The sequence below is a fragment of the Halovivax cerinus genome (genome assembly GCF_024498195.1).
GTDB classification, from domain to species: Archaea; Halobacteriota; Halobacteria; order Halobacteriales; family Natrialbaceae; genus Halovivax; species Halovivax cerinus.
On the sequence record NZ_CP101824.1, the window covers coordinates 1 to 56270 of the forward strand.

Annotated in this window: 58 protein-coding genes (1 of these 58 running past the window's edge); 20 read left to right on the forward strand and 38 right to left on the reverse strand. The window is 67.0% G+C overall.

Annotation, left to right across the window (positions count from 1 at the left end):
• Positions 1-197: 197 nt before the first annotated feature.
• The 3 genes from NO366_RS00005 (at position 198) to NO366_RS00015 (ending at position 4003) form a co-directional block, all read left to right on the forward strand.
• On the forward strand, positions 198-1223 hold the full coding sequence (locus NO366_RS00005) for a Cdc6/Cdc18 family protein (protein WP_256532267.1): 1026 nt from the start codon (positions 198-200) through the stop codon (positions 1221-1223).
• A gap of 303 nt (positions 1224-1526) precedes the next feature.
• Entirely contained in the window at positions 1527-1961 is a 435-nt protein-coding gene (locus tag NO366_RS00010; RefSeq protein ID WP_256532268.1) for a DUF7344 domain-containing protein, read from the forward strand.
• Between the two features lie 485 nt (positions 1962-2446).
• Positions 2447-4003, forward strand: a complete 1557-nt coding sequence (locus NO366_RS00015; protein ID WP_256532269.1) for a S8 family peptidase — start codon at positions 2447-2449, stop codon at positions 4001-4003.
• A gap of 164 nt (positions 4004-4167) precedes the next feature.
• Here the strand turns inward: NO366_RS00015 and arsB are convergent, their stop codons facing one another.
• The 16 genes from arsB to NO366_RS00095 all read right to left on the reverse strand — a co-directional run bounded on the left by arsB (position 4168) and on the right by NO366_RS00095 (position 19636).
• Positions 4168-5319 (reverse strand): ACR3 family arsenite efflux transporter, encoded by a 1152-nt coding sequence (gene arsB / locus NO366_RS00020; protein WP_305880593.1) that lies wholly within the window; start codon positions 5317-5319, stop codon positions 4168-4170.
• Positions 5312-5833 carry an arsenate-mycothiol transferase ArsC gene (locus NO366_RS00025; RefSeq protein WP_256532270.1) on the reverse strand — a complete coding sequence of 174 codons (522 nt, stop codon included), beginning with the start codon at positions 5831-5833 and terminating at the stop codon, positions 5312-5314. Before NO366_RS00025 ends, arsB begins: the two co-directional genes overlap by 8 nt.
• Positions 5830-6225 carry an ArsR/SmtB family transcription factor gene (locus NO366_RS00030; protein WP_256532271.1) on the reverse strand — a complete coding sequence of 132 codons (396 nt, stop codon included), beginning with the start codon at positions 6223-6225 and terminating at the stop codon, positions 5830-5832. The genes NO366_RS00025 and NO366_RS00030 overlap by 4 nt, the downstream gene beginning before the upstream one ends.
• A gap of 84 nt (positions 6226-6309) precedes the next feature.
• Positions 6310-6528, reverse strand: a complete 219-nt coding sequence (locus tag NO366_RS00035) for a DUF7511 domain-containing protein (RefSeq protein WP_256532272.1) — start codon at positions 6526-6528, stop codon at positions 6310-6312.
• Between the two features lie 286 nt (positions 6529-6814).
• On the reverse strand, positions 6815-7597 hold the full coding sequence (locus tag NO366_RS00040; protein ID WP_256532273.1) for a DUF7260 family protein: 783 nt from the start codon (positions 7595-7597) through the stop codon (positions 6815-6817).
• Positions 7598-7799: 202 nt separating this feature from the next.
• Positions 7800-8783, reverse strand: coding sequence for an AbrB/MazE/SpoVT family DNA-binding domain-containing protein (locus tag NO366_RS00045; RefSeq protein ID WP_256532274.1), 984 nt, complete (start codon positions 8781-8783; stop codon positions 7800-7802).
• Positions 8784-8795: 12 nt separating this feature from the next.
• On the reverse strand, positions 8796-9473 hold the full coding sequence (phoU, locus tag NO366_RS00050; RefSeq protein WP_256532275.1) for a phosphate signaling complex protein PhoU: 678 nt from the start codon (positions 9471-9473) through the stop codon (positions 8796-8798).
• 5 nt (positions 9474-9478) lie between these two features.
• Positions 9479-10384, reverse strand: coding sequence for a phosphate ABC transporter ATP-binding protein PstB (gene pstB, locus NO366_RS00055; RefSeq protein ID WP_256532276.1), 906 nt, complete (start codon positions 10382-10384; stop codon positions 9479-9481).
• On the reverse strand, positions 10381-12009 hold the full coding sequence (gene pstA, locus NO366_RS00060) for a phosphate ABC transporter permease PstA (RefSeq protein WP_256532277.1): 1629 nt from the start codon (positions 12007-12009) through the stop codon (positions 10381-10383). The genes pstB and pstA overlap by 4 nt, the downstream gene beginning before the upstream one ends.
• Positions 12009-12992 (reverse strand): phosphate ABC transporter permease subunit PstC, encoded by a 984-nt coding sequence (gene pstC, locus NO366_RS00065; RefSeq protein WP_256532278.1) that lies wholly within the window; start codon positions 12990-12992, stop codon positions 12009-12011. Before pstC ends, pstA begins: the two co-directional genes overlap by 1 nt.
• Positions 12993-13054: 62 nt before the next feature.
• Positions 13055-14047: a PstS family phosphate ABC transporter substrate-binding protein gene (locus NO366_RS00070; RefSeq protein ID WP_256532279.1), complete on the reverse strand. Its 993-nt coding sequence runs from the start codon at positions 14045-14047 to the stop codon at positions 13055-13057.
• Positions 14048-14342: 295 nt separating this feature from the next.
• Positions 14343-16112, reverse strand: coding sequence for an archaeosine synthase subunit alpha (gene arcS, locus NO366_RS00075; RefSeq protein ID WP_256532280.1), 1770 nt, complete (start codon positions 16110-16112; stop codon positions 14343-14345).
• A gap of 99 nt (positions 16113-16211) precedes the next feature.
• Positions 16212-16670: a universal stress protein gene (locus NO366_RS00080; RefSeq protein WP_256532281.1), complete on the reverse strand. Its 459-nt coding sequence runs from the start codon at positions 16668-16670 to the stop codon at positions 16212-16214.
• 177 nt (positions 16671-16847) lie between these two features.
• Positions 16848-17288 carry an RNA-binding protein gene (locus NO366_RS00085; protein ID WP_256532282.1) on the reverse strand — a complete coding sequence of 147 codons (441 nt, stop codon included), beginning with the start codon at positions 17286-17288 and terminating at the stop codon, positions 16848-16850.
• A gap of 213 nt (positions 17289-17501) precedes the next feature.
• On the reverse strand, positions 17502-18989 hold the full coding sequence (gene tgtA / locus NO366_RS00090; RefSeq protein WP_256532283.1) for a tRNA guanosine(15) transglycosylase TgtA: 1488 nt from the start codon (positions 18987-18989) through the stop codon (positions 17502-17504).
• Positions 18990-19081: 92 nt separating this feature from the next.
• A complete protein-coding gene (locus NO366_RS00095) occupies positions 19082-19636 on the reverse strand; it encodes an NUDIX hydrolase (RefSeq protein WP_256532284.1) in 555 nt (184 codons plus the stop codon).
• Positions 19637-19841: 205 nt separating this feature from the next.
• Here NO366_RS00095 and NO366_RS00100 point away from each other — a divergent pair, with 205 nt between their 5' ends.
• Positions 19842-20117 carry a PadR family transcriptional regulator gene (locus NO366_RS00100; protein ID WP_256532285.1) on the forward strand — a complete coding sequence of 92 codons (276 nt, stop codon included), beginning with the start codon at positions 19842-19844 and terminating at the stop codon, positions 20115-20117.
• Between the two features lie 66 nt (positions 20118-20183).
• Here the strand turns inward: NO366_RS00100 and NO366_RS00105 are convergent, their stop codons facing one another.
• Complete coding sequence (locus NO366_RS00105) at positions 20184-20369, reverse strand: hypothetical protein (RefSeq protein ID WP_256532286.1); 186 nt, start codon at positions 20367-20369, stop codon at positions 20184-20186.
• A 60-nt stretch (positions 20370-20429) separates the two neighbouring features.
• Between NO366_RS00105 and pyrG the strand changes: the two genes are divergently transcribed.
• Both pyrG and guaA read left to right on the forward strand, forming a co-directional pair.
• A complete protein-coding gene (gene pyrG / locus NO366_RS00110) occupies positions 20430-22133 on the forward strand; it encodes a glutamine hydrolyzing CTP synthase (RefSeq protein WP_256532287.1) in 1704 nt (567 codons plus the stop codon).
• Positions 22133-23050 (forward strand): glutamine-hydrolyzing GMP synthase, encoded by a 918-nt coding sequence (gene guaA / locus NO366_RS00115; protein WP_256532288.1) that lies wholly within the window; start codon positions 22133-22135, stop codon positions 23048-23050. The genes pyrG and guaA overlap by 1 nt, the downstream gene beginning before the upstream one ends.
• Positions 23051-23099: 49 nt before the next feature.
• Here guaA and NO366_RS00120 read toward each other — a convergent pair whose 3' ends face one another.
• Positions 23100-23696, reverse strand: a complete 597-nt coding sequence (locus NO366_RS00120) for a hypothetical protein (RefSeq protein ID WP_256532289.1) — start codon at positions 23694-23696, stop codon at positions 23100-23102.
• A 116-nt stretch (positions 23697-23812) separates the two neighbouring features.
• Between NO366_RS00120 and NO366_RS00125 the strand changes: the two genes are divergently transcribed.
• Positions 23813-24142 (forward strand): DUF7126 family protein, encoded by a 330-nt coding sequence (locus NO366_RS00125; protein ID WP_256532290.1) that lies wholly within the window; start codon positions 23813-23815, stop codon positions 24140-24142.
• A 410-nt stretch (positions 24143-24552) separates the two neighbouring features.
• On the opposite strand, the gene NO366_RS00130 is transcribed toward NO366_RS00125, so the two are convergent.
• From NO366_RS00130 to NO366_RS00155, 6 genes are all read right to left on the reverse strand, one after another.
• Positions 24553-25296 carry a 5-formyltetrahydrofolate cyclo-ligase gene (locus tag NO366_RS00130; RefSeq protein ID WP_256532291.1) on the reverse strand — a complete coding sequence of 248 codons (744 nt, stop codon included), beginning with the start codon at positions 25294-25296 and terminating at the stop codon, positions 24553-24555.
• A 26-nt stretch (positions 25297-25322) separates the two neighbouring features.
• Positions 25323-25946, reverse strand: coding sequence for a MogA/MoaB family molybdenum cofactor biosynthesis protein (locus NO366_RS00135; RefSeq protein ID WP_256532292.1), 624 nt, complete (start codon positions 25944-25946; stop codon positions 25323-25325).
• A gap of 240 nt (positions 25947-26186) precedes the next feature.
• Positions 26187-26516 (reverse strand): transcriptional regulator, encoded by a 330-nt coding sequence (locus tag NO366_RS00140; RefSeq protein ID WP_256532293.1) that lies wholly within the window; start codon positions 26514-26516, stop codon positions 26187-26189.
• Between the two features lie 2 nt (positions 26517-26518).
• Complete coding sequence (locus tag NO366_RS00145; protein WP_256532294.1) at positions 26519-27196, reverse strand: hypothetical protein; 678 nt, start codon at positions 27194-27196, stop codon at positions 26519-26521.
• Positions 27193-28071, reverse strand: a complete 879-nt coding sequence (locus NO366_RS00150) for an ABC transporter ATP-binding protein (RefSeq protein ID WP_256532295.1) — start codon at positions 28069-28071, stop codon at positions 27193-27195. The genes NO366_RS00145 and NO366_RS00150 overlap by 4 nt, the downstream gene beginning before the upstream one ends.
• Positions 28068-29024 carry an ABC transporter permease gene (locus NO366_RS00155; RefSeq protein WP_256532296.1) on the reverse strand — a complete coding sequence of 319 codons (957 nt, stop codon included), beginning with the start codon at positions 29022-29024 and terminating at the stop codon, positions 28068-28070. The genes NO366_RS00150 and NO366_RS00155 overlap by 4 nt, the downstream gene beginning before the upstream one ends.
• 232 nt (positions 29025-29256) lie before the next feature.
• Here NO366_RS00155 and NO366_RS00160 point away from each other — a divergent pair, with 232 nt between their 5' ends.
• Entirely contained in the window at positions 29257-30297 is a 1041-nt protein-coding gene (locus NO366_RS00160) for a zinc-binding dehydrogenase (protein WP_256532297.1), read from the forward strand.
• A gap of 72 nt (positions 30298-30369) precedes the next feature.
• Positions 30370-30708: a DUF7977 family protein gene (locus NO366_RS00165; RefSeq protein WP_256532298.1), complete on the forward strand. Its 339-nt coding sequence runs from the start codon at positions 30370-30372 to the stop codon at positions 30706-30708.
• A gap of 49 nt (positions 30709-30757) precedes the next feature.
• Here the strand turns inward: NO366_RS00165 and NO366_RS00170 are convergent, their stop codons facing one another.
• The 3 genes from NO366_RS00170 to NO366_RS00180 form a co-directional block, all read right to left on the reverse strand.
• Positions 30758-31060: a DUF7853 family protein gene (locus NO366_RS00170; protein ID WP_256532299.1), complete on the reverse strand. Its 303-nt coding sequence runs from the start codon at positions 31058-31060 to the stop codon at positions 30758-30760.
• A gap of 445 nt (positions 31061-31505) precedes the next feature.
• Positions 31506-32069 carry an NUDIX hydrolase gene (locus NO366_RS00175; RefSeq protein ID WP_256532300.1) on the reverse strand — a complete coding sequence of 188 codons (564 nt, stop codon included), beginning with the start codon at positions 32067-32069 and terminating at the stop codon, positions 31506-31508.
• Between the two features lie 132 nt (positions 32070-32201).
• On the reverse strand, positions 32202-33125 hold the full coding sequence (locus NO366_RS00180) for a diacylglycerol/lipid kinase family protein (protein ID WP_256532301.1): 924 nt from the start codon (positions 33123-33125) through the stop codon (positions 32202-32204).
• Between the two features lie 55 nt (positions 33126-33180).
• On the opposite strand from NO366_RS00180, the gene NO366_RS00185 reads away from it, so the two are divergent.
• Entirely contained in the window at positions 33181-33933 is a 753-nt protein-coding gene (locus NO366_RS00185) for a PHP-associated domain-containing protein (RefSeq protein ID WP_256534052.1), read from the forward strand.
• A 181-nt stretch (positions 33934-34114) separates the two neighbouring features.
• On the opposite strand, the gene NO366_RS00190 is transcribed toward NO366_RS00185, so the two are convergent.
• Positions 34115-34528, reverse strand: a complete 414-nt coding sequence (locus tag NO366_RS00190; protein WP_256532302.1) for an Lrp/AsnC family transcriptional regulator — start codon at positions 34526-34528, stop codon at positions 34115-34117.
• A 102-nt stretch (positions 34529-34630) separates the two neighbouring features.
• On the opposite strand from NO366_RS00190, the gene carA reads away from it, so the two are divergent.
• Complete coding sequence (gene carA / locus NO366_RS00195; protein ID WP_256532303.1) at positions 34631-35707, forward strand: glutamine-hydrolyzing carbamoyl-phosphate synthase small subunit; 1077 nt, start codon at positions 34631-34633, stop codon at positions 35705-35707.
• 95 nt (positions 35708-35802) lie between these two features.
• Here the strand turns inward: carA and NO366_RS00200 are convergent, their stop codons facing one another.
• Positions 35803-36375: a hypothetical protein gene (locus NO366_RS00200; RefSeq protein ID WP_256532305.1), complete on the reverse strand. Its 573-nt coding sequence runs from the start codon at positions 36373-36375 to the stop codon at positions 35803-35805.
• A gap of 143 nt (positions 36376-36518) precedes the next feature.
• Between NO366_RS00200 and NO366_RS00205 the strand changes: the two genes are divergently transcribed.
• The gene (locus NO366_RS00205) at positions 36519-37385 is read left to right on the forward strand and encodes a universal stress protein (RefSeq protein ID WP_256532306.1); all 867 of its coding nucleotides are present in this window, start codon (positions 36519-36521) and stop codon (positions 37383-37385) included.
• 515 nt (positions 37386-37900) lie between these two features.
• Here the strand turns inward: NO366_RS00205 and purH are convergent.
• Positions 37901-39571, reverse strand: a complete 1671-nt coding sequence (gene purH, locus NO366_RS00210; RefSeq protein WP_256532307.1) for a bifunctional phosphoribosylaminoimidazolecarboxamide formyltransferase/IMP cyclohydrolase — start codon at positions 39569-39571, stop codon at positions 37901-37903.
• A 176-nt stretch (positions 39572-39747) separates the two neighbouring features.
• Here purH and purB point away from each other — a divergent pair, with 176 nt between their 5' ends.
• Both purB and NO366_RS00220 read left to right on the forward strand, forming a co-directional pair.
• Positions 39748-41136, forward strand: a complete 1389-nt coding sequence (gene purB, locus NO366_RS00215) for an adenylosuccinate lyase (protein WP_256532308.1) — start codon at positions 39748-39750, stop codon at positions 41134-41136.
• A 68-nt stretch (positions 41137-41204) separates the two neighbouring features.
• On the forward strand, positions 41205-41348 hold the full coding sequence (locus NO366_RS00220; protein ID WP_256532309.1) for a hypothetical protein: 144 nt from the start codon (positions 41205-41207) through the stop codon (positions 41346-41348).
• Between the two features lie 42 nt (positions 41349-41390).
• On the opposite strand, the gene NO366_RS00225 is transcribed toward NO366_RS00220, so the two are convergent.
• Positions 41391-41858 carry a hypothetical protein gene (locus NO366_RS00225; RefSeq protein WP_256532310.1) on the reverse strand — a complete coding sequence of 156 codons (468 nt, stop codon included), beginning with the start codon at positions 41856-41858 and terminating at the stop codon, positions 41391-41393.
• 117 nt (positions 41859-41975) lie between these two features.
• Positions 41976-43304, reverse strand: coding sequence for a M28 family peptidase (locus tag NO366_RS00230; RefSeq protein ID WP_256532311.1), 1329 nt, complete (start codon positions 43302-43304; stop codon positions 41976-41978).
• A 99-nt stretch (positions 43305-43403) separates the two neighbouring features.
• On the opposite strand from NO366_RS00230, the gene NO366_RS00235 reads away from it, so the two are divergent.
• Positions 43404-44192: a class I SAM-dependent methyltransferase gene (locus NO366_RS00235; protein WP_256532312.1), complete on the forward strand. Its 789-nt coding sequence runs from the start codon at positions 43404-43406 to the stop codon at positions 44190-44192.
• 65 nt (positions 44193-44257) lie between these two features.
• Positions 44258-45586, forward strand: a complete 1329-nt coding sequence (locus tag NO366_RS00240; protein ID WP_256532313.1) for a 5'-nucleotidase C-terminal domain-containing protein — start codon at positions 44258-44260, stop codon at positions 45584-45586.
• Positions 45587-45651: 65 nt separating this feature from the next.
• Here NO366_RS00240 and NO366_RS00245 read toward each other — a convergent pair whose 3' ends face one another.
• From NO366_RS00245 to dapA, 6 genes are all read right to left on the reverse strand, one after another.
• Complete coding sequence (locus NO366_RS00245) at positions 45652-46821, reverse strand: M20/M25/M40 family metallo-hydrolase (protein ID WP_256532314.1); 1170 nt, start codon at positions 46819-46821, stop codon at positions 45652-45654.
• Positions 46818-47825: a diaminopimelate epimerase gene (locus NO366_RS00250; RefSeq protein ID WP_256532315.1), complete on the reverse strand. Its 1008-nt coding sequence runs from the start codon at positions 47823-47825 to the stop codon at positions 46818-46820. Before NO366_RS00250 ends, NO366_RS00245 begins: the two co-directional genes overlap by 4 nt.
• Positions 47822-49216 (reverse strand): diaminopimelate decarboxylase, encoded by a 1395-nt coding sequence (gene lysA, locus NO366_RS00255; RefSeq protein WP_256532316.1) that lies wholly within the window; start codon positions 49214-49216, stop codon positions 47822-47824. Before lysA ends, NO366_RS00250 begins: the two co-directional genes overlap by 4 nt.
• On the reverse strand, positions 49213-50052 hold the full coding sequence (locus NO366_RS00260; RefSeq protein WP_256532317.1) for a 2,3,4,5-tetrahydropyridine-2,6-dicarboxylate N-succinyltransferase: 840 nt from the start codon (positions 50050-50052) through the stop codon (positions 49213-49215). Before NO366_RS00260 ends, lysA begins: the two co-directional genes overlap by 4 nt.
• Positions 50049-50858, reverse strand: coding sequence for a 4-hydroxy-tetrahydrodipicolinate reductase (gene dapB / locus NO366_RS00265; protein ID WP_256532318.1), 810 nt, complete (start codon positions 50856-50858; stop codon positions 50049-50051). The genes NO366_RS00260 and dapB overlap by 4 nt, the downstream gene beginning before the upstream one ends.
• A 73-nt stretch (positions 50859-50931) precedes the next feature.
• Positions 50932-51852, reverse strand: coding sequence for a 4-hydroxy-tetrahydrodipicolinate synthase (dapA, locus tag NO366_RS00270; protein ID WP_256532319.1), 921 nt, complete (start codon positions 51850-51852; stop codon positions 50932-50934).
• A 648-nt stretch (positions 51853-52500) separates the two neighbouring features.
• On the opposite strand from dapA, the gene NO366_RS00275 reads away from it, so the two are divergent.
• The 4 genes from NO366_RS00275 to NO366_RS00290 all read left to right on the forward strand — a co-directional run.
• Positions 52501-53325: a M48 family metallopeptidase gene (locus tag NO366_RS00275; RefSeq protein WP_256532320.1), complete on the forward strand. Its 825-nt coding sequence runs from the start codon at positions 52501-52503 to the stop codon at positions 53323-53325.
• A 154-nt stretch (positions 53326-53479) separates the two neighbouring features.
• The gene (locus NO366_RS00280) at positions 53480-54838 is read left to right on the forward strand and encodes an outer membrane protein assembly factor BamB family protein (RefSeq protein WP_256532321.1); all 1359 of its coding nucleotides are present in this window, start codon (positions 53480-53482) and stop codon (positions 54836-54838) included.
• A 141-nt stretch (positions 54839-54979) separates the two neighbouring features.
• Positions 54980-55765, forward strand: a complete 786-nt coding sequence (locus tag NO366_RS00285; RefSeq protein WP_256532322.1) for a hypothetical protein — start codon at positions 54980-54982, stop codon at positions 55763-55765.
• Positions 55766-55839: 74 nt separating this feature from the next.
• Positions 55840-56270, forward strand: partial view of a LabA-like NYN domain-containing protein gene (locus NO366_RS00290; RefSeq protein WP_256532323.1) — the 5' portion only. Its footprint extends 67 nt past the window's final position; the window shows 431 of its 498 coding nt (coding positions 1-431); the start codon lies at positions 55840-55842; its stop codon lies off the right edge, out of view.

Consider the following 56270-nt stretch of genomic DNA (forward strand, 5'->3'; position numbering starts at 1 on the left):
ACGCTCTATGCGTCCGTCTCGGTCGTTTCGGGGGACCGTCGAAGTGAGCTGTGGCGAGAAAATTTGTATCGTCGTATCTGATATACCATATAAATAGACCACGAGCACGCGGCCGTCGAAGGCAGGGACACCCCCGGAATCGGAAAATCGGAACACGGTCACCGAGGCTTAAGATTCCGGCTCACCTATCGGAATCCGTGATCGTCGACGAACGGGTCCTGTCCGAGGCGTTCGTCCCGAGCGAAGTGGTTCACCGTCACGAGGAGATCTCGCTCCTCTCGGAGGCCGTGGAGCCGCTGGTCTCCGGCGGACGAGCCGATCCGGCCTTCTGCTTCGGGCCGACCGGCGTCGGCAAGACCTGCATCGCCCGCTACACCATGGATCGGCTCACGGAGAAGCGCCCGGCGATCAGAGTGGCCTACGTCAACTGCTGGCAAGCGTACACCCGCTATCGCGTCCTCTACAGCCTCCTCGAAACGGTCGATCGGGCGTACGACGTCCACCGTTCGACCGCGAAGGACGAGCTGTTCGGGCGACTCCGGTCGGCGGACGACGCACCGATCGTGGCCATCCTCGACGAGGTCGATCAACTCGAAGAGAGCGCCGTACTGTACGACATTCACCGCCTTCCCCACGTGTCGGTCGTCCTCGTGGCCAACCGCGAGGAAGAGCTCTTCGCCCGCTTCGACGACCGGGTCCGATCGCGATTTCGCGCGGGCACGCGCGTCTCGTTCGACCGGTACGGCGCCGACGAGCTCGTCGCCATCCTCGCCGAACGGGCACGCCAGGGACTCGAACCCGATTCCGTGAGCGACCGCCAGCTCCGACGGATCGCCGACGCTGCAGCGGGCGACGCCCGTGTCGCGATCGGTATCCTCCGATCGGCCGCCACTCGCGCGTCGGGCCGCGGAGCCGACCACCTCACCGACGAACTCCTAGACGCCGCGATTCCCGACGCACGGCGAGCGATCCGACGGAAGACGCTGGAGAACCTGCCCGATCACCAGCGGATACTCTACGACGTCATCGACGAACACGGTGAGATCGATCCCGGCGGGCTCTACGAAGCCTACGAAAACCGGGTCGAGACACCGAAGACGCGCCGAACGGTTCGTAACTACCTGACGAAGATGGCTCACTACGACCTCGTCGAAGCCGTCGGGGAAAACCGCGGGCGAACGTACCAGGTGATCGAGCCGAACGCCCGCGAGAGAACGCATTGATGGCACCGTACGGGAACTCTGGAACACGAACACGACACAGCGCCCGGACGCTGCGCGAGGTGCCCCCGACCGCACCGGACGAACGATCGTCGTCCGGCCGACGATTCACGGCATCGAACGACACAACGGACGAACCGTCCGATGTCATCCACTGATCGAACCGATAGGTCCGAACGGATTCGTCCCGAAGTGTGGCGGTCGTTCGATAGTGGCCGGCACGCGGGATCGGCGCCGACCGTACGCACATAAGACGGTGGAACCTGCATCCCCGAGGGTTTTCGTGGCAGAGAGTGACAGACCAGTATGGGCGCACCTGGCGGGGGCGACGAGTCGGTAGCGAGAAGCGTCGCGCACGACTCGCCGGCGCGCGTGTGCGAATTGCTCGCGAACGAGGGAAGTCGGCAGTTGTTGACGACGCTGTACGAACGGGGCGGAACGGTCCCGGTCGACGAGCTCGGGGAGACCGTCGCCGCGCGCGAGCGGGTCGAGACGGACGCCGACGTGCCAGCATCCAGACACGCTCGCAAGCGCCTGCGCCACGCCATCCTGCCGAGACTCGCCGATACCGACCTCGTTACGTACGACGCCGAGACGGACGCGGTGACGCTCGCCGATCGCGGCGAGCGACTCGAACCGTATCTCGCGTGCGCGTCTGCGGCCGATGTCGACAGTCGGGCCTGGTTCCACGACCGGACCGCGATCGACCGCGAGGAGACGGAATCCGACGCGCGTCGATGACGCGGCGGTCGGCTTACCAGGCCGGTATCGGAACCGACCGGCAACGGTATTCTGACCCCCGTCGCCCTGAGCAGTGACGTTCCGGTACGTACCTCGTCGAGGGAGACACCGATCCGACGCGCTCCAGGGTGGCGTCCCGGTCGACAGTGGTCCCAGAGCCGATCTCGAGGCGGTACGACGGTGTCGGACGTCCGGTTCGTGAATCGATACACTACATTACGCGATACGAAACGGGAGTCGGCGACTGAGCCGGTGCTATCGGTCGATTCTCGAGTTTCGGGCGTCCGCGAGGGCGATCCCACCGCCCCGAAGGGTCGAAAGGTGATCGACAGGTTCGACGCGCTCAGCGGCTTACCCCGGAAACACTGGCCGTTCGAGACTGATACCCCAGTAGCAACGAAGGTGTACAGTGCGTAGACTATTATAATTTAATAGTCCTTCAATCGTAATCTATATCTCTGGGCGTGAGATAAATAGGGGTGACCATGCGAGAAAATAGCGACCACCGGTTCGACCGACGAACGATCCTGAAAGCAGCGGGTGCCGCAGGCGCGACGCTCGGGCTCGGCAGCGTCGTTTCGGCGACGCCGGGACGTGAACCAGGTCCGAAAGAAGACGAAGTACTCGTCGGGACCGAAGACGACGTCTCGATTGCGACCGTACGATCGACCGTCGAGTCGACGATTCCGGACGACGCGGCGATCGTCCACGAGAACGACGTCCTCGAATACGTGGCGGTGAAGCTGTCCGACGACAGCCCGAGTACGATGGAGCCGGTCATCGAGCGACTGGAGCGCCAGCCCGGCGTCGCCTACGCCGAGCGCAACGAGACCTGGTACGCGTTCTCCCAGCCGAACGATCCGCGTTTCGGCGACCAGTACGCGCCACAGCTCGTCAACGCGCCGGACGCCTGGGAAACGACGATGGGCTCTATGGACGTCACCATCGCCGTCGTCGACACGGGCGCCCAGTACGACCACGAGGACCTGGCCGCCCGATATCGTGACGATCCCGGATACGATTTCGCCGACGACGATAGCGACCCGTACCCACCGAATCCGAGCAACGAACAGCACGGCACCCACGTCTCCGGGTGCGCGGCGGCGACGATCGACAACGGCACCGGGACGGCCGGTATCAACAACTGTACGCTCATCAACGCCCGCGTCCTAAGCGGCAATAGCGGTTCCTTGTCCGACATCGCAGACGGCATCCAGTGGGCGGCGGACGAGGGCGCTGACATCATCAACCTCTCACTGGGTGGCGGTGGCGCCAACGAGACGGGTCGTCAGGCGATCAACTACGCGTACGACAGCGACACGCTGCCGATCGCGGCGGCGGGTAACGATGGTGGTCCGGTCTCGTATCCGGCGGCCTACGAAAACTGTATGGCGGTCTCGGCGATCGACGAGAACGAGAACCTCGCGAGCTTCTCGAACCGCGGCCCGGAGATCAACGTCGCCTCGCCGGGGGTGGACGTGCTCGCGCCGGTTCCGACCGACGACTACGCCGAATTCTCCGGTACGTCGATGGCGTCGCCGGTCGCCGCCGGCGTGGCCGCCCTCGGCAAAGCGGCACACCCCGACCTCTCGACCCAGGAACTCTGGGACAAACTAGAGGAGACGGCCGTCGACATCGGCCTGCCGGGGGACCACCAGGGATCCGGACGCGTCGACGCCGCCACCATCGTCGAGGGCGGGAGCGGCGGCTGCAGTGGCGAGACCCAGACGACCACCGAGTCGGGTTACCTCGCCTGGTGGAACGACCGTGAGGACTACACCTACGCCACGACCACCGCCAGCCCCTGTGGCATCGACCTCGAACTCGAGGGGCCCGGCGACTTCGCCAACTACGACCTCTACGTGACCTACGACGGGCGCACGCCGACGCCCGACGATTACGACGATCGCTCGGCCGGTTCCGGTCCAAACGAGGCACTCTCAGGAAGCCTCTCCGGCGCCACCGACGTCGGCGTCCTCGTCCACGCCGAAAGCGGCTGGGGCAGCTACGACCTCACCATCACCGAACAGGGTCAGAACTGAGACGCTCGGGCTGCCGGCTGACTGCTCGCAGCCGCCTCGATCGTGCCGATGAATCCACACCGGCGGGATCGAGTACCGGCTGAGCGCTCGTATCCACCGTTTCAGTACCGTCGTATCGAGGGCCGACGGACGAGCGCTCGCTCGCGACGTCCTACCGAACGACCCTAGTCACCGACGTCCGCGTCCAGCCGCCCGGTCTCGTGGCCGGTCCAGTCGAACCAGCGCTGAAAGCGGATGGCGACGTGGACCAGCGCGAGCAGGACGGGGACCTCGATCAGCGGACCGACGACGGTCGCGAAGGCGACGCCGGAGCTGACGGTGAAGATGGCGACCGCGACGGCGATCGCGAGTTCGAAGTTGTTCGACGCCGCGGTGAAGCCGATCGCGGTCGTCGTCGAGTAGTCCGCGCCGATCGCGTGACCCATCCCGAAGCTGACGAGGAACATGACGACGAAGTAGATCGTCAGCGGGACGGCGATCCACAGGACGTCTGTCGGCTGGGCGACGATCCGATCGCCCTGCGTGGCGAACATCACGACGATGGTGAACAGGAGCGCGACGAGCGTGAGGGGGCTGATCGACGGCGCGAACGTCTCGTCGTACCAGTGCTCGCCCTTCGTGCGAGTCCCGACGTACCGCGAGCCGATTCCCGCAGCGAAGGGCACCCCGAGGAAGACGGCGATCGCCTCGAAGACGTCCCGCGGACCGATGTCGAACGTCTCGATGCCGGCGGCCATCGCGTCGAGGCCGAGCTGGCCCGGCAGGACGAGCGCGAAGAACCAGACGTAGACGCCGTAGGTGAGGATCTGGAAGACGCTGTTGAACGCGACGAGGCCGGCGGCGTACTCGCTCGAGCCGTCGGCGAGGTCGTTCCAGACGAGCACCATCGCGATACACCGCGCCATCCCGATGAAGAGCAAGCCGAGGAAGTACTCGGGACGGGCGGGGAACCAGGGGACGACGCCGCTGAAGAAGACCACGGCGAGGGCGAACATCAGCGTTGGCCCGATGAGCCAGTTCTGCACGAGGGAAAGCGAGAGGATTCGCCACTGGCTGAACACGCGCGGAAGGCGCGCGTAGTCGACCTTCGCGAGCGGCGGGTACATCATCGCGATCAACCCGATCTCGACGAGGTGGAGGTCCTGGATGGGGTCGACGACGCCTGGGGCGATGGAGCCGAGTCCCACGCCGATCACCATCGCGGCGACGATCCAGACGGAGAGGTACTTATCGAGAAAATCCATGGTCCGGGGGTCGCCGCAGTCCGGACAGGAACAGTCGGGCCCGTGCTCGTGCGCCGTCGCCGGCTCAGTCATCCGTCTCACCTTCCGGTTCGGCCGTCGGCTGCTGATCGCGCGGGTCGTCGCGACGCATCCGCTCGATATCGTCGAACAGGTCACGGACTCGCCGCTCGATGTCGCCGCGGATCTCGCGGACACGATCGACGGGTTGGTCGTGCGGATCGGCGAGATCCCAGTCCCGAGCGTCGCCGCGCCAGATGGCCGGACAGATGCCGTCGGCCGAACAGCCCATGGTGCAGACGACGTCGCAAGCGGCGAGTTCGTCGGAGGAGATCGGTCGAGGATCGCGGTCGGCGGGGTCGAATCCCGCTTCGACCATCACCTCGCGAACGACCGGATGGATCTCGTCGGCCGGATCGGTGCCGCCGGTCACGATCGACAACACGTCCGCCAGTCCGCGCCGGTCGCGTTCGCGTTCGGCGAAGGCGGTCGCCAGCTGGCTCCGGCCGGCGTTTTGCACGCAGACGAACGCGATCGTCAGGGGTGTATCGGCGCCCGCAGCGGGTGCGTCGTCCTGCGCCTCGGTCACGCCTGGTCACCTCGCGTCTCCGCCAGGGCCGCGAGAAGCCGTTCGGTGCGTTCGGTCGGCCGGTAGTACCGCCACGTGCCGTCCTTTCGTCGAGAGACGAGCCCGGCGTCGGCCAGATCCGAAAGTGCGTGGCTGATCGCACTGTCGCTCACGTCGACCAGCGGCGACAGTTCACAGACGCACAGTTCCTCGTCGGCTTCGACGAGCAGCGAGGCGATTCTGTACCGGGTCTCGTTTCCGAGCGTCGAGAGCGCCGCGAGATCGGCCGACGGGTCGGTCGGAACCGCCTCGTCGAGCGACTCGAGTTCGCGCACGCGGTCGTCGACGTCAGCGTCACAGCACTCGTCGAGTTGGGTTTCGAGCAATCGACGGAGCGAAGATGACTGGGGCATCAGTATCTGAATATCTGAACAGGTACTCATATAGATGTTCGGATCGCAGTGAAGCGGTGACGTGCAGATCCAGTTGGGAATCGCTCACCGGCACTCGTCGAGGGGCAGAAACACCTCGTCGTCCGCGGAGAGCCACGCCGTCAGGCGCGCCCACTCGTGGCACTGACGCGGGTACACGGTGCGTCGATCCGGGGCGGCGTCGTTCCGGACGACCGTCGAGACGAGGTCGACCGGGGCGTGGGTTGGGCCATCGTCCACCATCTGGTCGGTCGGGTTTCCCCGCGTGTGGCTGTCGGCTGTCATGGAACTCCGGAGCGTGCGATCGCTCCGGTTTCGGGTATCGGGAGCGGGGTAAAAGCTACTGCTAAGAGGACTATTGAGTGATCCGGACCGATCAGAGCACGCAGCCGAACCGACTCGAGTGACACCGACGCGAATGCGGGATCGACGGTAACGTATCAGGCTGGCGGGCGTCGTCGAACCGGACGAACGGAAATGGAGCGGTCGACGGGGAGAAATCGGCGGCCGAACAGGTACCAGGGCGGACGGCCCACCGGAACGCGTGGGTGAGCGGCCGGGCGGGGACGTCTCAGGCACGGGCGAGGGGACGTTCGTCGCACTCGTAGCGCCGCTCGATTCGGAGGAGTATGTCGGCGACAGTCGCGAGCACCGGATATGTCGACTCGATATCGGCGTAGAGGTACTCCTGAACGTGGCTGGTGTCTACCCGCCAGCTACCGGTGAGCGCGTGCTCCTGGATCGCAACCTGTCGATCGGCCGCGACGGACTTGCAGCGTCGCTCCATTGTGACGAGCGTCGAACGAACCGCGTCGAGATTTTCGAACGGGCCACGTGACGAGGACGACGCGGCGAGCGATTCGAGACCCGTCGAGACCTGACGAAGCGTCCGTTCGGCCACCGCGAGAGACTGCCGTTCGTCCTCGAGCGTGGCCAGAAATTGGGTTCGACGGGCTCGCGCATCGCTCGCCGCCGCGCGGACCGCGCGTTTGCACAGGGCGGTGAAGGGGCCCGCGAGCAGCGCGGACGCCACGTCCGGACCAAACTCGGCCGCGATGCTTTCGGAATACGTGTCGTCGTAGTCGTCTGCGTAGTGAGAGACACCCATGACGGTATCTGCGTACGCCCGTCTAACCGCCACGGCACCGGAGCGATCCGCGTCCGATCCACCGACGAAGTACTGCCCGCCACTGGTCGTCGACGATCTCGTGACCGGAACGTCGTCGACCGCGTCCAGGAACGCCTCGAACGCGCGGGCTTCCGCCAGAATACGGCGCCGCTCTCCCCTGAGCGCTCGTTTCGCCGCTACCATTCGGTCGAGGGAGTCCACCAGTGGGTAATTCGGATCGTTCACGACTGTCCCGGCTCACTGGGACGTGGTAAGCCGTTATATGAGCCGTACGGGGAACTATGGAGGGATACGTTCGCCGGGGTGATCGGTCCGCGAGAATCCGGCGCTGACACCTCGGTCTACCGTGGCACCAGGACACGTGGTCGGGAATCCCGATCGGTGTCGACGGTCATCGACCACCTGTCGCACCGACTCATCGAGTGTCCTAACAACAACCACCATCGGCCTCGGCGATCGCCTCGGAAGCCGAACGAGCCGCGTCAATGATTCTGCGGAGGGAGTCGGCGACGAGTTCGTAGCAAACCGCGTCCGACGCGCGTGCTGCTTCCGACAGCGCTGTCACCTCGGTCGTGGCGCGGGCGTACCGATCAATGACGGGGTCGGGCCGGCCGGCGAGCGCCGGGTCGAGGACGGATCGAACCGCTTCGTCGGCCGACTCGAAGGCCGTCCTGATCGGCGGTTTCGGTGAACTCGACTGGCGAGCGGCGGCGGTCGCGATCCGTTCGACCTCGGAGACGAGCCGGGAGAGTGATCGAGCCGTTCGGTAGTGCGCGAAGGCGGCGGTCCGGTCGGCGCCGAGTCGGTCGAGCTCCGTCACGTCGGCCAGGCCGCGGCGGAAGCCCCGGCGAACGAACGCGACCTGTCGCCTCGGCGCCTCGATCCGATCGAGCGCGCGAGCCGCCCGATCGTCGTCGCCAGGGACGACGGCCTCGATCGCCAGTTCGTACGTCGATCGCGTCCTGTGACAGAGCTGGGAGACCGTCTGAGCGAGCGAGATGTCCGCCGCGTCGAGGAGATCGACCGCGACGAGTTCGGTCTCGGACTCGTGGTCGATCTCCAACCCGATCAACCCGCCGATCAGATCCGACAGATCGCGACGGAGCGCCCTGTCGATGCCAGTCGCGTCGACGACCGTGATCCGATCGCACCCGCCGGCGTAGGCAGCTCGGACGCGGGACGGCACCTGCGTCGGGTCCGTCGACGCGGCGTCTATTCGCGTCGACCGGGCCGACGGCTCGATCGACTTCGCCGAGAGGACCAGCCGATCGTCGTTCGGGTAGAGCTGGATCGCGCTCCCGCGATCGATTCCCTGTTCGAGCGCCCACTCCTTCGGCAGTGAGACGACGAACGTCGAGTTACCAGCCAGTTGCACCGTCCGCTCGACGGCGTCGGGTGGATCGACGCTCATGGGTTCGAACTGTCAGTACAGCAATTCATCATCGGTTTCCACCATGTACAGGGTCCGGGCGGCGATGTTGACGGCGTGGTCGCCGACGCGTTCGAGGTCGCGGATCGTCAGCAGGATGCGCGAGACGTCCGCGAGAACGGGTTCGACGGAATTGGGGGTGTCGACGGTGGCGCCGGCGAAGAGCAGATTGCGCACGACGACGTCGCTCGCCTCGCGGCATCGCTCGTCGATCGCTTCGTCCCGGGCCGCGACCTCGCGGGCCGCGACGGTGTCTCCCTCCGCGTACGCCCTGGTCGCGTTCTCGACCATCTCGACCGTCGCCTCACCGATTCGGACGGCGTCGATATCCGGGTACCGCTCGCGGTCCGCGTCGAGCGTGTACTGGCCCAGATTAGTGGCCAGATCGCCGACCCGCTCGAGATCGGTGATGATCTTGAACGAGGCCGCGACGAACCGCAGGTCGCCAGCCACCGGCTGCTGGAGCGCCAACAGGTCGATGCACTCACTCTCGAGATCGAGGTAGCGCTCGTTGATCTCGTGATCGCCCGTGACGACGCGCTCGGCGAGGTCGACGTCGTGATCGGCGTACGCGTCGAGCGCGAGCCCCAGTCGGTCGCAGACGAGATCGCTCATCGCGAGGACGGCCGACCGCAGCCGATCGAGGTCGTCCTGGTAGGAATCTCGGACCACGGCGATCACCCGAACTTCCCGGTGATGTAATCCTCGACGCGCTGGTGTGCTGGGTTCTCGAAGATCTCGTTGGTGTCGTCGAACTCGACGAGTTCACCGCCGGTGAGGAAGACGGCGGTCTTGTCGGAGATGCGGGCGGCCTGTTGCATGTTGTGGGTGACGATGACGACGGTGTACTCTTCGGCCAGGTCCTCGATGAGATCCTCGATCTTCGAGGTGGCGACGGGGTCGAGCGCAGACGCCGGTTCGTCCATCAACACGATATCAGGGTCGACCGCGATGGCACGGGCGATGCAGAGGCGCTGTTGCTGGCCGCCCGAGAGGTCGAGCGCGCTGTGGTGGAGTTTGTGCTTCACTTCGTCCCAGAGCGCAGCTCGCTTCAACGCCCGCTCGATGATCTCGTCCGTGACCGCCTCGTTCTGGACACGGAGGCCGAACGCGACGTTGTCGTAGATGCTCTTGGGGAACGGGTTCGGGTGCTGGAAGACCATACCGATTCGGCGACGCAACACGACGGGATCGACGTCGTCGCCGTAGAGGTTCGTTCCCTCGAGCAGAACGTTACCCTCGATACGAGCGGCCTCGACGAGGTCGTTCATGCGGTTGAGACAGCGCAAGAACGTCGACTTCCCGCACCCCGACGGGCCGATCATCGCAGTCACCTGGTGGCGCGGTATCGCCATCTCGACGTCCTGAAGTGCCTGCTCGTCGCCGTAGTGGACGTTCAGGTCTCGGACCTCGAGGACCGATGGAGTCTCCTCACTCTCGCGATACGAGACGTTCGTATCGAACAGTGGTTCTTCGCCACCGGAGATCGGTCGGCTCTCCGCTGACGAAAGCGTCCCGTCATCCACCTGTCCGCCGTTGTGGGCTGGCTGTGCTGTCGCGTCGTCGATGTCGTTACGACTCATGAGTTGTCACGGGTCTGGTATCGGTTTCTGATCAGGATCGCCGCCGCGTTCATCAGCAACATCAGCGCGAGCAACACGATCGCAGTTGCGGCGACGACGCCCGTCCGGTACTCGGGCATATTGTTGCCCTTCGCGGCGAATATCTGGAGTGGCAGCGCGGTCGCACCGGAGAAGAGGCCGTCCGGGGGTGAGAAGCGCGTAGTCGCGATGGCGAGCATCACGAGCGGCGCCGTCTCCCCGATCGCGCGTCCAAGCGCGAGAATCGTCCCGGTTAAAATGCCGGGAACCGCCCGGGGAAGGACGACGTTGCGCACCGTCTGCCAGCGGCTCGCACCGAGACCGTACGACGCGGTTCGGTACTCGTCCGGGACCGAGCGCAACGCTTCCTGTGCGGCGACGATGACGATCGGCAAGATCAGGAGACCGAGCGTCACCGCACCGGCGATGAGGATGCCCGGCGTCAGGCCGAAACCCTGGCGGAACAGCGCGAGGCCGAGGAGGCCGTAGACGACCGACGGGACGCCGGCGAGGTTCGAGATATTGACGTCCAGCACGCTCGCGAGTCGGCCGCGCCACCCGGTGGACGCGGCGTACTCCTCGAGGTAGATCGCCGCGCCGACGCCGACGGGGAAAGCAAGCACCGCCATCAATCCCACCAGCATAATGGAGCCGATCAACTGCGGGTAGATGCCGGCCTGTTCGGGCCGAAAGTCCGACCAGCTTTCGAGCAGTAGCGTCGGCGTCACCCACGTCTCGATGGCAGTGACGTCGAAGTTACCCACGAGCCAGGTCCCTGCGAGCGCGCCACCGACAAGGAGGTAGGGGCCGAGCAGCCCGACTGCACCGTCGCGGTTGTGAGAAAGCGTGTCGACGGTGAAAAAGGCCACCGGAGCGACGAACCCGCCAACGAGAACGAGCCACAGCGACGGGTTGACGCCGCGGTCCAGCGAGACTGCGATTGTGAGTGCGACAGCCCCGAGCGCGGCTACTACGGTCGCGACGGCCGCTCGCCGTGACCGGCGCCGCCGAGCGATCTCGCCGAGTAGCAACGCGACAGGGATCGGAACGAACAGCGCGTACAGCACCCAGTCTTTGGCCATCGCGGCGATCGGTGCGGTAAGATCGTAGCAGAGAAAGCCCGCGAGCAGGCCGAGCAGCGTCGACAGCGGGATCGCGGGCCCCGTATACTGGCTCTCGCCGACGAGACGCGCGTAGGCGACGACGAGGGCGGGCGGCCCGAGTGTAAAGACCGTGTGAATGCCAACGTCGCGGGGGCCGAGCGCGTCCGGGACGGCGAAGGCGACCAGGCTGAACGCGAGACAACCGAAAACGACGGCGTACGATCGAGCGTGTACCTCCGCCGTCGCCGGTCGTCGCCGGACGTACAGCGTGTACGCGCTAATCGGTCCGACCAACGTCGCAACGTAGACGAGATACCACGCCGGCGCTGCCGCGGAGAGGCCGAACGCGTCGGCGCCGATGAGGACGAACATCGCGACGAGGGCGACCAGACCGAACAGCGTCGCGAGGACGAGCGATCCCTCGAAGAACCGGCCCTTGAGGCGACGCCACCACAGCTCCCTGTCGGTACCGAAGGTCGTCGCGGAATCGGTTTCGGCCGCCATCAGTCGTACACCTCCCTGTATCGTCGCCGCACATATTCGGCGAAGAGATTCATGACGAGTGTCAGTACGAACAGCGTCAATCCGAGCGCGAACATCGACTCGAACAGAACACCGCCGTGATTCTCGGCGCCCGCGATATTGACCATCGCCGCCGTGATCGGCTGGCCGCCCTGTGCGAGGTTCTCGAAGAGATTCGGGAACGACGGCATGCGCGGACTCGTCCCCATGGCGATGGTGACCGCCATCGTCTCGCCGATCGCTCGCGAGAGCGCGAGCACGTACGAGGAGATGATTCCGGAGGTGGCGGCCGGAACGACAACCTTCGTCGAGACGTCGAACTTCGTCGATCCCAGGCCGTAGGCGGCGTTCCGGAGGCTATCGGGGACCGCGCTCAGCGCGTCCTCGCTGATCGACGAGACCATCGGGATTATCATGATCCCGACCACGATGGACGCCGAGAGTGCGTTGAAGGTCCCGAGCGACGGCAATGTCACTGCAAACTCGGGCAGCGCGGGTACCCACGATGGGACGATCGGTACCGTAAGCTCGTCCAGAATCGGCGTCAGATACGCGAGCGCGAAGTAGCCGTAGATGACGGTCGGAATCCCGGCCAGGATCTCGAGCGCCGGCTTCAACACCGATCTGACGCGCTGACTAGCGTACTCGCTGAGATAGATGGCGATGGCCAGGCCGATCGGCAGTGCGATCATCGCGGAGACGATCGTCACGGTGAGCGTGCCGCTGATCAGCGGCAACACCCCATACGACGGCTCCCCGATCATGGGACTCCAGTCAGTGCCGGTGAGATAGTCGATGAGCGATACTTCTGTGAAGAACGTGATCGTCTCGAACAACAGCGAGAGGATAATACTAACCGTCACCCCCAACGTCAAGAGCGCACACCCGGTCAGCAGGTAACGATAGAGGCGTTCCTTCTGGACCGCGATCCCCTCTCGCTGAAGTGTGTGTATTTCGTTATTCATGTGTTAGTCCGGCAATCGATCGTCGGTCAGATCGGAAATCGCGATCCCGTGGACCGAATTCGTCAGATGTACTCTTCGAGTGTCGCGAGGTTCTCCTCTGCGCGTTCCTCAGAGGACTGGACGTACCCGATTTGTTCCGCCATCAGTTTCTTGTCCGTCGTCTTGTCGATGTAGAATCGGATGAACTCCTGGAGGTGCTCCTTCTCGGCGACCATCTCGCTGTTGGCGTAGAAGAACAACGGTCGGGCGAGCGCGTACTCGCCGGTCGACGCCGCATCGAGGCTCGGCTCGACGGGGTCCTCGCTCTCGGTGGCGGCCAGCGGCACGGCGGCCGTCTCGTCGGGATTGTTCATGTAGTAGGCGAACGGCAGATAGCCCAGTGCGAACTCGTTGCCCTGGACGCCCTCAGCGATCTGGTCGTCCTCCTCGGTGCCGGTAAAGTCGGCACGAATCCGGCCGGCTTCGCCGAGAATCGTCTCGGTGAAGTAATCGAACGTCCCCGACGTCGATGCCGGGCCGAACAGTTTGATCTCCTCGTCGGGCCAGTCGGCGTTGACGTCGGCCCACGTCTCGGGTGTGTCGTCGGGCGTCCAAATGGCCTCGAGTTCGTCGTAGGTCAGCGAGTCGATGAACTCGTTGTCGTTGTTGACGACGACGGTCAGGGCGTCCTTGGCGACTTCGAACTCGACGGGTTCGAAACCGTTGTCCTGACACGCCTCAATCTCTTCCTCTTTGATGGCTCGACTCGCATTGTTTATGTCCGCGTCGCCGGGGATGAACACGTTCTCGAAGCCGCCGGAACTCCCGTCCTTGCTGAGGTCAATCGTGACGGCCGGGTGCTCTTCTTCTTTGAACAGTTCGCCAACTGCCGTCGCCACGGGATAGACCGTACTGCTTCCGGAGATTCGGATGTTGCCGGAAAGGTCGCCCTCGCCTTCGTCCCCCTCGGTTTCCGAACAGCCTGCAACCGACACGGCGCCGACCGCACCTGCTGCCGCGATGAAGTTCCGCCGCGATACACCACCAGTGAACCGCCCGAATCTGTCGTCGGACATCACCTGTGCGTCTCCCGGGATGGGTTAAGTAGAATGCTAATATCTATATATCCAAATCCGAAGTGCTATAGAGCCGTCCGTAGCAGTCAGTACAACGGGGGAGATCGGACCGATACCCGGCCCACAGGCCCAGTATCCAGCCCAGAACGCCTCCTGGAGAACTGAACGCCAATATGCGGTGATCGAGGGTAGGAGAAATCCCAGGGATACATCAAAAGCGAAGTGAGAGAACTGGTGAGTAACGTATATCTATATAGACGTCACGAGAGAGCGCAGCGACCAGCAACAACGGCATTTACAACTCCTCGACGTGACGGACCGCCACGGCTTCGCCGCGCGTACTCTCGGCCATCTCGCGGCCGAACATCTCCGCGCGACCGATGGCGAACGCCTTCGGCCCTTCGACGATCACCTCGTCACCGACGCGAATGTCCTCGTCGGCGTCGACGATGCCCGGCGCGAGGACGCTGCCGTGCGGAACGAAGCCGTCGATCTCGACCCGCTTCGTGGGTGCGTCGCTGTCGGCCCACAGGTGAGCACCGTCGAGTGTGAACGAGAGCGTGCCGTACTGGGGAACCATCGTCGCGAGTTGCGTCTCCGCGCCGTCGCGCACCTGGATCTTGGGGTAGCGGCTCGTCGTCTGCAGGTCCACGTCGGCGAAGAGGTCGTCGCCGGCCCCGTCGCCGAGCAGGTAGTCGGCGATGGCGCGAACGGTGTTGTGCTCGCGCTCGCGTTTCGAGTACTTGAGTTCGCCGTCGAGCGCATCGGCGAGGTTCGAAAGCGAGTCGTCGTCAGTCGGATGCCCGCCCTCGGGGACGGTGTAGGTGACGCGATCGCCGAGGTCGAGTTCGGCCTCGACGCGCTCGACGACGTCGCGATAGCCCTCGTCGGGGACGTGGGCGACGATCTTCGAGTACTCGTTGCGTTCCAGATAGCGACGGAGGATGCTGGCGACGAAGTCGACCTCCTCGGCGCTCCAGCGGCCGGTGACGACCGTGTCGTAGTGCTGGGCCGGATAGGTCGTCTCGAGTTCCTGCGGGACGACGCCGATCGGGCTCGTCATCGAGACGAGGTGGGCGCGCCACTGGATAACGTCGTGAAACTGGCCGTGGCTCTGCGATTCGCTGTAGGGCTTTCTGGCCGAGCAGGGGACGAGGACGAGCGGATTCTTGAACCGATTTCGATATCGGCTCGTCACCCGGTCGGCGTAGCGCTGGATCTCGGGCCGTCGGATCGTGTCACTCGTCGTCGCCGCGATCTCGGCCTCGCGGAGGATCGGCGCGCGCTCCTCGACGTAGGCCCACCGGTCGTCGAGTTCGCGCATCGCGGCAGTGAGCCACTGGTCGTGGCGGGCCTGCCCCTCGACGTAATCGCGGAGTCGGCCCGACCGGATTCGCCCGCGTACTCGCGCGAGTTCGGCACGGAGCGCGTTGCGATTGTGCTCGACGCAGTCGGCCCGGGTGAACGCCTCGCGCGGGACCTGACAGGCCGAGCACGCGCAGGGCAACTCTTCCAGCGCGTCGAGGTGGTGAAAGCCGTCGGTCGTCAGGTAGTGACCACGCGTCCCCGCGGCGGTCGCGCGCGCCGCGTCGACCCCATCCACGCCAGCGTAGGCGAGCAGGGAGACGTTTCGCGGCGTGGCGACGCCGGGGAGGATCAGCGCGGTGTCGGCCGGCACCGCGTCGCGAATGGCGACGATCGCCTCGACGAACGCGGCGCCGTGGCCCCGGACCGACTGGGCGTCCGAGACGATCACGGCGTCGGTCCCGTAGTCGAGGGGCGACTCACTCGATATCACGGCCGCACTCGGGAAGTCGACGTCGGGATACTCGGGCGCGAACGAGTCTCGCACTTCCGGCGCGGTACCGCCCGGAAAGGCCCTGTGAGGGAACACGGTGAGCGAGGACGGATCGCCCGCCGGCGAGGGCCGATCGGCGACCCACTCCGACCCCGCGTCGTCGAGCAGATCGCCCACGAGCGCGGGCGTCCGGCACGGCTCCGTGAGGCGAAGTTCACCGAGGCGCGCCGCGCCGTCGCGCGCGTGAATCTCGAAGTACTCGGTCATACCGCCACTGTGTCGGGAAGGCGAAAGAGGGTATCGAATTGGGGAGGGGATCGGTCGGGTGCGTCTAGGCGCGTCCGCCGCTGGAACGCCCGCGAGGGCTCACTCCAGGTCGACCGTGACCCGGCCGTCGAAGCCGAGGATGACCGACTGGGCCACGTTGCCGAAGAGTGCCTTGCCGGTCGGCGAGCGCTTCTGACCGACGACGAAGATGTGATCGCACTCTAGATCGTCCGCGACCTGCAGGATCTCGTCGGCCAGCGAGCCGTCGCCGACGACGCGCGGGGCGATCCGGTAGTCGACGTCCATGTCGACGATCGTCTCGTTGGCGATCTTCTGTGCGGCTCGCTCCAGGCGCTCCTCGGTCGCGTCGATTCCGTACGTCGCACCCTCGATCTCCTCTAAGGTCTTCAGGGCGTCGCGGTCGGCTTCGTACTCTGTCTCCGTGAGCGTCGAGAGCAATACCAGTTCGGCGTCCGCACCGCGGGCGAATTCGCCGGCCGTTTCGAGCAGCGCCACGTGGCGATCCGAATTGGCGACGACGACTAATCCTCGGTTCATGACCGCACCAACCAACCGGACAGTCAAAAATTACTGGGTTTCGTCGTCGGAACCGAGTCGGGGCAGTCCCCAGCGAAACCGGGCCGGGAAGGCACCGCCTGAACCAGGTCGAGCCAACCCCACCGAGTCGGGGCAAGTACCGCCTGAACCGGGTCGAGCCAACCCCACCGAGTCGGGTCAGGCCCGGCCGAGGAACGTCGCCGTCGCCGACGTCTTGCCGCGGTTGAACGAGAGGACCGAGATGCGGATCGTCTCGGCCGTCTCGAGCGAGGCGGGTACGTCTCTGACGAAGACGACGAACCCCTCCACCTTCGCGACCGCGTGTCGCTCGCCGGAGTGGTGGTGGGAGAACTCCTGGACGCCGACGGTGTACTCGTCGCCGATCGAGACCGGTGGCGCCCGATCCCGTGCACGATCGTGACCCGACTGCGACTGTCGAACGTCCCGCCTGACCCGCCACCAGCGTCGGACGCGACGGATCGCCACGACGGCGACGACGAGACCGACGACGCCGGCGAGTGCGATCGCTGTCAGGTCTGGATTCGCCAGTACCCACCCGACGACAGCGTCGACGAGTGTCCCGGCGACGCGTCGGGCCGATTCGACCTGCGCGATCATCGGTCCGAGATGGCGAGCGCTCCCTCTTCGGTGTTTCCACTTCGGTCGGCGACCGATTTCGACCGTCGTCCGTCGACAGCGAGCGTCAGCCGTGATCACAACCGGTCGATGGGAAGTCACGGCCGGCCGATAGGAGCGGTGGCAGGCGTGCGTGTGTCAGCCGACGAGGGTATGTCAGCCGACAAGGGTATGTCGGCCGACGAGGGTGTTCGCTCACCGAGTCCGGCCGCGGTCGTCTCCGTCGATCAGTTCGACGTCGTCCGGGAGCGTCGCGAGGACGTCGGCCGGCCAGCCACGATGACCGAGGCCGACCCTGGCGTCCGGGTGGCGGGCGACGAGGCGGGAGACGCCGTCGGCCGCCGCCTCGATCGCCGGTCGATCCGGTCGTGTCGGGACCTCGGCCGTGAGCGGGTAGGTGCGTGAGAGGTCGCTCGGGACCGGGCCGAACGGCGGGACGACGCGCCAGGTCTCCTCGTAGTCGTCCGTCGGCGGGTCGGGTCCCTCCGTCAGGAAGAGCGAATCGGGGACGGAAAGCCGATCGAGCCGGTCGTGGTGGCGCGCCACTTCCGGACGGCGGGCGCTCTCCGCTGACGTGTAGAAGAACGTGCCCTTCGAGGCCGGGTCGTCGCGCTCTAGCTGGTCGGCGTGGTCGAGCAGCGCACGGTAGCCGTCGAGCATGGCCGGGTGGCTGCGAGCGCGTTCGTCGACGAGTTCGAGCAGCGACCCCTCGCGGATCGCCGCCTTGATGCGTCTGATCTCGGCGAAGCTGACGTGGAGGTTGTGCGCCGCGAGCGCCGTCTCGCGACGGTCGTCGGGCAGGTCTCGCAGCCCCGCGGCGCCGTGGTCGACGCAGATCGGACAGGAACAGGGCAGGTGATCGAGCTCGTCGAGATGGCGGGTGCCGCGGACGGTGAGGTAGCGGTCGTCGCGCGCGTAGATGGCGTAGGCCGCCGAATCGAACAGGTCACACCCCAGTGCCGCGGCCAGCGCGAACATCATGGGATGGCCGGCGCCGAAGAGGTGGACCGGCGCGGCGGGACCGAGCCCGCGTTTCGCCGCCGCGACGACGTCGACCACGTCGGCGTAGCGGTACTCGTTCAACAGCGGGACGACCGCGCCGACCGGAAAGACGTCGAGTCCGGTCGACGCGGCCCGCGTCCCCGCCGCTTCCCGGAGGTCCGGGTACGTCGATCCCTGGACCGGCGCGGTGACGAGCATGTCGCCCGCTTCGAACGAGTCGGCGACGGCCAGTCGCTCCTCGGTGGTCGCGAGCTCCGCCTCTGCCCGCTCGCGTGAGACGTCGGGCGGGGTCGGGATGTCGACCGGCGTCGCGACGTCCGAGCCGATGTCCCGCTGGAACTGGAGGATCTCCTCGGTGGTGACGTCGATCTCGCCGTACTCTGCCAGCTGGAACGATCCGGAGTCGGTCACGATCGCCCCCGGGAAGTCGAGGAGGTCGTGCAACCCCTCCGCGAGCGCTCGCTCCCGGTAGTCCTCGGAACCGTGGAAGATGTAGGCGTTCGTGATCAGCGCTTCGGCGCCGAACTCGTCGGCGAGGCGACGCGGCGCGATGGTATCCAGGTGCGGGTTGATCACCGGCAGTAGCGTCGGCGTCTCGATCGTGACGCCGGCACGAGGCACCGTGAGTTCGCCGATTCGGCCGGCAGCGTCCGCGGCCTGGAGTTCGAAGACCTGACCCATCGAGTTGGGCTTCGTGGCCGCGTCGGTAAACGTTGCGTTCCGGCGGCTGGAGACGGGCGCCGGCGGCGAGAGCGTACCGGCGCCGACGGGCGTCAGTCCGCCACTCCCGCCAGTTCGTAGTAGGAGACGGCGAGAACCGGACGTCCGTCGCGGATCTCGCCGTCGAGGACGGCCCGTTTGAGGGCCTCGTACGGCCGTTCGCGGACACGAATCGTCTCGTCACGGTCGAGTCGCTGGTCGCCGGCCGGTCGACACCCGCGCGCGACGAACAGGTGCAGGAGGCTGTCGGCGAGGCCGTTGGCCGGTTCGACCGTCCGGAGGTGCTCGACCGTCTCGGCCTCGTAGCCGGTCTCTTCGGCGAGTTCGCGACGAGCGGCCACCGACAGATCGGTGTCGGCCGGTTCGACCCCGCCGACGGGGATCCCACGGACCCACCGCTCGACGGCCTGGCGCCACTCCTCGGTCGTGACGACGGCGTCGTCCGGTGTGAACGGGAGGACCGCAACGCTCGGCGGTTCCGAGAGGTAATCGAAGTCGGTTTCGGTGCCGTCCGGCAGACGAACGGACTGCGTAATCACGTCGAAACCCGGACAGGAGTACGCTACCGTCTCCTCGCGGGTTTCCCACCGACCGGGCGTCTCTGCCATGGAATGGGCTACGATAGGGGCTCACAAAAGGGCCCCGTCCTGGAGTGCTCGGGCGGGCGTCGCCTGCCCACGGAGACGGGCGTCACGAAACCCGACGCGAAATCGGACGAAATCAACGGACTGCGGCGATTTGGAGCCGTTATCGCGGCGTACCAATCACATAACAAAGCCACAGATTCCGATACAGTCACTCTCAGAGGGAACCATGGATCAGCTCACCGGCTTCCAGCGAGACCTCCTGTACGTCATTACGGGAATGAACCGACCGTCCGGACAGGACATCCTGGACGACATCAACGAGTACGTCGAACAGCCAGTCACTCACGGCCGACTCTACCCGAACCTGGACGCGCTGGTCGAGGAGGGCCTGGTCGAGAAGGGACAGCTCGACCGGCGGACGAACTACTACGCGTTGACACCGAAGGGAAAACGTGCACTCGAGAATCGACAGGAGTGGGTGGAACGATACGTCGAACACTGACGAACGCCTGCTTCGTCCGACTCGATCCGACCTGTGCCGCAGCGACGCGATCGTCGGCCGCGGTGCTCACACGGCGACGACTCCGTCGGCGTCTCCGTCGCCGGCCTCGGAACCGTCGCCGACCTCGGAACCGTCGCCGACCTCGGAACCGTCGCCGGCCTCGGAACCGTCGCCGGCGTACCAATCGCAGGCGGCCGAAAGCGCCGAGAGACGGGTCACGTACGGACTCGACCGGTGGAAGCTATCAGTCACCGCGTGTCACGCCCGGTGTGGTCCCGAAATGGTTTTCACCCGGACCCGCACACACTCGGTATGCCGACGGAATCGGAAACCGAGTACGATCCGACGCTGGGCCGGAAGTTCATTTTCGTCACCGGCGGCGTGATGTCCGGACTGGGCAAGGGAATCACGGCCGCGAGCACCGGTCGCCTGCTCAAGAACGCCGGGTTCGACGTCACCGCCGTGAAGATCGACCCCTACTTAAACGTCGACGCGGGGACGATGAACCCCTTCCAGCACGGGGAAGTGTACGTGCTTGAGGACGGGGGCGAGGTCGACCTCGACCTGGGGAACTACGAGCGGTTCCTCGGGACGCAGATGACCTCGGACCACAACGTCACGACGGGCAAGACCTACCAGCACGTCATCGAGAAGGAACGCGCGGGCGACTACCTGGGCAAGACCGTCCAGATCATCCCCCACATCACGAACGATATCAAGCGCCGAATCCGCGAGGCTGCCGAAGGCACCGACGTCTGTCTCGTCGAGGTCGGCGGCACGGTCGGCGACATCGAGGGGATGCCCTACCTCGAGGCGCTGCGACAGTTCGCCCACGAGGAACCCGAGGAGAACGTCCTCTTCACACACGTCACCCTCGTCCCCTACTCGAAGAACGGCGAGCAAAAGACCAAGCCGACCCAGCACTCCGTCAAGGAGGTCCGCTCGATCGGCCTCCAGCCCGACATCATCGTCGGCCGCAGTCCGGATCCGCTCCAGCAGTCGGTAAAGGAGAAGATCGCCCTGTTCTGTGACATCCCGACCGAGGCCGTCTTCTCGAACCCCGACGTCGAGGACGTCTACCACGTCCCCCTCGTCGTCGAGGAGGAGGGACTCGACCAGTACGTCCTCGAGCGACTCGACATCGCGGACGAAGCGCTCCCGCAGGGCGAGCGAGCGAACGAGTGGCGCGACATCGTCACCACGGAGAAGACGGGCACGGTCGACATCGCCCTGGTCGGCAAGTACGACCTCGAGGACGCCTACATGTCGATCCACGAGTCGCTGAAACACGCCGGCTTCGAACTCGGCGTCGACATCGAGACCCACTGGGTCGACGCCGACGAGATGGCCGACAAACACCGCGACCGACTGCGCGAGGCCGACGGCGTCATCGTCCCCGGCGGCTTCGGCATGCGCGGCACCGAGGGCAAGATCGAGGCCGTCAGGTACGCTCGCGAGAACGACGTCCCGTTCCTCGGCCTCTGCCTTGGCTTCCAAATGGCCGTCGTCGAGTACGCGCGCACCGTCCTGGGCTACGAGGACGCCCACTCCGCGGAGATGAACGAAGACACGCCACACCCGGTCATCGACATCCTGCCCGAGCAGTACGAGGTCGAGAACATGGGCGGGACGATGCGCCTGGGCGAGCACACGACGGTTATCGAACCCGAGACCCTCGCCTACGACCTCTACGGCGACACCTCCTGCTCCGAACGCCACCGTCATCGCTACGAGGTCAACCCCGAGTACTTCGACGACTTCGCGGACGAGCCCATGATCTTCTCGGGCACCGCCGGCAACCGGATGGAGATCCTGGAACTCGACGATCACCCGTTCTTCTTCGGGACGCAGTTCCATCCCGAGTACAGTTCGCGACCGGACGATCCGAGTCCGCCGTTCGTCGGCCTCGTCGAGGCCATCCTCGAGGAAACCGACGTCGACGACCGGACGGCCGGTTCGACGGACGACGAGACAGACGATCGAGACGACGCTCCCGACACGGAGGTGACCGCCTGATGGTGGACGTCGACTCCTTCGTTCCGGAGGCGATCGACGAGATCGAAGACGAGATCGGCGACGCGAACGCCGTCATCGCGCTGTCAGGCGGCGTGGACTCCTCGGTCGCCGCCGCGCTCGCCTACGAGGCCGTCGGCGAGCAACTCACGCCCGTCTACGTCGACACCGGACTGATGCGCAAGGGCGAGACCGACCAGATCCGCGAGACCTTCGACTACATGGAGTCCCTTCGGATCGTCGACGCCAAAGATCGGTTCCTCGACGCGCTCTCCGGCGTCACCGACCCGGAAGCGAAGCGCCACGTCATCGGCGAGGGGTTCATCCGCGAGTTCGAGCGCGAGGCGAAATCGGCCGACGCGGACTACCTCGTCCAGGGGACGATCTACCCCGACCGCATCGAGAGCGAGGGCGGGATCAAGTCCCACCACAACGTCGGCGGCCTCCCGGACGTGGTCGACTTCGATGGCATCGTCGAACCGGTACGCGACCTCTACAAGGACGAGGTGCGCGAGGTGGCTCGCCACCTCGATCTCGACGAACTCGTCGCCGAGCGGATGCCGTTCCCCGGGCCCGGACTCGCCGTCCGGGTGATCGGCGAGGTCACCGAGGAGAAACTCGACGTGGCCCGCGAGGCCTGTCACGTCGTCGAGGACGAACTCGAGGAGTACGACCCCTGGCAGGCCCTGGCCGCCGTCATCGGCAAGGCAACGGGCGTGAAGGGAGACAACCGCGTCCACGGCTGGGTCGTCTCGGTTCGGTCGGTCGAGTCTCGCGACGGCATGACCGCCCGCGCTCAGGAGATCGACTGGGAGACCCTCCAGCGCATCCAGTCGCGAATCACCGGCGCGAACGAGAACGTCGCCCGCGTCGTCTACGACGTCACCCACAAACCGCCGGCGACGATCGAGTACGAATAACTGCCCGAGCCCGTCGAACCGGACGCCGAATTCTGCTGCGTGGCTGCTCCTAGATCGGTACGAGTTGCCAGAACGAGCACGACAGAACACCCAGTGGGAGTGCCAGAAACACGATCACGACTCGCCAGTCGAAAGTGGTCGCGAGATGTCGACCCAGTCCACCCGCAGCGATCGCCGTCACGAACGAAGAGAGAGCGGTCGACGACGGGTCCAGCGTCTCACCACCGCCGATGAATATGCCACCCTCTAATTCGAGCGTCGCCGCCGCGAGCAGTGCGGTCGCCGAGTATCCGGCCCCGAGCGCGACGGTGGCGAGAACGGGACGGGAGCGACCACCGGGTCCGATCACGGCGTGGACGGCACCGCCGACGAGACACACGAACGAAACCGCCGAGATCGAAACCAACGCGCGAGGGACGCGAGGCACGCTCGGTCGGGACGCGACCAGGTGAGCGTCGCCGCCTACCGGCTGGACGAACGGGTGCAGGTAGCCGTAGCCGATCACCGCGTTGGACGCGGGAACCGATGTCCGAGCGAGAGACACCACTGTGTACGTGAGACCGGCGCCCAGAAAGAAGATGGCCACGCCACAGAGCGCTGCAGTCGCGACGAGCCACCGGTTGGTACCGACTCGCTCAGCGAGCATACGCCACATCGTGGTACCGTACTAGTATACCTTCCGACCGCCTCTACCGACGGTCGCTCGATCCAGGACGGGACCGAAACGTAGCGCACAAACCCCCGGGGCGCATCGGGGCGGACATGAACGCAGTCATCGCCGGTCCGGACGAAGACGACCTCGCGGGTGCCCTCGAAACCGAAGGGTTCGACGTGACCCGAATCGACGACGTTCCGACGCGACCGGCACTCGAGACGGCCGGGATTACGGACGCCGAGCTGTTCGTCCTGACCGACAGCACTCACGCGACTGCAGTCCCGATCGCGCGTGACATCGCCGACGACCTCGAGATCGTCTACTACACCACCGACTCACTCCCGGAGTTCGTCAGCGGCCAGCTCGACTTCGCCGTGGATCCGCGGCTCGTGTCGGCGACCGTCGTCGCAGAGGAACTCGCGAACGGACTCGAGTGAGCGGTCGAACCGGTCCCTGTCACCGGCGAAACCGTTTCGTAGAAAGACGACCCTCGGCCCAGTGAGACGCACGATTTAGCCGAATTAAACGCGGTTCAATCCTGGTTGAGTATCTGGAATCGAGCTGGACGGTCGTCGGGGTTGAAGGACGGTCCTCCCCTCTAAAGAATCGGAGGCAGCGGGGTACGACACCGACACCACAGAACCGTTCCCGTGGCTTCCAGCATCCACCACCACAGCACCATTCAGCAGTGCCACGTTGGCCGAGCCGGGCTAGCACCTCCCGGACTCGTCCGATCTTTATCGCACGATCAGTACGCACACGTCTCTCCATCGACGCAGAGCGCCCCGGTACGGATACCGAGATAGCAGACGAACCGTCGCGACCACAGACCGGGCGCCGACATCCCTTACGATTTTCGACGCGAGAGAACGGGCATCGCCTCGACGCGTTCGTCGGAGAGTCGTTCCCAGTCGAGCCCGGTCGGGCGCGAGACGGCTGCCGGTCGGACGACACGTTCGGCGGTGACGATCACGGAGAGTCCGACGTCGTGATCGTCCGACGAAAGCCCGTCGACGACCTGTCGTTCGTGGACCGTGGTCGCGACGGGCGTCGTTTCGTCGACGAGTCCGTCTTCCGCCAGGATCGCGTATTCGAGGTCGCTGTAACCCGCTCCCTTGCCGGCCCGGTTGCCGGACTCGTCGACGGCGACGCTACCCGAGACGATCAGATCCAGTTCGGGCAGCTCGTCGACCGTGACCGGAGTGCCGTACTCGGCGATCCCTGAGACGGTCGTCGCGGCGTCGTAATCGTCGATTTCCGTCGGGTCGAGCGCGAGAAACGGTTCGTCCGCCCGGAGCCGGGGAGCGGCGACGTAGAGGCGTTTTCCGTCACGTAGGGCCCGCCTACGGACCGGTAATTGCGGGGCGTCGGGGTTCGCCTTGACTGTCTCCGCGTCCTGCCACTCGGGCTGTGTCGCGAGACGCGCCGCCGCGTCCGACGCGCCGGCCACGTTCGGAATCCGTCCGTGGGGTGGAAACGGAAAGCGGGCGACGCCCGACTCCTCGAGGTCGTCCCAGACGCGTTCCCGGGCGATCTCCTTCGGAAGCGCAACGTCCCCGTCGGCCGCATCGTCGGTCGAGTCGGCTGGCATCGGCTCGAATACGCGGCCGGTGACGATTAGGTGTTGGCCTCGGGCTCGGCTTCGGTCGAGTCCGACGGCCGTGCGAGGTCGACGACGCGCGCCAGCTGTGGACAGATCACGTCCGTCAGTACCAGGTCGACCAGTTCCGCATCGGCGGGCACGCAGAACACCGGTACGCAATCGATGACGCCGGCGAGCGGGCGGATCGTGAGAACGGCCTCGCCGATCTCCGCCGCCGCACGGGTGGTAACGAGTGTCTCGAACGCGACCATCTCGGTATCGAGTAGCTGGCGAACCGCGCGGACGGTGGCGTCGTCGGGACCGATGCCGACGCCGCCGACGGCGAAGACGGCGTCGACGTCGTCGCGATCCGCGAGCCGCGACACCGTGGCCTGGACGGTGTCGAAATCGCCTGCGATCCGTTCTCTGATGATGATTTCGTTCCCTGTTGCGTTCACGGTCTCGACCAGTGTGGCCTCCGGGGCGTCGGCGTCCGCCGAGTCTCCTTCCACGATGGAAACCACCCCGATACCGATCGACCGACCGTCGTCCGCGTGACCCTCCCGCCGATTTACCCCGGATGCGTCCCGCTCGGCGTCGGCGAGTACATCCTCCGCTTCGGTATCGGCGGCCAGTTCGTCCGTCTCATCTCCGTCCATACGTTCGATTGGCGACCCGGCGGCTTAGGCAGTGGTGATCGGAACCCGTTGTCTACAGGCGGAGCAGGCCGAGTGCCCTGGGGTCGGTCGGAAGATCGAGATCGTCCGTGATCGTCACCGGCGCGTGCCAGCACGTTTGGATCTCGCCGAGCTGCACTCGGCGCAGTGACGAGAGACGAAGTCTCTCGAACCGCGTGACTCCGAGCGGTTCACAGAACCACACGGCGGACGACCACGGCGTCAGCCGTGGGAGGAATCCGACCCGTCGCCTCGGACCGAATCATCACCGTCGATACTGTCGATCAGCGATTCGAGCGCGGCGACGTGATCTTCGAACAGGCGTTCGCCACGATCGGTGAGTTCGTAGGTCGTCTGCGGTTTTCGATCGACGAACTGCTTTTCGACCCGCACGCAGTCTGCGTCCTCCATCCGGTCGATGTGACTGGCGAGATTGCCCTCGGTGAGATCGAGCGCGTCCACGAGGGTCGGAAACGTCGTCTCGCCGTTCGCGTAGAGGTAGGTGAATAGTTGCAGGCGGGTCGGCTGGTGGACGAGGGTGTCGAGGTCCATCGTTACCGTCGTGCGAGGGCGATGTACGCGAGGACACAGTACAGGCCGTAGGCGAGGCCGAGCGTGGCGAAGGCCCACTCCTCGATGGTCGGAAGCCAGGGCAGGGCCGCGGAGACGGCGAGGAGCCAGACACCACCGACGTAGAACGCGTTTCGATCCGCGCTTCGGATGCCGTACGCGCCGAGTAACTGGCCCATATAAACGAACGCGACGCCCATGACGATGCCGGCCCCGACCCAGATGAGCGGCGTCGCAGAGAGGCCCGCGACGCTCTCGGAGACGGGCCAGTAGGCGACGATCCAGGCGCCGAGACCGGCGTAGACGCCGACGTGCCAGGTCCCCCAGTCGGGGACGCCGGTCGCCGGTTCGTCGTAGGCCCGCTGAATCCGGTAGAGAACGTACTGATGGCCGCCGAAGACTGCCACCAGCCCGACGAGTATCGGCCAGGAAAAGCCGTACACGAAGCCGACGTTTAACAGCGGGAAGAGGAGGGCGACGCCGAGGCCCTCGACGAGCCACCAGCGCCACCAGTAGGGGGCGGACTCGTGGAGACCGACGGCCCGCTTGATCTGGCCGAGTTCGGAACGCAGGGCTTCGGGGTCGGGGTCGGCTCCCTGCGAAGGCAGCGTCCCGCGGGTCGATTCGTCGGACCGTCCGTCGCCGCGAGTCGCGTCGGTCACGCTGTGCCTCCGTCCATCGCCGGAACGACGCGCGTGTAGTACGTAAAGAGGTCGGTGTACGTCGTCCGGTCGACGAGCGCCACGGGGTCGGGAAGCGACGCCTCGTCGGACGGACTACCAGGCGGCCGAAAGCAACGCACGGCACCGTCCGCCGGGTACGTGACGCCCGCGAGGGCGACGTCTTCGAGCGCAGAGACGCTCGACAATCGGGTCTGGCACACCTGCGGAACCGCTTCGAACAGTTCCTCGGGCGAATCGGTCGCGACGACCTGCCCGTCCGCGACGAACGCGAGCCGGTCCGCCAGATCGGCGTCCATCGGCTGGTGACTCGAGAGCAGGATCGTCCGGCCAGCGTCCCGGCGCTCGCGGACGAGCTGGTGGACCTCCTGGATCGTCGAGAGGTCGAGCGCGGCCGTGGGCTCGTCGAGCAGGTACAGGGGGACGTCGATCGCGAGCGCGATGGCGAGTTCGAGCTTGCGGGTCATCCCGCCGGAGTAGTCCTCGACGCGCTTGTCGAGGTCGTCAGTGAGCCCCAGACGGTCGACGATGGACCAGGCCTCGTCGGTGAACGCGGGGTGGAGCTGGTCGAAGTACCGGAGGTTCTCCCGGCCGGTGAGCCGGTCCGAACAGAGTGCGTCCTGTAGGAGGAAACTCGTCGTGTCGGACCGGTCCGTCGGATCGGTGCCGAAGACGCTGACCGATCCCGACGAGGGGCGCGTACTCCCCGCGATGGCCGAGAAGAGGACGGACTTTCCCACCCCGTTCGGGCCCATGACGGCGAGCACCTCGCCCTCCTCGACCGACAGCTCGACGTCCCGGAGGATGGACTCGTCCGCGAACGACTTCGCGAGGGCGTCGGTTTCGACGACGCTCATCGCCACACACCCCGGTCGTAGAGGAGGCGGTTCGTCACGACGGTCCCGACGACGAGCGCGACGACGGCGTACGCGACGAGCAGGACGAGGAATTCCGGGCCAGCAGGCGGCCCCGGCGGGCCGAGTCCGGCCTCGGCCCAGTCGCTCGTCGGCACGAGGTGATAGATCAGCAGCCGGGTCGAGAGCGTGTTCGGCAGGTAGTTCAGCCACTCGCCCGAGAGTGGTGAGAGGGCGACGTTCGCGCCGTTGAAGCCGGTGACCATGTAGCCCAGCACGGCGATCATCGGCACGCCGTACTCCGCGAGCCGCTCGTTCGCCGCCGTCGCGATGACCGGCAGCGCGACGAGCATCCAGAAGATGCAGGTGACGGCGAACGCGAGGACGACGATCGGGATCGACACGACGCTGCGCAGGGCGAACGACCCGCCGGTGACGACGCCGGCGACCAGCGTGAGCGAGAAGGCGGCAGTCGCGAGGAGGCCCCCGGCGAGCATCCGCCCGGCCAGATCCGCCGAGGCGGCGATGGGCATGGATCGGTAGGCCTCGTACCGACGAGCTTCGAGATCGCCGGCCAACAGGTAGCCGAAGGCGTACAGGCAGACGTAGATCGCCCCGAACGTGGCCGTACCGATGGCCGCGCTGGCGATCATCGACGCGGCCATCCCCTCCCAGAGGACGCCGAAGAACAGCTGCATCCCGGCGGCGGTGCCGACGAGGCTCGCGAGCATGATTCGACTCGTCGTGAGCTCGCGCAGACAGCGTTCGGCGAACGCGCGAGCCTGGTTCGCCCAGACGACGGTTCCGCTGGCCGCCGTCCGACCCGTCATCTCGGCGCCCGTCTCGGCGGCGCTCACGCCGCCGTCGGTCCTGGCGGACGTCCGGCGAACGCCGTCCTCTCCCGGTGACGACCGGCCCGGATCGGCAGGTCGGTCGTCGAAATCAGTGCGTTCCATCGTTCCTACCGAGGGTATCGCCTCGCGGTTACAAAATACTTTCCAAAGGATTGTACTTTGTACTCCAAAGTTATCAGTCATATCCTCAACTGGTCTGATCGAGGAGAATCGATGCACAGCGAACGGCGGGTTCGGCCGAACGGACAAACCGCTGCCGGCAATCGTACGGGGCGCACCCGTTCCGTCACCGAAAGTGAGAATCGTTATCCCGGTCGTCGCCGACCGGCCACGTATGGACGCAGTCACCTTCACCGGACACGGCGGCCGCGACGTCATCGAGTACGGCGAGTACCCGGACCCGACGGTCGGCGACGACGAGGTGCTCGTCGACGTCGAAGCGGGGGCGCTCAACCACCTCGACGTGTGGACCCGCGGCGGGCTCCCGACGATCGATCTGGAGATGCCCCACGTACCCGGCAGCGACGGGGCAGGCGTCGTCGAGGAAGTCGGCGACGACGTCACACGGTTCGACGTCGGCGACCGGGTGGCGGTCACGGCGGGCGTCAGTTGCGGCGAGTGCGAGTTCTGTCGCGACGGCGATCCGACGCGCTGTGTCTCCTATCACATCCTCGGCGAGCACGCCCCCGGCGTCCACGCGGAGAAGGCGGCGGTCCCCGAGGACAACCTGATCCCCGTCCCCGACGGCGTCGACTGGACCGTCGCCGGGTCGACGAGCCTCGTCTTCCAGACGGCCTGGCGCATGCTCGTCGATCGGGCCGACCTCCGACCCGGCGAATCGATCCTCGTCCTCGGCGCCAGCGGCGGCGTCGGCCACGCTGCGGTCCAGATCGCCGACTACGTCGGTGCCGAGGTCTACGCCACCGGCTCGACCGAAGCGAAACTCAAGGCCGCCCGGGAGTACGGCGCCGACCACGTCTGTAACTACGAGGAATCGAACTTCGCCGAGTGGATCCGCGCGGAGACGGGCAAGCGCGGCGTGGACGTCGTCGTCGACCACGTCGGCGCGGCCACGTGGCGCGACTCGATCAAGAGCCTGGCGAAGGGCGGGCGACTGGTCACCTGCGGCGGAACGACGGGCCCGAACCCCGAGACGGACATCCCGCGGATCTTCTGGAACCAGCTCCAGATAATCGGTTCGACCATGGCTACGCCGGGGCAGGTCGACGACGTCATGGAACTCGTCTGGGACGGGACGTTCGAACCCGCGATCCGCGAGGTGCTCCCGATGAGCGAGACCGCCCGCGCGCACGAGCTCCTGGAAGAGCGCGAAGGCTTCGGGAAAGTCGTCGTCGTACCGGACAGCGAGTACTGACCGGATCGGCGAGTACCCCTCGACCAGGGCGAAAACGGAGTGCACTTATCAGACGGGCGAAAACGACGGACCGTGAGCGAGGATCAGGGATACGTCCACGACCCGGCCGCGTTCGACGAGGACGGCGAGCGACGCGAGTCTCACTCGAACGACGAACCCGGTCCGAATGGCGACGGCACCGGGACAGACGGCTCGCTGACCGGCGTTCACCCGACCGCGACCGACCGAACCTTCGGCTGGCGCGGCTGGGCGCTCGTCGGGATCATCGTCCTCGCCTTTATCGTCGCCCCGGCGGCCATCTACCTGCTCCCGCCCGGCGCGGAGGGATACCGGTTCGCCCTCATCCTCCTGCCGCTCTTCCCGGCGCTGGTGCTGGCAGTCGGTGCCGTCTGGGCGACGACGCGGCCGTAGCTGATTTCGAAATCCGGCGGTGCGAACGCGCGAAACGAGTTCGCTCCGATCAGGGCTCGATCGCCGACAGATCCTCGAGCGCAGCCGTCGCGACGTCTTCGTCCGCCTGCGGTGTCTCGCCGTCGGTTACGTAGTCCGAAAGGTCCGCCCGGAGTTCGGTCGCCTGCCGGACGGTGATCGTAGACGAACCGGCTTCGAGTCGCTCGAAGAGGTCGACGAGCCACGCCGGCGGCTGGGTCCCCGCGGCGAGGGCTTCGTCCGCCAGTGTGACGACCCGATGATGGACGATCCACCGCTGCTCTCTGGTGAAATCCACGTCGAAGGTTTCGGTTTCTTTCGGACTCGAACTCATGTGGTGACGGAGCCGTGGACACCGGCTCACGATTCGAGCTACGAAGGTCGCCCTCATAAGCCTTGTTGCTTGTTAGCATGGAACTATAGCAGGGCGGTCCTGTACGAGGTGGTTACGGCCGGACTGTCTAGTTCCCCGACCGGTACTCGCCAGTCCGCGGCCTCGGTCTACCCCGAATCGTCGACCCGCTGCCGGGACGTCGATCGGCACGAACACGCCGGGACGTCGATCGGCACGAACACGCCGGGACGTCGATCGGCACGAACACGCCGGGACGTCGATCGGCACGAACACGCCGGGACGTCGATCGGCACGAACACGCCGGGACGTCGATCGGCACGAACACGCCGGGACGTCGATCGGCACGAACACGCCGGGACGTCGATCGATACGAACCTGGTGAGTCGAGCCGAGAAGAGCGAGAATCGGCACCTTGTGGTGGACGCTAGTCCCGATCCCGGCGCATCGCGATCTCGAACCAGGGACACAGCCGAAGTTGTCGGTACCACTCGGGATGCTCGCGGAGTCGGTCGTAGGGAACCCACATGACTCCGGCGACCTCCGACTCGTCGGGGTCGAGGCTCCGGTCGTCGAGCGTGAGCTGGAGGACGGCGCAGACCTCGTGTTCGACGCCCGCGTTTTCGAAGTAGCGCTTGTACTCGAAGCGATCCGTGAGTTCGACGTCGTCGTACTGGTCGGGGGTGACGCCGAGTTCCTCCTCGAGGCGCTGTCGGGTGGCCGCCTCCTGACTCTGGCCCTCGACCGGATGTGACGCCACGGTGCCGTCCCAGTAGGTGCCCCAGAGGCGCTTGTCGGGCGCGCGCTGTGCGAGCAAGATGTTTCCCTCGCCGTCGAAGACCAGCGACGTGAACGCACGGTGGCGGATGCCGTCGCCAGTGTGGGCGTCGAGTCGATTGACGGATTCCAGTTCGGTGTCGTCTGCGTCGACGGCGACGACGTCCTGGCCCGCGTTCGGGTGGACGTCCGCGTCGTCGGACTCCGTGCTCATACACACACCGTCGGGCAGGGCTCTCAAACCAGTATCGACTCGGGATGGGTCCCTCCTCCGTCTCGGATCGTCGTCACGTCGGCACGGACCGACTCAGGCCAGTCGACGGAACGGTGACCGAGTGGCCATCGGTCAGGTATCGTCCGGGTCGGGGTCGTAGGGGTCGCCGACGATCGTCGAGAGTGACGTCGGTCCCACGTCGAGTTCGAGCCGTTCGGTCTCCAGCATCTCGCCGTCCAGACTGTACCCGACCGACCGATCCTCGCAGGCGATGCGAACCGACGGGGTTCGACGCCGAACGATGGCGTCGTCGTCGCGGCCGAACAGGCGCTCGAGCGCGGCGTCACCCACCAGCGACGACGGCGGCTCCCGCCCGATAACGATCACCTCGAAACGGCCGTCCTCGACGTTCGCCTGCGCGGTCCGCGTTCCCGAGAACCGTCTGGCGTTACCGACGAAGACGAACAGTGCCTCACCCTGCCAGTCGATGCCGTCGTCCGCGGATCCGCCACCGATGTCGACCGAGAGCGGTGGCGCGTCGTACGACGCGAGCTGCTCGAACGTGTTTCGGACGTACGCCAGGACGCCGAGCGACGCCTTCTCGTCCGGTGACGTCGCCGCGCTCGCCTCGGCGGTGATCCCACCGACGCACGAGTTGACGAAAGCGCGGTCGTTCGCGAGTCCCAGGTCGAGCATCCGTCGTCGATCCCGATCGATCGCGTCGAACGCCGCCTCGACACTCCCGACGCCGATATTCGTCGCGAAGTTGTTCCCGGTCCCCGCCGGAAGGACACCGAGCGTCGTCGAGTCGAGCGCCGTCGCCTCGACGATCCCGTTCGCGACCTCGTTGACCGTCCCGTCGCCGCCGGCCGCGATCACGAGGTCCACGTCGGGAGCTACCTCGCGAGCGATTCGCCTCGCATCCCCCGAACGCTCGGTCGGTCGCGGTTCGAGCCCGCGATCTGCGGCCCACTCCACGACGGTGTCGACGTGATCCCCGCTGCCACTCACGGGGTTCACCACGACCACACCACGCGTCGACCGACTCGATGTCATGCCCACAACGCACACCGAGGAAGGGCAAAAGAGTCTGGCCGGCGTACGGACAGGTGTGTACGACGTCGACCTCCACACCCACACGCGGTTCTTTCACGGTCGTCGTGACGTGGGCGATCGCTTCGATCCGGTCGGATACCGGGTGCTCGCCCTGGTCGCCAACAGCCGCGGGCTCGACGGGATCGCCACGACCAACCACGACTACTACACCCGATTTCGACCGGGTGCCGTCGCGACGATCCCTGGCATCGAGGTTACGACCGACCGCGGCCACGTCCTCGTCGTCGGACCTGACCCGCCGAGGGAGACGGATCCAGGGTCGCTCACACCGGGCGAAGCGGTCGACCTGGCCCACGACCGTGGTTGCGCCGCCATCGTCGCTCACCCGTTTCGCAACAGCACGGTCCGCGAGGTCGACGACGTCCCCTTCGACGCGATCGAGGTCAACGGCAAGCACCCCCGGTCGCTGCCGCTCGTCGAGAAGCTGGCCGAAGCGCGTGGGCTACCGCTGGTCGGAGGCAGCGACGCGCACTACCCCATCGAAGTCGGACGCGCGTACACCCGCCTGGACGTCGACGAACTCACGCCCCGATCGGTGGTGGACGCGATTCGGGCCGGCGACGTCCAGTACACGATCGAACGCAGCAGCGCAGATCGAATCGTCCGACAGCTGTATCGGCGCATCCACCACCGGAAGGGTGTGACAGACGCGTTCGGCGACCTCGCCCCCACACCCGGCGTCGGCACGCCGCCAGCCGAGGAGACCCACACCACGGACCAGCGACCGGACGGTGACGGGAACCCCTGAATTGACGTCGTAACTGAGAACCCGCTACCCAGCGGGACCGTCCACGTGCCGGTCGGCGGACGCCGATACGTCACGCCGTTCGTCGGGCATCACACGCGCTGTTCGTCCAAAGTCGCTCGCGCTGTTCGTCGAATATCTGTCGCGCTGTTCGTCCAAAATCGCTCGCGCCGTTCGTCGAATATCAGCCGCGCTGTTCGTCGAGGATCAGCCGCGTCTTCGTATCGACGACCTCGTCCTGTTCGCGGGCGCGCGTGATGAGTTCGTTGATGCCGCGGGTGTCCGCAGCGTCGACCACGAGGACGATGTCGTCCTCGCCGGAGACCTGCCAGGCGTAGTCGACTTCGTCCCACTCGGCCATGCGATCGGCCGTCTCGCGGGTGTCGACGTCGACGGCGACGCCGATCTCGAGCATCGCCTTTACGTTCCCGGTACGCGTGGTCACGGTGAAGCGTTCGATGACGTCGGATTCGACCATCCGGTCGACGCGATTGCGAACCGTTCCCTCGCTCGTCCCGACCTGCTCGGCGATCTCGGTGTAGGGCGTTCGCGCGTCCCGCCGGAGGATAGCCAGAATGTCGCGGTCGAGGTCGTCCATAGAGGGTCGGCGATACGACCGGACCCCACTTGATGATTACGAAAATCGTAGCAGCGCTTCGAAGACAACATTTATAGCCCGGGCGCGAGTGTGTTTCTCGTAATGCCACCGGCCTACGTCGCACTGGAGGGCGGCCACGTGATCGAGGGGCGTGGTCGTTCGCCGGGAACGGCCCGTGGGGAACTGGTTTTCACGACCGCCTACACGGGATACGAAGAGAGTCTGACAGACCCATCGTACGAAGAACAGATCCTGACGTTCTCGTACCCGCTCATCGGGAACTACGGGGTACGAGAGGAGCGATTCGAGTCCGACCGCGTCCACCCACGGGCGGTCCTCGCACGGGAACTGACCGACGACGTCGCCGACTGGCTCGCCGACGAGGGCGTGCCGGCCGTCGACCACATAGACACCCGCGAGGTCGTCACCGACGTTCGCGACGGCGGTGCCATGAAGTGCGGCATCGCAGTCGGCGAGACCGCCACGCCGGAGGACGCACTCGCCGAACTCGATCGCTGCGTCGCGATGAGCGATCACACCGAGATCGGCGCGCAGGTCAGCGTCCCCGACGCCGAGGTTTACGGCGCCGAGAACGACGGCGAGACACTCGCACTCGTCGACTGCGGCGTCAAGTTCTCGATGATCGAGTCGTTCGTCGCCCGCGGCGCGACGGTCCACGTCCTGCCCCACGACGCGACGCCGGCCGACGTCCGATCGATCGACCCCGACGTCCTCTTCATCTCGAACGGACCGGGTGACCCCGAAAACTACGGTGCGGCCGTCTCGCTCGTCGAGGAACTCGTCGACGAGTACCCCGTCGCCGGCATCTGTCTCGGGCAACAAATCGTCTCGCTCGCCCTCGGCGGCACGACCGAGAAGATGGCCTTCGGCCACCGCGGCGTCAACCAGCCCGTCATGGACCTCGAATCGGGCCGCGTCGTCATGACCACGCAGAATCACGGCTACACCGTCGAAGACCCCGGCCCGCGCCTCGACGTCGCCCAGCGCAACGTCAACGACGACACGCCGGAGGGCCTCACCGGCGTCGACTGCGACGTCCTCACCCGCCAGTACCACCCCGAGGCCAACCCCGGTCCGGAGGACACCCTCGACTTCTTCGACGACGTCCTCACGATGGCCGATGCGCCCGCCTCGCGCGCGATCACCTGCGACGACTGAACGAACTACTCGCAGCGCACCACTCGCAGCAATGTTTCTTCTTTGCTGGTCGTATCGAAGTACCTTCGAGCGCTCCAGCCAAGCGAGCGTCGTGACTACCGAACATCCGGTGCCGTGACCCGTCGCGTCTCGTCGCCGTCGACGAGGACGGCGACCGGGAGGACGAACGCGTCGCGCAACTGCACCGCCATCGTCGTCGGCTCGGTGTCGGCCGGGCAACGACACACGACCTGTTCGGCGGGGCCTTCGACGGGACTGATCGCCGCCACCTCGATGTCGAGCGCGGTCGCGATGGCCTCGCGAGCCGTCGGGCCAGGGGGATCGGGGACGATCAGCGACTCACCCGCCAGTTCCCACGCCACCCTGGCGCTGTCCAGCGTCGCGCGATGGGAAACCAGGTCCCGTGCGTCCGCCGACGACGACGGCAAGTGCTCGGTCAACACGCTCGGCGTCGACGCGAGCAGGTAGCGGATCGCCGCGTCGACCGACGACGTTTCGACGTCGAAGTACCGGTGCCCGCGCTCCAGCGTGTAGAATCGAACGGAATCGCCCTCGTCGACGAGAAAGACGCCGTCTCCGGAACCCGGAGTGGTCGAGACCCAGGACAAACACTCGGGAGAATCGATAGTACTGGCCGCCGCGTCGACGAAATCTCGGAGCGTCTTCATCGGGTTTCACCGCACAGTACACACTCCCGGATAAGGACGTTTTCGCGTCGTCCCAGAACGGTTGCACAGCACGCAACACCACTACCATCACCGACGCGATACCGAGCCAAACGCTTACGTACCGGTCCGTGGCAGGTGAGACGATGAGCCCGGACCGCCTGCTCGTGCCCGTCGCCAATCCCGAGACGGCCGACCGGCTCCTCGAAACGGCCGTCGACGTCGCGCGGGATCGCGGCCTCGAACTACTCATCGTGCACGTGATCGACGTCCCGTCGCAGACGAGTCTCGAACAGGCACGCGCGTCGATGGACAGGGAACCAGGCGAGTCCGTCGTCTCGGGGACCGTCGAGCGTGCCCGCGCCACTGGCGTCGAGGCGACGGGGTTGGTCCGATACGGCCACGACATCGCGGGAAGCCTGGTCGACCTCGCGAGTGCCGACGATGTCGAGGCGATACTGCTGGGGTGGCACGGCCGGCCACGTCGACGCGACGTCGTTCTCGGGAGCTACATCGACACGGTGCTCCGCGACGCCGATTGCGACGTCCTCGTCGAACGAGTCGACCGCGATCGAGGGCCGATCGAATCGGTATTCGTCCCCGTCGCCGGCGGCCCGCACACCACCTACGCCGCCGAAATCGCGGGTTCGATCGCCCGCGAACGCGACGCGAACGTCGAACTCGCCACCGTCGTTGCACCCGACGCTGACGAGTCGACCGTCGAAGATGCCCGGACCCTCCTCGCCGACACGTCGTCCGCACTCGGCGCCGTCGACACGGTAACGACGACCGTGCGTCGGAGCAACGAGGTGGCGGTCGGAATCGTCGATCGCACCGCGGACCACGACGTCACCGTCCTCGGCGCCGGCGGCAGCGGATTTCTTCACCGGATCGTCGCCGACGACGTCGCCGAGTCTGTCGCCCGGCGGGCCGACAGCGACGTCGTGCTGTGTCGGCGGCGACAGAGCCACCGACAGACAGTGCTACGCCGACTTATCGAACGCGTACGGTAACGGGTCGGTCGTCACTCCAACGTTCCGTCAGATGTACTCCCCCCCATCCGTTGCAACTCACAGCGCTCGATCACTTCGTTCGGCCTCGCATGTTCCGAACCGCGCTGCTCTCAGCTCACGTTCGTTCGCCGCTCCCAATTACGCGGTTCTCACTCGCTTCGCTCGCTTACGGGTCACGTGCGTTCCCCGTTCGCACCCCGAGGCCTCACTTCGTTCGGCCTCGCATGTTCCGAACCGCGCTGCTCTCAGCTCACGTTCGTTCGCCGCTCCCAATTACGCGGTTCTCACTCGCTTCGTCGCTCGCTTACGGGTCACGTGCGTTCCCCGTTCGCACCCCGAGGCCTCACTTCGTTCGGCCTCGCATGTTCCGAACCGCGCTGCTCTCAGCTCACGTTCGTTCGCCGCTCGCCGTTCCGAGATTCTCGTGCCTCCGGCGCTCCGAATCTCGCTGCTCGCGGGTCGCTCCGCTCCCCGCTCGCTTCTCGAGGGTCTCGGCCTTCGGCCTTCGACCCTCGCTAATCGTGCTTGAACGACCGCTGACCCGTAAACGCCATCGCCATTCCGTGCTCGTCGGCGGCTTCGATCACGTCCTCGTCGTTGACCGAGCCGCCGGGTTGAACGACGGCCTCGATGCCCGCCTTCGCGGCCTCCTCGATCCCGTCCGGGAACGGGAAGAAGGCGTCCGAGGCCATCACGGCACCTTCGGCGTCCTTGCCTTCGGCGTGTTCGTCGGCCTTCATCGCCGCGAGGCGGACCGCGTCGACGCGAGAGACCTGTCCCATCCCGACGCCGACGGTCTCGGTGCCGTCGGCGAAGAGGATGCCGTTGGACTTGACGTGCTTCAGGGTCTGCCAGGCGAAGACCATCGTCTCGAGTTCCTCGTCGGTCGGTTCGCATTCGGTGACGACCTCGAGGTCGTCGACGGTGACCGACTGGAGGTCGCGCTCCTGGACGAGGCGGCCGCCGACGAGGGATTTTTCGGTGAAGCGCTCCGACGGTTCGTCCCCGAACTCGCCGACATCGAGGACGCGCAGGTTGTCCTTCTCGAAGAGCACGTCGAGCGCGTCGTCGGTGTAGCCCGGCGCGACGACGACTTCCTTGAAGGAGTCGACGATCTGTTCGGCGGTGGCGGCGTCGCACTCGCGGTTGAGCGCGACGATCCCGCCGAAGGCACTCATCGGGTCCGTGGAGAGGGCGTTCTCGTAGGCGTCTGCGAGGGTGTCGGCCGTGGCGCAGCCGGCCGGGTTGGTGTGCTTGATGACCGCCGCGGCGGGCTCGTCGAACTCCTTGATCAGGTTCAGCGCGCCATCGGCGTCGTTGTAGTTGTTGTACGACAGCGCCTTCGCGCCCTCGTTCAACTGGTCGGCGTGGACGACGCTCGCCTCGTCGCAGGTCCGATCGGCGTAGACGGCTGCATCCTGGTGGGGATTCTCGCCGTACCGCAGGGTATCGAGCCGGTCGTTCGAGACGAGGCGGCGAGTGGGCAGGCCGTCGTGTCCGTCGCCGGCGGAATCGGCTGCACCGTCCGCGTCGTCTGTGACCGTGGCGACGTCGGCGTCGACCGTCACCTCGCCACGTTCGAAATCAACGGTGACAGCGCCTTCGGCGAACCACTCGACGGCGCGCGGGTACGCGCGGAACTCGCCCTCGTAGAGGACGCGCTCTTTGAGTGTCGCCTCGTCGTCGCCCTCGTAGATCGGCACCGGCTCCTGCGTGACGATCGGGCCGGCGTCGACTTCTTCCTCGATCACCGCACCGTCGTCGTCCGTCGCGTCGGTGACGACGTGGACGGTACAGCCGGTCACCGAGACGCCGGCGTCGAGCGCGTCGCCCCAGGCGTCCATGCCGGGGAACGCCGGCAGCAGCGAGGGGTGAACGTTCAGCGTCGTCGGCATCGCGTCGAGGAAGGTCGCAGAGAGGATGCGCATGTAGCCGTCGAGACAGACCAGGTCGACGTCGTAGTCCGCGAGCGCGTCGAGGACCGCTTCCTCGTGTGCCTGGCGGTCCATTCCGTCCGCCTGCGGGACGACCTCGGTCGGGATGCCGCGGTCGGCCGCCGCATCCAGCACCGGCGCGTCCTCGGCGTTCGTGAGGACAACCGCGACCTCGGCGCCGCCCGGTTGCCGATCTGCGATGTTCAACAGGTTCCGCCCCCGGTTGCCCGCCATGCCGGCGATGCGCGTCATAGGTAATATACCGGCCACCCGAATCAAAGGGGTTCTGATTCGGCGGATGGACTGACACGAGTCACCACTGGGCGCCTGCCCATCACCGACTGCGCTCCGATCGGGAGCAGCTGCCAGTCGGCCCGATTGGTCGCCCAAACGATACGCTTTTTCGGGTTCGCGGGCGAGTCGCGGGTATGACAACTGTGGATTCGCTGTACGCCGTCTCGCCGCTCGACGGACGGTACGCCGGGCGAACCGAGCCCCTCCGGCCCTACGCGAGCGAGGCGGGCCTGATGCAGGCACGCGTTCGCGTGGAGGTCGAGTACCTCGTCGCGCTCGCCGACCTCGAGGCGACGCCGCTCTCTATAGACGAGGAGACACGCGCCACGCTCCGGGCGGCGTACGAGGACTTCGACGCCGCAGACGCCGAGATCGTCAAAGAAATCGAGACGACCGGACACGGCCCGTTCGAGGCGACCAACCACGACGTCAAGGCCGTCGAGTACTTCCTCCGGCTCCAGCTCCCCGACGACCACGACGCCGTTCCGTGGATCCACTTCGGCCTGACCAGCGAGGACGTCAACAATCTCGCTCACCGGCTGAACGTCCGTGACGCCGTGCGCGAGGTCCTGCTGCCCGCCCTCGACGACGTTCGTGAAGCCCTCGCCGACCAAGCCCGCGAGTACCGCGATCGCCCGATGCTCGCGCGGACCCACGGTCAGCCCGCCACGCCGACCACGTTCGGCAAGGAGATGGCCGTCTACGCGAGCCGGCTCGACACGGCGATCGACCGGGTTTCGGACGCGACCGATCGCCTGCGCGGAAAACTCGGCGGGGCGTCGGGCACCTACGCCGCCCACCACGCCGCCTACCCAGACGTCGACTGGCCGGCCTTCGCCGAAGATTTCGTCACGGATCTCGGGCTCGACTTCGAACCCCTCACGACGCAAGTAAACCCCTGCGACGACCTCGCCGCCCTGTTCGACGCGTTCCGGGGTGCGAACCAGATCGTCCTCGACCTCGATCTCGACGACTGGCTCTACGTCTCCGATCGCTACCTGGGCCAGGACGCCGCCGCGGGCGAGACGGGCTCCTCGACGATGCCGCACAAGGTGAACCCGATCGACTTCGAGAACTCCGAGGGCAACCTCTCGAAGGCCAACTCCGACCTCCAGTTCCTCGGCGAGTACGTCACCACCTCCCGCCTCCAGCGCGACCTCTCCGACTCGACGGTCAAACGCAACATCGGGGCCGCCTTCGCCCACTGCCTCATCGGCTACACCAAAGTTCAGGACGGCCTGTCGAAAGTCACGCCCACCGAGCAGGTGATGGACGACGAACTCGCGTCCACCCCGGAAGTGATCGGCGAGGCCGTCCAGACCATCCTCCGGCGTGAGGGTCGCGACGACGCCTACGAACAGGTCAAGGCGCTCACCCGCGGCAAGCGCGTCACCATCGAGGACTTCCGCGACCTCTTCGCCGACCTGGACGTCGACGAGGACGTCCGCGACGAACTACGTGCACTGACACCGGCCGGCTACACCGGCGTCGCGGCGGAACTGGTCGACGAACTCGACGAGTGAGGGTCCGTCCGGATCGACCGCGTCCCGAATCAGCAGGACTTTGCCACACCGACGCGAACTCGCCGACGATGATCGACGACGGTTCCGTTCACTCGATCGCGACGCCCGCACTGATCGAGCAACTCTACCCGGAAGTCGCGACGCTCATCGTCTTCGTCGTCGTGATACTCTGTCTGATCGCACTGCTGTACATCTCGATGAACTGGGACTGACGGGACGCTCGCTCGAAGCGAATACGGCGGTCGGCGCCGGCCTCACTGTGCTCGTTCCGCGAGCGTTTCTGCCGTTTCGTCGGCCAGATTCCGCGCGAGTAACGGAATGTCCGCCTCGTAGAGCCAGCGCGAGACGAGTGAGTAGTGCACTCCGCACTCGACCGCGATCCACCACAGGGTCCGCTCCTCCTCGTGGAACAGGTCGCGGAGCTGCTCGTCGTCGGGTCTCCGATCGAGCAGTGAACCTCCGAACGCGTCGGTCTCGTCTAAGCGGATCACGCCGCGGTGTTCGAGCAGGTACGCGATCAGGTACGCCGCTCCCTGGTCGTCGAGGGTCCGATCCTCGCCCAGCGTCCCTTTCCAGTCGTCGTAGACCGTTTTCACCGCGTCGGCCGGGGCCAGGCCGTCTACGTCCGGTACGTCACGCTGGATGAAGGGCTGGAGTTCCTCGCCGGGTACGCCGCGAACGGCGATCACGTCCTCCCAGGGGACCGGTTCCGTGGAGTCCATACCCCAGATACGGGCCGAAACTGGTAAAGTTGTTAGGGTGTTTACGGCGAGTCGATCGCCAGCCGCGAGCCTGTTGCGACGGAAACGAGCGAGTGAGGGCGGTGCCAGAAGAACCGGTCAGGGGTCGTACGGCCAATCGCCGATTATCTTCATCCCTTCGGCGAGGTTCGCCTCTTCCAGGTCGTCGGCGATGGCCTCGGGGTCGCGGTGGGCCACCTCGAACTCGTCGTCGGCCATCTCGACCGCCAGTTCGGCGAGGACGATGGCCTGCTCGCGGTGGTTTCGCCGATCGAGTTTCTCGAACGTGTCGGCGAACGTGTGGCCCCAGCCGCGGCCGCTGTCACCCGTTTCGCTCATCATCATGTAGCCGGGGACGCCCCACTGGACGTACGGCCAGTGGTCGCTGTGAGGCTGGGGCGTGGGATCGACCGAAGCCGGGTGGGCAACGCGCTCGCAGACGGCCTCGGCCAGGTCGGCCAGTTCGTCGAACCCGTTCGAATAGACCACGAGGTTCCGGCCCCTGGTGACGCCGTCGCTATTGAGTATCGCCTTCACCGTGTCGTGATCGCGGCGCTCGGCGTCGACCGACGACCCGACGAGACCGATCTCCTCGGAGCCGAACGCGACGAACTCCACCCGGGTGTCGAGTTCGTCCTCGCGCGTCGCGAGGGCCGTCGCGATCTCGACGACCATCGCCGTGCCGGCGGCGTTGTCCATCGCCCCCTCGGCGATGTCGTGGGCGTCCACGTGACTCGTCACGAGGACCCGCTCGTCCGTGTCGGGGCCGAGTTCCGCGTGGACGTTCTGACTCGTCGCGTCGTGAATGTCGGCCTCGACGGCGACGGTGACGGCCTCGCCCGCATCGCCCGTCTCACCGGCGAATCGGCGAGCGAGCCGCGCGCCGACCTCCGAACTGATCCCGAGCGCCGGAATGTCACCGATCGGATCGTCGGGCGTGCCGACGCTCCCCGTCGGCGGCAGACAGCCCTCGACGTGGTTCCGGTAGAGGAAGGCCGCGGCACCCGCCTCGACGGCGTGGTAGTACTTCTCCCGACGATGGATGTACCGGTCGAAGGAGTCTGGAACGTCGCTTCGCGCCATCGCCACCTTCCCCTCCAGTTCGGCGGCTTCGAAGTCTTCGGGCCGGCCGTAGCCGACGTCGACGAGTTCGGCCGTCACCGAGCCGGACGGGCTCCGCGGGAGGGCGATGCAATCCTGTTCGGTGCCGCCCGCCGTCAGGGTGCTCGTGCCGCGCGTCCAGCCCTGGATGTCGTACTCCTCGAGGCGGGCGTCGCGCGCGCCGACGTCGGCGAGCGCGTCCTGCGTCAGCTCGGCTCCCTCGCGCTCACCCTCGCTTCCCGCCATCCGGTTGCCCACGTCGACCAGGTCCTCCAGAAGCGACCAGCCGGCGTCGCTCGTGTACGTCTCCGCGATCCACTCTGTCATGCGAAAGAGTGTCGCGGGTGGCGGCGTAAGGGTTCTGGTACCGTCACGGACGATGGTGGTATCGAACACGTTACCTGCGAGGGGAGTCGAGTCGGTCGTATGACGGATTCGGAGCCATCCGTGGCGGAACACTACGACGAGCTCGCCTCAGACTGGGAGCGGTTCGTCGACAGTCCCTGGAAACGCGACCTCCTCTGGCCGATCGTGTCGGCCCTCCTGCCCGACGTTGAGGGCCACCGCGTGCTGGACGTCGGTTGCGGCGACGGTGCGTACGCCGCGCGGCTCGCGGACGCGGGCGCCGACGTCGTGGGCGTCGATCTGAGCGAGGAGATGGTGCGAGTCGCGCGCGAACGCTACGGCGACCGCGCGACGTTCGAACGGGGCGACGTCACGTCGGGGCTCCCGTTCGTCGCCGACGGCGAGGTCGACGTCCTCCTCTGCCAGCACGTCCTCTCGCACGTCCCCGACCTGGACCCCGTCTACGCCGAGTTCGCCCGCGTTCTCGGCGCGGGCGGGACGGTCGTTCTCTCGACGCATCACCCGCTGTCCGACTACCTCGTCGTCCGCGACCGCGAGTATCCGGAGATCGGATCGGTCGACGGCGCTCCCGCGGACCCGGTCGTCGACCCCGACGCGGCCGCACCGGACTATCACGACACCGAACGGTTCCGGATCGGGTGGGGCGGCGATGGGAGCGAGAACCCCGGCACGTACTTCCGGCGACCGCTGGGAACGCTCGTCGGGGACCTGATCGACGCCGGCTTCGACCTGGACGAGTTCGTCGAGCCGAACCCGGCGGAGCACCTCCCCCAAGACGCGCTGGCCGAGTGTCCGGACCTCGCCGAGCGGCCCCCGCGGTCGATCTGTCTGCGGGCCGACCGTCGCTGAATCGCCCGTCGACACCCTCTCCCGCCTCGATACGTTTTTCATGTCCCTCACACGAATGCGGCCAAATGACGACACCGAGACTCCTCCACCTCGCGGATCTCGAGACCATCTACGACGATCCCGAACGGCTCGGCCGACTCACTGGCGCGATCGACCGGGCCCGGGACGACCGAACTATCGTCGTGGGATCCGGCGACACGAGCGCCCTCGGGGCGCTCGCGTTCGAGAGCGAGGACGGTCGCGCGATCGCCCGCCCGTTTTACGATCGTATCGCCCTCGACGCGGACACGCTCGGCAACCACGAGTTCGATCACGGGGCCAGCGAGGCAGCCGAGTGGGCTCGATCGACGGCAACGACGCACCTCGCCGCGAACGTCTCCGGCGTCACCGCCGGCGACGGCGGCCGGTGGCCGTACCTCGAACCGGGAACGCTCATAGAGCGCGCCGGTCATCAGATCGGCATGATCGGCGTCGTCCACCCCGGGACCGTCGAACTGAGCGGGCTCGACCTCGACGTGCAGATCGTCGACCCAGTCGATCCCGTCCGGACCGAGGCCGCGCGACTCCGAGCCAGCGGCGCCGACTGGCTCGTCGTCTGCTCGCACGCGGGACCGATCGACGAACGGATCGCGGCCGAAACCGACGTGGACGCCGTCCTCGGCGGACACGATCACGACGCGGTCCGCGAGTGGGTCGACGGAACGCTCGTCAGTCGAACCGAGGGCGGCCAGGCCGGCGTCTATCAGCTCGTCGAACTCGGCGCGTCACCGACCGACGGCGCCGACGAGATCGAAGCCAGGACACACTCGATCGACGTCGCTCCCCGCGTCGAAGCGGTCGAATCGGCCTACCTCGATATGGCGGCCGAACGGGGGCTCACGACGGAACTCGGGTCGCTTCCGGAACCGCTCGGCCACCCCGAAGCGGCCCACCTCGTCGCCGAGGCCTACCGGATCGGCGGCGACGTCGACGTCGGCCTCGTCGCGGCGGCGTCCGTCCGCGACGGGCTCCCGCGTCACCTCACGAGGGGCGACGTCGTCGGGATCGTTCCCTTCGGATCGACACTCGACGTCCACCGGCTCCCGGGCGAGCGACTTCGATCCATCGCCGAGCGATGCGCCGATCCGCTGGACGCGACCCACGGCGGCCTCGTGGCGGCGGGGCTCGAATTGGGCGACGACGATGAGGCGTCGGTCGGGGGCCGGCCGATCGACCCGATCGAAACGTACCACCTCGGCTGTATGAGCTACCTCACCGTCGTCGACGCGGTCCCCGAACTCGACCCGGACACGCACGTCGACTCCCTCGGTCCACAACACGAACACGTCCTGGCGGCCGTCTCGAACCGGGTCCGGGAGGCCGCTCCCGGCGCTGGAACGGACGAAACGGCGTGAACCGACGGGAGAAGCGGTCGATAGGAGTGCACCACGACGGCCCACACCGAGTCCCGACGGCGTCGCTACTGACGGTCGCGGAAGAACGCTTCCACGGTCCGCGACAACGCGCTCACAGCGGATCGGACCTCCTGGACGGGAACGTACTCGCGGTCGGCGTGTGCGACCGGTCCCTCGTCGTCGGCGAGCGAACCGGGGCCGAAGACGACCGTCGGCGCGTGCGGCGCGAAGTACGACGCCTCGGTCGCCGCGCCGAACGGCCGGACGTCGCCACCGCTCGCGTCGGCGAGACTCTCGACGATCGGGTCGGACGGATCGGTCGCCCACGACTCGAAGAACGGCGTCGGCCGATCGGTTGGCGAGAACGAAACCTCGACCGACGGGGGAACGGTCGCGTCGAGGTGGTCGAGTAGCGCTGCCTCGAACGAGTCGAGCGATTCCGGCGGCACCGGCCGTCGATCCACGGTCAGACGGGCGTCGGCTGGGACCTGATTCGTCGTCTCGCCGCCCCGGACCACCGTCGGCGTGAGCGTCGGATCGCCGAGTTGCGGGTGTCCGCCGGGAACGTCGTCGCGGTCGTCGAAGGAGCGGATGGCGACCAGGGCCTCGGCCAGCGCGTCGACCGCGTTGCACCCCGCATCGGGCTGCGCCGCGTGGGCGTGCTCACCGGCGAGTTCGATCGTCCCCTCGAACCGACCGGGGGCGGCGGTACAGACGTCGAGCCCGGTGGGCTCGCCGACGATCACCGCGTCTGCATCGTCCAGCGGTGACTCGGATCGCTCGACGAGGGCGTGCGCGCCGGTCGAGTACACCTCCTCGTCGGGCGTCAGGGCAAGCGTCAGTCGGCCGGTAGCGGGTTCGGTCGCGAGGAACGCTGCGAGCATCGCGGCGAGTGACCCGCCCGCGTCGCAGGCGCCCCGCCCACAGAGCCGGTCGCCGTCGGGACCCCACTCCGGTGGGACGTGCGGGGACACGGTATCAACGTGCGTGTTGAAGACGACGTGCGGTGCGTCGCGGTCAGTCTGGCCGGCCGTCGACTCGGCGTCGGGGCCGCGGGTCGCGACGAGGTTCCCAGCGGCGTCGGTTCGGACGTCGACACCGCGTGCGTCGAGCGTCGTACGGACGAGGTCGCGGAGCTCGTCGACGCGCTCGTCCGTCTCGATCCGGACGGCTCGCTCGAGGAATTCGATCGGGTCGACGTCGGTGCGGTCGGCTCGCGGCGACTCGCGACTCATCGGCACCCGTATTCGCTCGCCGGTAGGTCGAGATCGGCCTCGTGGACGACCGGTCCTTCGAGGACGGCCCGTCGCTGGTCGTCGAACCGGACCAGCAACGTCCCGCCCGGCGGCCGGAGCGTCCACACGTCAGACGACGGACCGCGATCGAGCAGGGACGCGGCAGCGGCGATCGCGACCGCGCCGGTGCCACACGCGTCGGTCTCGTCCTCGACGCCGCGTTCGTACGTCCGCTGGTCGAAGACGGGCGGATCGGACGCACCGTTCTCGGTGGCCGACGCCGGACTGGCGAGCGTCACGTTCGCCCCGCGCGGGAACGCCCCCGCGTGCCGGATGATCGGACCGAGCCGGTCCAGGTCGACCGCGTCGACGTCCTCGACGAAGGCGACGGCGTGGGGGACGCCAGTGTCGACGGCCGTGATCCGGAGGGAGTCGGTACTGACGACGACGTCGAGGACGTCCGCTTCGATCGAGGCGTCGGGCGCACGCTCGTCGTTCGACGGGTCGAGCGCGCGCTCGTCGAGCGATGGGACGAGTTCGTCGGCCGGCCGATCGACGACCGCTTCGTCGGCGCGGACGGGAACCGAATCCGGGTCGGCCGTCGGTCGGTCCAGTTCGACGGCGATCCGATCGGGCTCTTCGGCACCGGTGGGGACGCGCTCCGCCCGTCGCGACCCCGCCTGCGTGTCGATCATGACGGCGTCGGCCCCGGTTCGCTCCATCGTCCACGCGGCCGCACAGCGGGCACCGTTTCCGCACATCGGGGCGACGCTCCCGTCCGGTTGCACCAGCGTCATCACGACGCGCGGCGGCGCGAAGTCGGGTTCGAGTGCCAGGAAGAGAACGCCGTCGACGCCGAACCCGTCGTCCGGGTCACAGACACGTCGGGCGAACGAGCGACGCTTCGAGACGGGTTCGTCGGCGTCCACTAGCAGGAAGTCGTTACCGGTCCCGTGATAGCGCGACGCCTCGATCGACTCGTGATCGGTCGCCATCGTGCTCATTCGGCCACCCCCTCCCGGGCGGCCGCCTCCAGTCGCGTCAGGTCAGAGAGGGACTCGCGACGGCGGACGAGGCGCGAATCGGAGCCGTCGATCACGACCGTCGGCGGTCGCGGCCGGGAGTTGTACGTATTCGCCATTTCGGCGCCGTAGGCGCCAGCGTTGCCCACGGCGATGACGTCGCCGCGCTCGAACCGAGGCGTCGGTCTGTCCACGCAGAGGACGTCCGAACTCTCACAGACCGGACCGGCCACCGTCTGTGGGACAGGTTCGCGGTCGGACGCGTCCGGGTCGAGCGAACGGAGCGCATGGTAGGCGTCGTACAGCGCGGGGCGGAGGAGAGTCGTCATGCCCGCGTCGATTCCGACGACGCGCGTCGCCGACGTCTCCTTGACCGTATTCACTTCGGTCAGGAGGACCCCGGCGTCGGCGACCAGGTACCGTCCCGGTTCGATGGAGAGGCACACGTCGAGGTCGGCGAACGCGTCGTGCGTCGTCTCGGCAACCGGATCGAGCGCGAGCGGCGGCTCGTCTTCGCGATACGGAACGCCGAAGCCGCCGCCGACGGAGACGAACTCGAGGGAGCCGACCGACTCGACGACCTCGGTCGCGAGGTCGGCGACGCGCGCGACGAATCTGCGGTGGGCCTCGCGCTGGTCGGCGTCGAGGACGCCAGATCCGACGTGGGCGTGGAGACCGACCAGGTCGAAGCCCCGCTCCACGGCGTCGTGGGCCGTCTCCACGAGTCGCTCCGCCGGGATTCCGAACGTCGCGTCGCCGCCGGTTCGGACATTTTCGTGGTGGCCCGCGCCCACGCCGGGGTTGACGCGCAGGCAGAGACGGCCGTCGTACTCCAGGGCCGCGAGGCGCTCGACGGTGTCCCGAGCCCCGGCCGTGACCGTGAGTGTCGGGTCGTCTTTCCAGGCGTCGACGACGTACTCGAGGTCGCGTTCCGGTGGGTTCACCGCGGTGTAGCGGATCCGATCCCCCGGGATGCCCGCCTCGCGGGCGCGATACACCTCGCCGGCCGACGCGCACTCGATAGTGGCACCGTTCGCGCAGACGATCCTGAGGAGATCGACCAGCGCGTTCGCCTTCGCCGCGTAGGCGATCTCCGCGTCGGGAAACGCGCCCGCGAGGCGGCGGTAGTTCGCCTGGACGCGGTCGACGTCGAGAACGTACAGCGGCGTTCCGTACTCGTCGGCGAGCGAGCGGAGTCGGTCCGCGTTCCAGTCGTCGAGCCGGCGAACGGGCGGGGAGTCGGTCGATCGGCGGCCGTGTGGTGAGTCGGCGGATCCGTGTACGGGTTGCGTGTCGGCCGACCGGCCAGCGGCTGCGGCGTCGTCGCCGAGAGACGCCGTCGGGTCGCCGTCATCGTCTCGCGAAGAAGTCACGACCGGAGCACCTCCTCGCGCTCCGTGGCCGCTATCGTCCGGTCTTCGAGGGCCGTCGCGACGACGGCCGGTTTGTACGCCCCGCCGTCGAAGAGGTCGTGGTCGCCCACCGAGGACGCCACGAATCGGGTGAACGCCCGGCGTTCCGGCGGCAACCGACCGTAGACGATCTCGTCCTCGACGAGGTCGTAGACCGGGATCCGGGGCGTGAGCAGCGTGTTCTCGCCGACGACGGAATCGGCGCCGACGACGAACCCGGAGGTCACGCGACAGCCGGCGCCGAGCGAGACGCCGTCCTCGATCACGACCGGCGCGTCCTCGACCGGTTCGAGGACGCCGCCGATCAACGCGTTCGCGCCGAGCTTGACGTCGCGGCCGATCTGGGCGCAGGAGCCGACGGTGTCACAGGAGTCGACGAGGGTGCCGTCGCCGACGTGCGCGCCCACGTTGACGAACGAGGGGCTCATCAGGATGCAATCCGCGCCGACGTGCGCGCCGCGGCGGACGACGGTCCCGTCCGGCGTGTTTCGGGTGCCGCGAGCGCCGTACTCGGCCGTCTCCGCCAGTTCCAGTACGTCGTTGTACGTGACGTCGCCGTACTGGCGCGCCCTCGTCTCGCGGAGGGCGAAGGTCAGCAGGATGCCCCGCTTGACCCACTCGTTCGCCGCCCAGTCGCCGTCGCGTCGCTCCGCGGCGCGCACCACGCCGGTCTCCAGTGCATCGAGGAATTCGTCCAGGATGGCGAGGTCGCCCTCAGCCACCGTCCCGGCGTCGAGGTCGCCAGCGTCGTGGCGCCCCCAGAGCGATTCGACGTCGGATTCGAGCGTCGCGCTCACGCTTCGATCACCTCGGCGAAGTCGTACCAGCCCGGATCGCGGCCGGCGAGCCAGGCCGCGGCGTCGAGCGCACCCGCGGCGAAGATGCGCCGGTCGCCGGCGCGGTGGGTCAGTGTCACGTCCTCGCCGTCGCCAGCCAGCAGGAGTTCGTGTTCGCCGGCGATCGAGCCCGCCCGGACCGAGTGGACGCCGATCTCGTCGGGTTCTCGGGGTGCGTCGCCAGCCCTGCCGTGGACCCGTTCGGGTGCGCCGTCTCCCGTCGAGCGGGTGGTTTCGATCGTCTCGACGAGTCGGTTCGCCGTCCCGCTCGGGGCGTCGCGCTTGCCGTTGTGGTGGGTTTCGACGAGTTCGACGTCGTACCCGGGGAGGCGGCGGACCGCCTCGGCCACGAGGTGGTCGAGGACGGCGACGCCGCGCGAGAAGTTCGCGGCGTGTAAGAGCGGGGTCGACTCGCTCGCTGCGCGGAGGGCCTCCCGCTGCGACGCGTCGAACCCCGTCGTCCCGGTGACGAACGGAACACCCGCATCGGCGCACGCCGCGGCGTAGCGGGTCGCCGGATTCGGGGCGGTGAAGTCCACGACCGCGTGGGGTTCGCGTTCGACCGCGAGCGCGTCGAGATCCGCGTCGGGATCGACGTCGGTCTCCGCGACGCGCTCGTCGGGCGAGCGAGCGACGGCGAAGACGACCTCGACGGCGGGCCGTTCGGCCGCGGCGGCGAGCACCTCCCGACCCATGCGACCGGTCGCACCGGTGACGCCGAGTCGGAGGACGCCAGGCACCCCGTCGTCGGACGCGGTCGCCGTCACGACAGGTCACCTCCGCGGTCGGAGGAATCGGCCGGTGCGGGGCGAACGCCGTCGCCGCCGGCTACATCGGCCGTCACGGAGCGTTCACCTCCGCGGTCGTCGCGTCCGCACCGTCGTACGCGTCGAGCACCGATTCCAGGCGGTCACGATTCTCCGGGGCGAGCCGGGTGAGCGGTGCACGCAGGTGCGGTGGGTAGTCCTCGCGTATCGCGAGTGCCTCGGTGACCGGAATCGGATTCGTCTCGCAGAACAGGGCGCGAAAGAGCGGTCCGAGATCGTGGTGACGCGTTCGAGCGCGCTCTACGTCGCCGTCGAGCGCGGCGTCGACCATCGCGACGGTGCGTTCGGGTTCGACGTTCGCGGCGACGCTGATCGCGCCGGCGCCGCCGACCGCACAGATCGGGAGCGTGAGCGCGTCGTCACCGGAGAGGACGGCGAACGCCTCGTCTCGAGTTCGCTCGACGATCTCGCCGATCGCGTTCAGGTCGCCCTCGGCGGCCTTGTAGCCCGCGACGTTCGGGTGAGACGCGAGGTCGACGACGGTGTCGGGCTCGATCGTCTGGCCAGTTCGGGAGGGAACGTTGTAGACGATCTGTGGCAGGTCGACCGCATCGGCGATCGTCAGGTAGTGTTCGCGGAGGCCGCCTTGTTCGGGCCTGTTGTAGTACGGCGAGATGAGCAGGAGGGCATCGGCGCCGGCCGCCGCGGCGCGTTCGGAGAGAGCGAGCGCCTCGCGCGTGCTGTTCGAGCCACTGCCGGCGATCACGGGGACGTCGTCGACGGCGTCGACGACAGCCTCCACGACCCGGACGTGTTCGTCGTGGGTGAGCGTCGCGGACTCGCCCGTCGACCCGACGGGCACGAGACCGGCGACGCCGGCCGCTTCGAGGCGGCGGGCGTCGGCGCGGAGCGTTTCGAAGTCGATGCGGTCGTCGGCGTCGAACGGCGTACACATCGCCGGGAAGACGCCGGTGAGGTCGAAGTCGTGTGTCATCTGGGTGGTGGCTTGCGGGACCGAAGTCCCGGGTTCGCGAGAGCGTGTCCCGCGGTCACCGGATCGGGTGCCGAGAGAGGCCACCGATCCGACGAGTACAGTTCGAAGAACCCGCACCGCGCGGGTCCGGTCGGTTCGAATCCGATCCGGGTGCACCCGGGACGGGGACGCCACGCCCGCCCAGAGCGCTCAGGAGAAGAATTTTTTGCCGAATTTGGCAAACGTACCGCCGATTGTGCCGCGATGGCGGTCGACGAAGACGTCACTCACGACCGGCATCGAACGGGTGTGAGCGACGCGTTGCACGGTGCGTACATTTCGTCCCACCCATATGAGTATTGTGCTGGTCACCGTTTTTGCACCCGCCGGGCCGGCGACCGATCGTGACACCGGTCGGCTGGTCGACATCCTCCCACGGCTGAAGCTGTGAGCGGGCTCCTCGTATCGCTGTACACACTCGACGACGGTCCGACCGGTCGACGGTACCGGCGGATCAGCGGCAGTGCCGTCGCGCCGAGCCGGTCGATACCGTCCCGTCCGTCACGACTCCTCCGGACCAGCGGCGACCAGCCGCTCGTCGAGAGTGGATGCGATCGGTTCACACGCCGCACCGCCGAACTTATGGCTCTCGCTTACCTATTCCCGTCCATGACAGACGTCGGATTGAAAGTGCGGATGGTCGTCGTCGGCGCCATCCTGTTCGGGTTCTACCTGGCCACTGCGACGGTCGTCGCAGCGGCGACCGGGTTCAACCTGTTTATCGTCCTCGCCGCCGGTCTCCTGGTCGTTCCCCCGATCCAGTACAAGATCGGCAAGTGGATGGCCCTGCGCGGCGCCGAAGACATGCCCGAGACCGGCCGCTACCAGCGCGTCCACCACATGACCGACTCGCTCGCCCGGGACATGGGCCTCTCGAACGTCCGCCTGATGAAACAGGGGATGGGCGTCCCGAACGCCTTCGCCGTCGGTCGGAAGGGCGCCGGCGTCGTGGTCGTCTCCGAGGAACTGATGGCGATCCTCGACGAGGACGAACTCGAGGGTGTCATCGCCCACGAGCTCGCCCACATCAAGAACCGCGACGTGATCACGATGGTCGTCGGCCAGTCAATCGGCATGATCGTCGGGTACGCCGCGTACTTCGCCGTCCTCTTCGGCGGCGAGCGAAACATCGGTTCGTGGATCCTGGCGATGGTCGCCTCCCAGCTCGCGAACCTGCTCGTGATGGTCTTCGTGATGGCCATCTCCCGGTACCGCGAGTACGCCGCCGACGAAGACGCGAAGGAAGCCATCGGAAGCGGCGAACCCCTCGCACGCGCGCTCCAGAAGATCTCCGCGGGCGCCGAGGGACGCGAGCAACAGACCAACGACACCGTCGCCGCCCTCTGTATCTTCAACGCCGACCGCAGCCTGCTCCAGCGAATCCTCTCGACACACCCGCCGACCGAAAAGCGGATCGCGAAGCTACGGAACTGAGTTCGTTCGGAAGCACCCGTCGTGGGTGGCGACGCCGACCGAACGCTCTCTGACGCGAGTGCTGAACGACCGCGTGATTTCTCACGTCGCACTTCGAGCGGCCGCGAATGGGACACGTTTAGTACAGCACAGACACGATCGCGAAGCAACCATCGTGGATCGCGGAACGAAACCGAGTCGACGGACGGTACTCGCCGGCGCGAGCGCGATGCTCGTCGCCGGCTGCTTCGACGTCGACGCGACCCCCGAAGCGACCGGGGCAGACTGGCGGATGTACGGCAGGGGCCCTGGCCGAACTCGCCACGTTCCCGACGCTCGGCTGTCGCGAGACGGCGTCGACGTCGCCTGGGAGCGACAGGTCAGTGCCTCGAGCTGGTTGCCGCCGGTCGTGGCGAACGGCGTCGGCTACTGCCAGTACGCGAACGGTCTCTTCGTCCTCGACCCGGCGACGGGTGAGGGGCCGAACGTCGGCACGTACGGCGGCTTCGGCCGCGGCGGTCCGATGGCATTCGGTTCGACGGCCGCCTACGACGACGGCGTGCTGGTCGTTCCCTACGGCGATACCGTGGGCGGATACGCGGCCGATCCCGAACGCTGGCCAGACGAGGTCTCCGGCCTCGGGGAGCGTCGCGCTCGCTGGTGGACCGACGGGGACGAAACCGGTACCCGGCCCGTCGGTGGAGTGGCCACCGACGTCAGATGGGGAGCCACGCCGGTCGTCTCCGGTGGCAGCGTGGTCGGGGTCAACGGGTTCTCGAACACGGCCTGGGCTGTCGACACGGACGACGGCAGTGTCCACTGGCGGTACGACCTCCGAGACGCGGTCGAGAACGTCTCCGAACCCCTCGGTCTGGTGGTCGACGAGTCGACCGGGACGGTCGTGGTCGGGGTTCGCGACGTCTCCGATCCGGGGCTCGTCGCCATCGACGTCCGGGACGGGACCTCGAAGTGGACGGACGAGAGCGGCGATGGGGGCGATCTCGGCCCGGCGGATCGAAACGCACTCGCGGCGGGCGACGGACGCGTCTACGTCGTCGACGGAGCCGACAGCGATGAGACGGTTCGGCTCCGCGAACTCGACGCCAAGACGGGCGACACCAGCTGGACGCGTTCGTTCGAGCGACACCGCCACAACGGCGTCGCCGTCGGCGGGGAAGCCATCTACCACCTCGGAACGGTCGGCGATCGTTCGAGTGCGGACGAGTTCGCCGTCGCAGCCGTCGACCGCGCCGACGGCGAGGTGCACTGGGAGGAACGACTCGCGGACGAACCGGGATTCGACTTCGGCGTGACCGTCCAGCCGCCGACGATCGCCGGCGACTGTCTCCTGGTTCCCGGCGGGGACGGACTCCACGCGCTGGATCGAACGAACGGCGAGCACCTGTGGACGTTCACCGAGCTGGTCGGAACGGCCGGCGGCAGTGAGACCGAACGGGTCGCCTCGACGCCGGCGGTCGTCACCGACGATCGCATCGTCCTCGGGATGACGATCGGGCTGTACGGCCTCGAGTGATCGAACACGACTATGTCCCCGAACGATGTAATCGACGACGACAGCAGGTCGACGAACGGGCCCGGTAGCGGCGGAAATTCGACAGTTTCGAGAGGATCGGCCGGGTCCCTCGGAGGAGCGACCGGGCGGCGGGTGAACGCGGTGGTCGACGCGTCGGTCCTCCGGGCTACCCTCGTCGTGCTGCGTGACCGACCACGCGTGTTCGTCCCGTTTCTGGCGCTCGGGCTCCTCGGCGGTGGAACCACGCTCGCCAGGCTCGCGAGTCCGATCGCGCTCGCCCCAGCCCGATTTCCCGAGCGTGGATACGTCCACCTCCCCGTCTCGTTCGTTCCGGACGGCCAGGCCGGGCTCGAGTACGGACCCGGTGCAATTTCGGGGCTGAAACCGCAGTTTCTCGCGTTCCTCGTCGGCCTCGACCTGGCGGTCGTCCTGGCGACGACGGTCGCGTTCGCGATCGGGCTCTGGACGGTCGCCGACGGGACGAGCGGGCACGTCCCACCCGTGGGCCGGGTGTGCTGGCTCGTGAGCTACGTCCTCGTCGTCGAGGGGGCGCTGCTCGTGGCGACGTACGCGTCCTGGGCCGGCGTCGGCGGTACCGGAACGGCACTGGTCGTGTTGCTCGTTGGGTGGCCGATTTCCGTCGGCCTGTTCCCGGCGCCCGCGTACGTCGTGCTGGATGGAGACGGGCCGATTGGGGCTGTACGCGAGAGCGTCGCACTCGTGACCGACCGGTTCGCGGCGATCGTCGCCGTCGTCGTCCTCCTCGGATACGCCGGTTACGTCATGACCGGCGTGGCGGTCGTCGCACCGGACCCGACCGTCGGCGCCGCGCTGGGAACGGTCTTCAGTACGACGGTCGTCGGAACGGTCCACGCCGTCGTGGTGTTCGTCGTGTACCATCAGCGGGCCGAATCGTCGCCAGGATAGGTCGGAGACGGCGTCGGTCGAACGGCCCAGAACGCGTCGCAAGCCATTTGACCGCCAACCGTTATCCTTCGAGTATGACTGACGTTCACCCCGGCCAGCGGGTGGCGGTACTCGTCGACGCGCAGAACCTCTATCACTCCGCGCAGAGTCTCCACAGTCGTAACATCGACTACTCCGAGTTGCTCGAGGCGGCCGTCGGCGATCGACAGCTCACCCGGGCGATCTCCTACGTCATCCGTGCCGACGCCCCCGACGAAGAGAGTTTCTTCGAGGCACTCGTCGACATCGGCTTCGAGACCAAGATCAAGGACATCAAACGGTTTCCCGACGGGTCGAAGAAGGCCGACTGGGACGTCGGGATGAGCCTCGACGCCGTCACACTCGCCAATCACGTCGACACGATCGTCCTGTGTACCGGCGACGGCGACTTCTCGCGGCTGTGTTCGCACCTCAGACACGAAGGCGTTCGCCCGGAGGTAATGGCGTTCGAGTCCTCCACCGCCGA

Coding starts and splice junctions, on each gene's coding strand:
- NO366_RS00035 (WP_256532272.1), bottom strand. CDS start 6,528: ATGACAGCCGACAGCCACACGCGGGGAAACCCGACCGACCAGATGGTG.
- pstB (WP_256532276.1), bottom strand. CDS start 10,384: ATGAGTCGTAACGACATCGACGACGCGACAGCACAGCCAGCCCACAAC.
- dapA (WP_256532319.1), bottom strand. CDS start 51,852: ATGACACACGACTTCGACCTCACCGGCGTCTTCCCGGCGATGTGTACG.
- NO366_RS00275 (WP_256532320.1), top strand. CDS start 52,501: ATGACAGACGTCGGATTGAAAGTGCGGATGGTCGTCGTCGGCGCCATC.
- NO366_RS00230 (WP_256532311.1), bottom strand. CDS start 43,304: ATGACAGAGTGGATCGCGGAGACGTACACGAGCGACGCCGGCTGGTCG.
- NO366_RS00030 (WP_256532271.1), bottom strand. CDS start 6,225: ATGCCCCAGTCATCTTCGCTCCGTCGATTGCTCGAAACCCAACTCGAC.
- purB (WP_256532308.1), top strand. CDS start 39,748: ATGACAACTGTGGATTCGCTGTACGCCGTCTCGCCGCTCGACGGACGG.
- pyrG (WP_256532287.1), top strand. CDS start 20,430: ATGCCGACGGAATCGGAAACCGAGTACGATCCGACGCTGGGCCGGAAG.
- NO366_RS00085 (WP_256532282.1), bottom strand. CDS start 17,288: ATGATCGCGCAGGTCGAATCGGCCCGACGCGTCGCCGGGACACTCGTC.
- guaA (WP_256532288.1), top strand. CDS start 22,133: ATGGTGGACGTCGACTCCTTCGTTCCGGAGGCGATCGACGAGATCGAA.
- NO366_RS00235 (WP_256532312.1), top strand. CDS start 43,404: ATGACGGATTCGGAGCCATCCGTGGCGGAACACTACGACGAGCTCGCC.
- NO366_RS00015 (WP_256532269.1), top strand. CDS start 2,447: ATGCGAGAAAATAGCGACCACCGGTTCGACCGACGAACGATCCTGAAA.
- carA (WP_256532303.1), top strand. CDS start 34,631: ATGCCACCGGCCTACGTCGCACTGGAGGGCGGCCACGTGATCGAGGGG.
- arcS (WP_256532280.1), bottom strand. CDS start 16,112: ATGACCGAGTACTTCGAGATTCACGCGCGCGACGGCGCGGCGCGCCTC.
- NO366_RS00180 (WP_256532301.1), bottom strand. CDS start 33,125: ATGACATCGAGTCGGTCGACGCGTGGTGTGGTCGTGGTGAACCCCGTG.
- NO366_RS00250 (WP_256532315.1), bottom strand. CDS start 47,825: ATGAGCACGATGGCGACCGATCACGAGTCGATCGAGGCGTCGCGCTAT.
- NO366_RS00125 (WP_256532290.1), top strand. CDS start 23,813: ATGAACGCAGTCATCGCCGGTCCGGACGAAGACGACCTCGCGGGTGCC.
- NO366_RS00190 (WP_256532302.1), bottom strand. CDS start 34,528: ATGGACGACCTCGACCGCGACATTCTGGCTATCCTCCGGCGGGACGCG.
- NO366_RS00080 (WP_256532281.1), bottom strand. CDS start 16,670: ATGAACCGAGGATTAGTCGTCGTCGCCAATTCGGATCGCCACGTGGCG.
- NO366_RS00120 (WP_256532289.1), bottom strand. CDS start 23,696: ATGCTCGCTGAGCGAGTCGGTACCAACCGGTGGCTCGTCGCGACTGCA.
- NO366_RS00155 (WP_256532296.1), bottom strand. CDS start 29,024: ATGGAACGCACTGATTTCGACGACCGACCTGCCGATCCGGGCCGGTCG.
- NO366_RS00245 (WP_256532314.1), bottom strand. CDS start 46,821: ATGAGTCGCGAGTCGCCGCGAGCCGACCGCACCGACGTCGACCCGATC.
- NO366_RS00225 (WP_256532310.1), bottom strand. CDS start 41,858: ATGGACTCCACGGAACCGGTCCCCTGGGAGGACGTGATCGCCGTTCGC.
- NO366_RS00130 (WP_256532291.1), bottom strand. CDS start 25,296: ATGCCAGCCGACTCGACCGACGATGCGGCCGACGGGGACGTTGCGCTT.
- NO366_RS00170 (WP_256532299.1), bottom strand. CDS start 31,060: ATGAGTTCGAGTCCGAAAGAAACCGAAACCTTCGACGTGGATTTCACC.
- pstC (WP_256532278.1), bottom strand. CDS start 12,992: ATGAATAACGAAATACACACACTTCAGCGAGAGGGGATCGCGGTCCAG.
- NO366_RS00205 (WP_256532306.1), top strand. CDS start 36,519: ATGAGCCCGGACCGCCTGCTCGTGCCCGTCGCCAATCCCGAGACGGCC.
- NO366_RS00150 (WP_256532295.1), bottom strand. CDS start 28,071: ATGAGCGTCGTCGAAACCGACGCCCTCGCGAAGTCGTTCGCGGACGAG.
- NO366_RS00045 (WP_256532274.1), bottom strand. CDS start 8,783: ATGAGCGTCGATCCACCCGACGCCGTCGAGCGGACGGTGCAACTGGCT.
- NO366_RS00200 (WP_256532305.1), bottom strand. CDS start 36,375: ATGAAGACGCTCCGAGATTTCGTCGACGCGGCGGCCAGTACTATCGAT.
- NO366_RS00220 (WP_256532309.1), top strand. CDS start 41,205: ATGATCGACGACGGTTCCGTTCACTCGATCGCGACGCCCGCACTGATC.
- NO366_RS00070 (WP_256532279.1), bottom strand. CDS start 14,047: ATGTCCGACGACAGATTCGGGCGGTTCACTGGTGGTGTATCGCGGCGG.
- NO366_RS00135 (WP_256532292.1), bottom strand. CDS start 25,946: ATGGACGGAGATGAGACGGACGAACTGGCCGCCGATACCGAAGCGGAG.
- NO366_RS00175 (WP_256532300.1), bottom strand. CDS start 32,069: ATGAGCACGGAGTCCGACGACGCGGACGTCCACCCGAACGCGGGCCAG.
- NO366_RS00010 (WP_256532268.1), top strand. CDS start 1,527: ATGGGCGCACCTGGCGGGGGCGACGAGTCGGTAGCGAGAAGCGTCGCG.
- NO366_RS00240 (WP_256532313.1), top strand. CDS start 44,258: ATGACGACACCGAGACTCCTCCACCTCGCGGATCTCGAGACCATCTAC.
- NO366_RS00100 (WP_256532285.1), top strand. CDS start 19,842: ATGGATCAGCTCACCGGCTTCCAGCGAGACCTCCTGTACGTCATTACG.
- NO366_RS00140 (WP_256532293.1), bottom strand. CDS start 26,516: ATGGACCTCGACACCCTCGTCCACCAGCCGACCCGCCTGCAACTATTC.
- arsB (WP_305880593.1), bottom strand. CDS start 5,319: ATGACTGAGCCGGCGACGGCGCACGAGCACGGGCCCGACTGTTCCTGT.
- purH (WP_256532307.1), bottom strand. CDS start 39,571: ATGACGCGCATCGCCGGCATGGCGGGCAACCGGGGGCGGAACCTGTTG.
- NO366_RS00160 (WP_256532297.1), top strand. CDS start 29,257: ATGGACGCAGTCACCTTCACCGGACACGGCGGCCGCGACGTCATCGAG.
- tgtA (WP_256532283.1), bottom strand. CDS start 18,989: ATGGGTCAGGTCTTCGAACTCCAGGCCGCGGACGCTGCCGGCCGAATC.
- NO366_RS00095 (WP_256532284.1), bottom strand. CDS start 19,636: ATGGCAGAGACGCCCGGTCGGTGGGAAACCCGCGAGGAGACGGTAGCG.
- pstA (WP_256532277.1), bottom strand. CDS start 12,009: ATGGCGGCCGAAACCGATTCCGCGACGACCTTCGGTACCGACAGGGAG.